42 protein-coding genes and 3 tRNA genes are annotated in these 49,689 nt (G+C 66.5%); 17 read left to right on the top strand and 28 right to left on the bottom strand.

Annotated features, from left to right (window positions below):
- The first annotated feature begins 59 nt into the window (after nucleotides 1-59).
- The 3 genes from IP83_RS10505 (at nucleotide 60) to IP83_RS10495 (ending at nucleotide 5,651) form a co-directional block, all read left to right on the top strand.
- Nucleotides 60-1,931: a TonB-dependent receptor gene (locus tag IP83_RS10505; RefSeq protein ID WP_231625001.1), complete on the top strand. Its 1,872-nt coding sequence runs from the start codon at nucleotides 60-62 to the stop codon at nucleotides 1,929-1,931.
- A 64-nt stretch (nucleotides 1,932-1,995) separates the two neighbouring features.
- The gene (locus IP83_RS10500) at nucleotides 1,996-3,702 is read left to right on the top strand and encodes an amidohydrolase (RefSeq protein ID WP_082364639.1); all 1,707 of its coding nucleotides are present in this window, start codon (nucleotides 1,996-1,998) and stop codon (nucleotides 3,700-3,702) included.
- A 5-nt stretch (nucleotides 3,703-3,707) separates the two neighbouring features.
- Entirely contained in the window at nucleotides 3,708-5,651 is a 1,944-nt protein-coding gene (locus tag IP83_RS10495; RefSeq protein ID WP_197274336.1) for a pyrroloquinoline quinone-dependent dehydrogenase, read from the top strand.
- Here the strand turns inward: IP83_RS10495 and IP83_RS10490 are convergent.
- On the bottom strand, nucleotides 5,617-6,663 hold the full coding sequence (locus tag IP83_RS10490; protein WP_197274335.1) for an AraC family transcriptional regulator: 1,047 nt from the start codon (nucleotides 6,661-6,663) through the stop codon (nucleotides 5,617-5,619). The genes IP83_RS10495 and IP83_RS10490 overlap by 35 nt on opposite strands.
- Nucleotides 6,664-6,837: 174 nt before the next feature.
- Here IP83_RS10490 and IP83_RS10485 point away from each other — a divergent pair, with 174 nt between their 5' ends.
- Nucleotides 6,838-8,535: an amidohydrolase gene (locus tag IP83_RS10485; RefSeq protein ID WP_054122165.1), complete on the top strand. Its 1,698-nt coding sequence runs from the start codon at nucleotides 6,838-6,840 to the stop codon at nucleotides 8,533-8,535.
- Here the strand turns inward: IP83_RS10485 and IP83_RS10480 are convergent.
- The 3 genes from IP83_RS10480 to IP83_RS10470 form a co-directional block, all read right to left on the bottom strand.
- Entirely contained in the window at nucleotides 8,520-9,719 is a 1,200-nt protein-coding gene (locus tag IP83_RS10480; protein WP_054122164.1) for an NAD(P)/FAD-dependent oxidoreductase, read from the bottom strand. The two genes, IP83_RS10485 and IP83_RS10480, sit on opposite strands and share 16 nt — an antisense overlap.
- 10 nt (nucleotides 9,720-9,729) lie before the next feature.
- The gene (gene lpdA, locus IP83_RS10475) at nucleotides 9,730-11,142 is read right to left on the bottom strand and encodes a dihydrolipoyl dehydrogenase (RefSeq protein ID WP_054122163.1); all 1,413 of its coding nucleotides are present in this window, start codon (nucleotides 11,140-11,142) and stop codon (nucleotides 9,730-9,732) included.
- A 66-nt stretch (nucleotides 11,143-11,208) separates the two neighbouring features.
- Nucleotides 11,209-12,510: a pyruvate dehydrogenase complex dihydrolipoamide acetyltransferase gene (locus IP83_RS10470; RefSeq protein WP_054122162.1), complete on the bottom strand. Its 1,302-nt coding sequence runs from the start codon at nucleotides 12,508-12,510 to the stop codon at nucleotides 11,209-11,211.
- Between the two features lie 248 nt (nucleotides 12,511-12,758).
- On the opposite strand from IP83_RS10470, the gene IP83_RS10465 reads away from it, so the two are divergent.
- Entirely contained in the window at nucleotides 12,759-13,268 is a 510-nt protein-coding gene (locus IP83_RS10465; protein WP_054122172.1) for a universal stress protein, read from the top strand.
- A gap of 106 nt (nucleotides 13,269-13,374) precedes the next feature.
- Here IP83_RS10465 and IP83_RS10460 read toward each other — a convergent pair whose 3' ends face one another.
- From IP83_RS10460 to efp, 12 genes are all read right to left on the bottom strand, one after another.
- The gene (locus tag IP83_RS10460) at nucleotides 13,375-15,669 is read right to left on the bottom strand and encodes a ribonuclease R family protein (protein WP_082364638.1); all 2,295 of its coding nucleotides are present in this window, start codon (nucleotides 15,667-15,669) and stop codon (nucleotides 13,375-13,377) included.
- 37 nt (nucleotides 15,670-15,706) lie between these two features.
- Nucleotides 15,707-17,023 carry a M20/M25/M40 family metallo-hydrolase gene (locus IP83_RS10455; protein ID WP_054122160.1) on the bottom strand — a complete coding sequence of 439 codons (1,317 nt, stop codon included), beginning with the start codon at nucleotides 17,021-17,023 and terminating at the stop codon, nucleotides 15,707-15,709.
- Nucleotides 17,024-17,097: 74 nt separating this feature from the next.
- Nucleotides 17,098-18,648, bottom strand: coding sequence for an aminoacyl--tRNA ligase-related protein (locus IP83_RS10450; RefSeq protein ID WP_054122159.1), 1,551 nt, complete (start codon nucleotides 18,646-18,648; stop codon nucleotides 17,098-17,100).
- Nucleotides 18,649-18,701: 53 nt separating this feature from the next.
- Nucleotides 18,702-19,262 carry a polyhydroxyalkanoate synthesis repressor PhaR gene (phaR, locus tag IP83_RS10445; protein ID WP_054122158.1) on the bottom strand — a complete coding sequence of 187 codons (561 nt, stop codon included), beginning with the start codon at nucleotides 19,260-19,262 and terminating at the stop codon, nucleotides 18,702-18,704.
- A gap of 88 nt (nucleotides 19,263-19,350) precedes the next feature.
- Nucleotides 19,351-20,409, bottom strand: coding sequence for an alanine racemase (gene alr, locus IP83_RS10440; protein ID WP_054122157.1), 1,059 nt, complete (start codon nucleotides 20,407-20,409; stop codon nucleotides 19,351-19,353).
- Complete coding sequence (locus IP83_RS10435) at nucleotides 20,399-22,024, bottom strand: MFS transporter (protein ID WP_054122156.1); 1,626 nt, start codon at nucleotides 22,022-22,024, stop codon at nucleotides 20,399-20,401. Before IP83_RS10435 ends, alr begins: the two co-directional genes overlap by 11 nt.
- 153 nt (nucleotides 22,025-22,177) lie before the next feature.
- Nucleotides 22,178-22,612, bottom strand: coding sequence for an iron-sulfur cluster assembly scaffold protein (locus IP83_RS10430; RefSeq protein ID WP_197274334.1), 435 nt, complete (start codon nucleotides 22,610-22,612; stop codon nucleotides 22,178-22,180).
- Nucleotides 22,609-23,223, bottom strand: coding sequence for a CvpA family protein (locus IP83_RS10425; protein WP_082364637.1), 615 nt, complete (start codon nucleotides 23,221-23,223; stop codon nucleotides 22,609-22,611). The genes IP83_RS10430 and IP83_RS10425 overlap by 4 nt, the downstream gene beginning before the upstream one ends.
- 12 nt (nucleotides 23,224-23,235) lie before the next feature.
- A complete protein-coding gene (radA, locus tag IP83_RS10420) occupies nucleotides 23,236-24,603 on the bottom strand; it encodes a DNA repair protein RadA (RefSeq protein ID WP_054122155.1) in 1,368 nt (455 codons plus the stop codon).
- 65 nt (nucleotides 24,604-24,668) lie between these two features.
- Nucleotides 24,669-24,752 (bottom strand) — tRNA-Leu (locus IP83_RS10415).
- Between the two features lie 35 nt (nucleotides 24,753-24,787).
- On the bottom strand, nucleotides 24,788-25,612 hold the full coding sequence (locus IP83_RS10410) for an inositol monophosphatase family protein (protein ID WP_054122154.1): 825 nt from the start codon (nucleotides 25,610-25,612) through the stop codon (nucleotides 24,788-24,790).
- Nucleotides 25,612-26,175 (bottom strand): elongation factor P, encoded by a 564-nt coding sequence (gene efp / locus IP83_RS10405; protein WP_054122153.1) that lies wholly within the window; start codon nucleotides 26,173-26,175, stop codon nucleotides 25,612-25,614. The genes IP83_RS10410 and efp overlap by 1 nt, the downstream gene beginning before the upstream one ends.
- A gap of 108 nt (nucleotides 26,176-26,283) precedes the next feature.
- Between efp and IP83_RS10400 the strand changes: the two genes are divergently transcribed.
- Nucleotides 26,284-26,673, top strand: coding sequence for a hypothetical protein (locus IP83_RS10400; protein WP_054122152.1), 390 nt, complete (start codon nucleotides 26,284-26,286; stop codon nucleotides 26,671-26,673).
- 5 nt (nucleotides 26,674-26,678) lie between these two features.
- Here IP83_RS10400 and thiE read toward each other — a convergent pair whose 3' ends face one another.
- The 6 genes from thiE to tkt form a co-directional block, all read right to left on the bottom strand.
- Entirely contained in the window at nucleotides 26,679-27,308 is a 630-nt protein-coding gene (gene thiE / locus IP83_RS10395) for a thiamine phosphate synthase (RefSeq protein ID WP_054122151.1), read from the bottom strand.
- Between the two features lie 185 nt (nucleotides 27,309-27,493).
- Nucleotides 27,494-28,390, bottom strand: coding sequence for a fructose bisphosphate aldolase (locus IP83_RS10390; RefSeq protein ID WP_054122150.1), 897 nt, complete (start codon nucleotides 28,388-28,390; stop codon nucleotides 27,494-27,496).
- A gap of 102 nt (nucleotides 28,391-28,492) precedes the next feature.
- Entirely contained in the window at nucleotides 28,493-29,689 is a 1,197-nt protein-coding gene (pgk, locus tag IP83_RS10385; RefSeq protein ID WP_054122149.1) for a phosphoglycerate kinase, read from the bottom strand.
- Nucleotides 29,686-30,099, bottom strand: a complete 414-nt coding sequence (locus IP83_RS10380; protein ID WP_082364636.1) for an MOSC domain-containing protein — start codon at nucleotides 30,097-30,099, stop codon at nucleotides 29,686-29,688. Before IP83_RS10380 ends, pgk begins: the two co-directional genes overlap by 4 nt.
- Nucleotides 30,100-30,163: 64 nt before the next feature.
- The gene (gap, locus tag IP83_RS10375) at nucleotides 30,164-31,171 is read right to left on the bottom strand and encodes a type I glyceraldehyde-3-phosphate dehydrogenase (protein WP_054122148.1); all 1,008 of its coding nucleotides are present in this window, start codon (nucleotides 31,169-31,171) and stop codon (nucleotides 30,164-30,166) included.
- Between the two features lie 22 nt (nucleotides 31,172-31,193).
- Nucleotides 31,194-33,164 (bottom strand): transketolase, encoded by a 1,971-nt coding sequence (gene tkt, locus IP83_RS10370; protein WP_054122147.1) that lies wholly within the window; start codon nucleotides 33,162-33,164, stop codon nucleotides 31,194-31,196.
- A gap of 179 nt (nucleotides 33,165-33,343) precedes the next feature.
- Between tkt and IP83_RS10365 the strand changes: the two genes are divergently transcribed.
- From IP83_RS10365 to IP83_RS10340, 6 genes are all read left to right on the top strand, one after another.
- Nucleotides 33,344-33,547, top strand: a complete 204-nt coding sequence (locus IP83_RS10365) for a hypothetical protein (protein WP_054122146.1) — start codon at nucleotides 33,344-33,346, stop codon at nucleotides 33,545-33,547.
- 10 nt (nucleotides 33,548-33,557) lie between these two features.
- Nucleotides 33,558-33,881: a cell division protein ZapA gene (locus tag IP83_RS10360; protein ID WP_054122145.1), complete on the top strand. Its 324-nt coding sequence runs from the start codon at nucleotides 33,558-33,560 to the stop codon at nucleotides 33,879-33,881.
- Between the two features lie 227 nt (nucleotides 33,882-34,108).
- Entirely contained in the window at nucleotides 34,109-34,696 is a 588-nt protein-coding gene (locus tag IP83_RS10355; RefSeq protein ID WP_054122144.1) for a 5-formyltetrahydrofolate cyclo-ligase, read from the top strand.
- A gap of 12 nt (nucleotides 34,697-34,708) precedes the next feature.
- Nucleotides 34,709-34,933, top strand: a complete 225-nt coding sequence (locus IP83_RS10350) for a DUF2842 domain-containing protein (RefSeq protein WP_054122143.1) — start codon at nucleotides 34,709-34,711, stop codon at nucleotides 34,931-34,933.
- A gap of 91 nt (nucleotides 34,934-35,024) precedes the next feature.
- A tRNA-Asp gene (locus tag IP83_RS10345) sits at nucleotides 35,025-35,101 on the top strand.
- A 152-nt stretch (nucleotides 35,102-35,253) separates the two neighbouring features.
- On the top strand, nucleotides 35,254-35,718 hold the full coding sequence (locus tag IP83_RS10340; protein WP_054122142.1) for a hypothetical protein: 465 nt from the start codon (nucleotides 35,254-35,256) through the stop codon (nucleotides 35,716-35,718).
- A 131-nt stretch (nucleotides 35,719-35,849) separates the two neighbouring features.
- On the opposite strand, the gene IP83_RS10335 is transcribed toward IP83_RS10340, so the two are convergent.
- The 4 genes from IP83_RS10335 to thyA all read right to left on the bottom strand — a co-directional run bounded on the left by IP83_RS10335 (nucleotide 35,850) and on the right by thyA (nucleotide 40,529).
- Entirely contained in the window at nucleotides 35,850-37,145 is a 1,296-nt protein-coding gene (locus IP83_RS10335; RefSeq protein WP_054122141.1) for a dihydrolipoamide acetyltransferase family protein, read from the bottom strand.
- 4 nt (nucleotides 37,146-37,149) lie between these two features.
- Nucleotides 37,150-38,163, bottom strand: coding sequence for an alpha-ketoacid dehydrogenase subunit beta (locus IP83_RS10330; protein WP_156309667.1), 1,014 nt, complete (start codon nucleotides 38,161-38,163; stop codon nucleotides 37,150-37,152).
- 20 nt (nucleotides 38,164-38,183) lie between these two features.
- Nucleotides 38,184-39,467, bottom strand: coding sequence for a 3-methyl-2-oxobutanoate dehydrogenase (2-methylpropanoyl-transferring) subunit alpha (locus IP83_RS10325; RefSeq protein WP_054122139.1), 1,284 nt, complete (start codon nucleotides 39,465-39,467; stop codon nucleotides 38,184-38,186).
- A gap of 99 nt (nucleotides 39,468-39,566) precedes the next feature.
- The gene (gene thyA / locus IP83_RS10320) at nucleotides 39,567-40,529 is read right to left on the bottom strand and encodes a thymidylate synthase (protein ID WP_054122138.1); all 963 of its coding nucleotides are present in this window, start codon (nucleotides 40,527-40,529) and stop codon (nucleotides 39,567-39,569) included.
- Between the two features lie 110 nt (nucleotides 40,530-40,639).
- Between thyA and IP83_RS20185 the strand changes: the two genes are divergently transcribed.
- From IP83_RS20185 to IP83_RS10305, 3 genes are all read left to right on the top strand, one after another.
- Complete coding sequence (locus IP83_RS20185; RefSeq protein WP_156309665.1) at nucleotides 40,640-40,972, top strand: hypothetical protein; 333 nt, start codon at nucleotides 40,640-40,642, stop codon at nucleotides 40,970-40,972.
- Entirely contained in the window at nucleotides 40,965-42,491 is a 1,527-nt protein-coding gene (locus tag IP83_RS21075; RefSeq protein ID WP_054122136.1) for a methyl-accepting chemotaxis protein, read from the top strand. Before IP83_RS20185 ends, IP83_RS21075 begins: the two co-directional genes overlap by 8 nt.
- Before the next feature lie 110 nt (nucleotides 42,492-42,601).
- A tRNA-Pro gene (locus tag IP83_RS10305) sits at nucleotides 42,602-42,678 on the top strand.
- 42 nt (nucleotides 42,679-42,720) lie between these two features.
- Here IP83_RS10305 and IP83_RS10300 read toward each other — a convergent pair.
- Both IP83_RS10300 and recG read right to left on the bottom strand, forming a co-directional pair.
- Nucleotides 42,721-43,173: a DUF3429 family protein gene (locus IP83_RS10300; RefSeq protein WP_054122135.1), complete on the bottom strand. Its 453-nt coding sequence runs from the start codon at nucleotides 43,171-43,173 to the stop codon at nucleotides 42,721-42,723.
- A 62-nt stretch (nucleotides 43,174-43,235) separates the two neighbouring features.
- On the bottom strand, nucleotides 43,236-45,305 hold the full coding sequence (gene recG / locus IP83_RS10295) for an ATP-dependent DNA helicase RecG (RefSeq protein WP_054122134.1): 2,070 nt from the start codon (nucleotides 45,303-45,305) through the stop codon (nucleotides 43,236-43,238).
- Nucleotides 45,306-45,534: 229 nt separating this feature from the next.
- Here recG and IP83_RS10290 point away from each other — a divergent pair, with 229 nt between their 5' ends.
- Nucleotides 45,535-45,825, top strand: coding sequence for a succinate dehydrogenase assembly factor 2 (locus IP83_RS10290; RefSeq protein WP_231625000.1), 291 nt, complete (start codon nucleotides 45,535-45,537; stop codon nucleotides 45,823-45,825).
- An 8-nt stretch (nucleotides 45,826-45,833) separates the two neighbouring features.
- The gene (gene mfd, locus IP83_RS10285) at nucleotides 45,834-49,334 is read left to right on the top strand and encodes a transcription-repair coupling factor (protein ID WP_054122133.1); all 3,501 of its coding nucleotides are present in this window, start codon (nucleotides 45,834-45,836) and stop codon (nucleotides 49,332-49,334) included.
- Nucleotides 49,335-49,689: the final 355 nt, after the last annotated feature.

Here is a 49,689-nt window from a genome sequence, read left to right as displayed (position 1 = left end):
GCAAAGTGGGGAATTTTACTTTGCCACTTCCGGGGATTTTTACAGTGCCGTTGACAGAAGTGCTGCGCGGACCGCAGGGGACGCTGTTCGGCGCGGGTTCGGAAGGCGGCACGGTGCGCTTCATCACGCAGCAGCCCAGCCTTGACACGATCAAGGTCTATGGCCGCGCAGAAGGTGCCGCTACCCAGCATGGCGCGGCGAGCGGCGAAGGCGGTGTCTCGATCAGCGCGCCGATCATTGCCGGCAAGCTCGGCATCGCCGCCAGCGGCTACTATCGCCGCGATGGGGGCTGGGTCGACCGGATCAGCTCGTTCACCAATCGGGTCGTCCAGAAGAACGCCAACTCCACCGACAGCTACGTCGGCCGCATCGCGCTGACCTGGCAGCCGGTCGACAACGTCAAGATCACGCCCGCAGTCTACTACCAGAACATCAAGGCGGCCGACAGCGGCGAGAGCTGGGAAGTCTACTCGGACTACGACAACCATGTGTTCCGCAACGCCAACCAGCTTGCCGAAACAAGCCGGGACCGCTTCACCTTGGCTTCGCTCAATGTCAGTGTCGGTCTCGGCGGCGTCGATGTGATCGCCGTGGGCTCCTACTTCGATCGCAAGCAGTCCTTCGTGCAGGACTACACGAACTTCGACCAGACCCTGTTCACAGGCGTCAACGCCCTGCCCTTCTTCCCCGAGCAGAACGCGCCATCAGACTTCCTCGTCGCGCAGAAGAACTGGACGGGCGAGCTGCGTCTGCAATCGAACAATCCCTCGAGCCCGCTGACCTGGGTGCTCGGCGGGTTCTACTCGCACGCGCAGCAGACTTCGCTGCAGGTCGTGACCGATCCCTACCTGCCTGTGTACCTGTTCGGCGCCCCCAGCCCGGTCGCCGGCTTCTCGGTCTACGACCAGAATGCGGTCTCGACCGACGAGCAGGCGGCGCTCTTCGGGCAGGTCACCTACAAGTTCACCGACAAGCTCTCGGCCATCGCCGGCCTGCGCTACAGCCACACCGTCTTCACGATCCGCTCGGTGGCGCAAGGCTTTGTCGTCGGTCCGCTGGTGGATGACCGCGGCCGCCAGAGCGAAAACCCGATCACGCCCAAGTTCGGCCTCAACTATCAGGCGACGCCCGATACGCTGGTCTATGCCTCGGCTTCGCGCGGCTTCCGTGTCGGCGGCTACAACCCGCAGGTCGGCACATTCTGCGGGCCGGAGCTTGCCAGCATCGGCTATCCGAACGGGCGCCCGACCAACTTCAAGTCGGACTCGGTGTGGAGCTACGAACTCGGCGTGAAGAGCAAGTTCGGCGGGCTCGGCAGCGTGCAGGCGAGCGTCTACCAGATCGACTGGAACGACATCCAGCAGGCGGTCGCGCTCAATTCCTGCGGCTTCCAGTTCACCAACAACCTCGGCAAGGCACGCAGCCGCGGCTTCGACTTGCAGCTCGAAGTCCGGCCGACCAATCGCCTCACTCTGCAGGCCGAGATCGGCTACGTCGACGCGCAGTTCCGCGACACCGTGCGCGGCGGCCCGACCGCTGCGGCGCCGTTCGTCAGCAAGGGCGATGCCGTGCTTGGCGCGCCGTGGACGGCATCGTTCCACGCCCAGTACGATTTCGACGTGTTCCGCGAGAAGGGCGGCTATGTCCGGTCGGACTTCGACTACCGCTCGAAGCAGACCAAGCTGCCGCCCTACCTCAATCCGGCCAACGGCGCGATCGACACCGCACTTACCCTGCCGCCTGCGGTTGCCTTCTGGTCGGCGCGGATCGGCGTACGTCCGGGCAACTTCGACATCTCGCTGTTCGTCAACAACATCCTCGACAAGGCCACCTGGACCCGGCGCGAGCGGGCACAGAACCCGTTCGAGTTCTTCCGCCGGGAAACCCTGCGGCCGCGCACCTTCGGCGTGACCGCCAGCTACCGCATGTAAGACACCCTGCTGCGCCGCACCGCCGATCAGGGCGGGCGGCGCAGACGGACTGGAGACCGCCGGAATGAAGACCATGCGCCGCCTGCTTGCCGCTGTCGCTATCGCTGCGCTGGTTCCGACCCTCCCCGCGGCCGCAAAAGCCGCTCCCAGGCCGGTGACGCGCTTCATCAACGGCCATATCTACACCCCGCAAGGCTGGCGCAGCGCGATGGATGTGGCCGGCCAGCGGATCGTGCGCATCGGGACCGCCGCACAGGCAAAGGGCTGGCCGCGCGCCGGAGCCAAGGTCGTCGATCTCAATGGCCGCACCGTCATGCCCGGCCTCTACGACATGCATGTCCACCCTGTGCTGCAGGCCAAGGGTGATGAAGGCCGCTGCCGGGTGCCGCAGGATGCGGCACCACAGCGCCTGCTCGAGCTCGTGGCCGCATGCGTGAAGGCCACCAAGCCCGGCGACTGGGTCAGCGGCGGCCAGTGGCAGGCCTCGCTGATGACCGGCACGCCGATCACCGCCGCGACGCTCGATGCCGTCTCGCCCGATAATCCGGTCATGCTGTTCGACGTGAGCGGCCACAGCGTCTGGGCCAATTCGCGCGCGCTGGCCGCCGCGGGCATCGGCCCCGGCACGCCCAACCCCGAAGGCGGCATCATCGAGCGCGATGAGAAGGGCAATCCCACCGGCATCCTGCGCGAGACCGCCGGGCGCCTGCTCACCGTCAAGGTTCCACCGCAGCCGCAGGCCGAGACCGAGCGCCAGCTTGCCGCGCACCTTGCCATGCTCGCCGGGTTTGGCGTCGTGGGCTATGTCGAGGCGATGGCCTACCGCGACGACCTCGAAGTCTACGCGGCCCTCGCCGACAAGGGTGTGCTCCACCAGCGCGTGCAGGCCTGCATCGCCTATTCCGAATCCGGCCGCCCCAACCCGGCCTTCGACCAGACGCTGGCGGATCGCGCGAAGTTCGCCCGCGCCACTTTCAACGCCAACTGCGTGAAGGTTTTCGCCGATGGCGTCCCCACCGAAAGCCACACTGGCGCCATGCTGGCCGATTATCAGGCCGGCCAGCCCAACGCTCCGGCGCGCGGCCTCCTGCTGTTCGATCCCGCCGCAATGGCCAGGGATGTCACCCGGTGGGACAAGCTTGGCGTCACCGTCCTCTTCCACGCCGCCGGAGACCGCGCCGTGCGCGCCTCGCTCGATGCCATCGAAGCCGCGCGCAAAGCCAATGGGTTAGGGGGTCCGCTGCATCAGGTCGGTCATTCCACCTTCGTCGACCCCGCCGACCTGCCGCGCTTCAGGGCGCTCAACGCCGCAGTCGAGTTCTCTCCCTATCTGTGGGACCCGCAGCCGATCAACGACGACATCACCAGCGCCGTCGGCAGCCCGCGCATCGACCGCGTCTGGCCGATCCGCGAAGGCTTTGCCGCCGATGCACTGGTGATCGCAGGTTCGGACTGGGCGGTCGTGCCCACCCCCAACCCGTGGATCGGCATCGAGACCGCCGTCACCCGCCGCAATCCCGGCGGCGGCACACGCAGCTACGGCCTTGCCGAGGCGATTACGCTCAGCCAAGCGATCACCATGTTCACCATCAACGCGGCCAAGCGCATCGGGCTTGCCGACAAGGCAGGCGCACTTGAGGTGGGCAAGTACGCCGATTTCCTCGTGCTCGACCGCGATCCCTTCGCCATCCCCGTCACCGAAATCCACAGCACCACGGTTCTGGAGACATGGGTGGGCGGCAAGCCGATCTTCACGCGGACCAAGGGCTGAACCCGATGTGGCGGCGCCTCGTCTGCCTTGCCCTTCTCTCCGGTCTCGCCGCTTGCCAGCGCGCCCCTGATCTGCCGCCTGTCGCGTCCCGCGGCGATATTGCAACCGTCGAGGCACAGGCCTCCGAATGGCCGAGCTACGGCGGCCAGCCCTCCTCGACCAAATACTCGTCGCTCGATCAGATCAACACCGCCAACGTCGCCAGCCTCCGCAAGGCATGGACCTGGCACTCGGGCGAAGTCTCCACCGGCACCGAACAGGTAGACGCCACCGTCGGCGAAATGACGCCGATCTACGTCAACGCCTGCCTCTACGGCTGCACCCCCTATGGCCGCGCCGTCGCGCTCGATCCTGCCACCGGCCGCGAGCTCTGGTCGTTCGACCCAAAGAAGCCGCGCACCGGCAACATGTACCACGAGAACTACTGCCGCGGCGTCGCCTACTGGCAGGCCCCGGACGCCGCCACGCGCGCGCAGCCCTGCGGCAAGCGCATCCTCTACGGCGCGCAGAACGCCGTCCTTCATGCGCTTGATGCCGATACCGGCCACCTCTGCACCGGCTTCGGCCAGAACGGCCACGTCGATCTCGGCGCGATGGACTACAAGGGCGAAGGCAAGCCCGCCAATACCTCCCCGCCTGCCGTCTGGGGCAATGTCGTCGCGCTCGGCACCGCGGTGCAGGACAACATGTACCGCAATTCGCTCGACGGTATCGTCCGTGCCTTCGACGTTGTCACCGGCAAGCCGCTGTGGTCATGGAATCCGATCCCCGACGACATATCCGCCGTCACCGGCGCGGCCAATGCCTGGGCGCCGCTGTCGGTCGATGCCAAACGGGGCTGGCTGTTCCTCCCCACCGGCAGCGCCAGCTGGGACACGCTCGGCGTCAACCGTCTGGACCGCATCCCCGATGCCAACGCCGTCGTCGCGCTCGACATGCGCACCGGCCGCAAGGTGTGGTCCTACCAGACCGTCCACCATGACCTGTGGGACTATGACCTCCCTGCCGCGCCGACGCTCGCCACCATCGACCACAACGGCCGCCCCGCCGAGGCCGTCATCCAGGCCACAAAGACCGGCAACATCTTCGTGCTCGACCGCGAGACCGGAAAACCGCTGTTCCCCGTCGCTGAACGCCGCGTCCCCGCCAGCACCATGCCCGGCGAACGCGCCTCGCCCACCCAGCCCATGCCGCTCCTCCCCCGAGCCGTCACCTCGCAGCGCCTGCGCCCCGAGGATGCATGGGGCCTGCTCGGCTACGACACCGCCGCCTGCCGCACGCGCCTCAAATCACTGCGCAACAAAGGCCTGTTCACGCCTCCCAGCGTGGGCGGTTCGCTGCTCCATCCCAGCTTCCTCGGCGGCACCAACTGGGGCGGACTGGCCTACGATCCGACGACCGGACTTGCCGTCGTCAATTCCTCTAACCTAGCCGCCTCGGTCCGCCTTGTCCCCCGCGCCAAGTTCGATCCAGGGCGCGACCTGCACCCCGGCGTCTCCTACTACGAGATGCAAGGCTCGCCTTATGTGATGCTGCGCGAAGTGCTGATGTCCCCGCTCGGCGTCCCCTGCAATCCGCCGCCATGGGGCCGCCTCACCGCCATCGACATGAAGACCGGCCAGACCCGCTGGCAAGTCCCCTTCGGCCGCCTAACCACCTCCAGCGGGATCACCTCGCCCACATCGTGGGGCGCACCCAACCAGGGCGGCCTCATCGTCACGCGCGGCGGCCTCGTCTTCATCGGCGCCAGCCTCGACAGCCGGCTGCGCGCCTACGATATCCAGACCGGGCGCGAGTTGTGGCAGGCCTTCGTCCCCGCACCCGCCACCGCCACGCCGATGACCTTCCGCCACACTGACGGAAAGCAATACGTCGTTGTCAATGCCGGCGGCCACGGCGGCTTCGGCACAAAGCTCAGCGATGCGCTGGTGGCGTTTGCGCTGCGCTGAGATCCTCGCAGCCCGCGCGCCGATAGGCCTGCGGCGTCATCCCGAAGTGGCGCCCGAACCGGCGGATAAAGCTCGCGCTTTCGGCAAATCCCACCGCCAGCGCGATTTCCGCGACATCGCGCCTGCTTTGCCTGAGCAGCCGCGCCGCCGCCTGCATCCGCCGCTCGTTGACCAGATCGCGCCAGCGCAGCCCTTGCGCGCGCAGCCTGCGGTTGAGGGTTGCCGCCGAGACCCCCATTGCCGCCGCCACGTCCTCCAGTTGCGGCGCGCTGTCGAGCGGACTGGCCTCCAGCGCCCGCACCACGGCGCCGAGCGACGTTCCCCGGCGTACAGTCTCCCCGGCGCGCCGGCGCAGATGCTCCTCGACGATCGGGAACAGCTCCGGATCGATCACCGGGCTGGTCCACTCCAGAAAGCGCGCCTCGAACGTGAAGGCATTGGTTTCGGTATCGAAGAACACTGGACACCGGAAGAATTCGCGGTAGACCCGCTCGTCCCCCACGCACGAATGCTCGAAGCGCACGTCTGTCAGTTCGAACTCGCCGCCGACATAATGGCGGCACATGTTGTGCATGATCGCGATCGAGAATTCCGCATCCTGCCGCCGCGATTGCAGGGTCTGGTCGGTGATCTGGTACTCGAACGTGGCCAGCCCCTCGTCCGCACTGAACCGGTTGCGCGCCGCATCCTGGATCGTTGCAAGATAGGCCGCAAACCCGGTGAACGCATCGCGCAGCGACGGCGCGCTGAGAAAGAGGAACCCCAATGCGCCCAGCGAGTTGAGCGCGCCGAGCCGCCCCGCCTGCAGCCCGAGATAGGGGTTGCCCGCCTCGGCTGCGGCGCGCTCGAGGAAGGCAAGGAACTGCTCAAGCGGCATCACCCCGCGCGCATTGTCGAGATCGTCCCGCCTGAGCGAAAACCGGGCCAGCATCGGCTCCGGATCGCAGCCGACAAGATCGAGGCAATTGACCACGTGGCGCAGCACGAGGACCGAGATCGTCGGCTTCAACATGCCCGCTTCCGTCTCACGCGCCAGCTCCCGCATCCACCCTCCGGATCGGACATTTTCGCAGGGTGCACTGCTGCGGCAAGGGTGCCGTCCGAATTTGGCCGCTTCGGCCAAGCCTTGCGCCTCCCCCGGCAGGCCTATTCGTTCCCGCTACCGCCCAACGAAAGTTCGTGACGCATGATACGCATTAGACAGGCCCTGCTCGCCAGCGCGATCCTCGCCGGTGTCCCCGCCTTCGCGCAGCCCGCGCCGGTCGATCTCGTTTTCTTGCATGGCACAGTGCTGACCCCCACCGGCACCGCACAGGCACTGGCCGTCTCCGGCGGGACCATCGTTGCGACTGGAACCGACGCGGAAATCGCCGCCATGGCCCCGGCCTCCGCACGGACCGTCGATCTCGCGGGCCGCACCGTCATGCCCGGCCTCTATGACATGCACGTCCACACCTACTTCGCCGGCCGCGACAAGCTCTCCTGCCGGTTCCCCCAGGGCGCGGACGCCAGGACCATCGTCGCCGCGGTGAAGGCCTGCGCGGCCAAGGCCAAGCCGGGTGAATGGATCACCGGCGGCAGCTGGGTCGGCGCCGCATTCAAGCCCGGCGAGCAGAACAAGCGCCTGCTCGATGCCGTCGCGCCCGACAACCCCGTCATGCTCAACGACGAGAGCCTTCACAGCGTCTGGGTCAATTCGAAAGTCCTCGCCATCGCCGGGATCACCCGCGCGACCAAGGACGTGCCCGGCGGCGTCATCGACCGCGATGCCAAGGGCGAGCCCACCGGCGTCCTGCGCGAAGTGGCCGCGCGCGACATCGAGCAGTTCATGCCCAAGGCCACGACCGAACAGCAGATGCAGGCGATCAAGGTCGCGACCGACGAGATGCTCTCCTACGGCATCGTTGGCTTCACCGATGCCGCCGTCCGGCGCGAAATGATCGGCGGGCTATCTGCTTACGCCAAGTCCGGCGGCCTCAAGCAGTACGCGCGCGGCTGCATCGTCTGGGGCCCCAACAACGGCAACAGCGAGGACCTCATCCCGCAGCGGCAGGCGTGGAGCGGCGGCCGGCTCCAGCTCGATTGCGTCAAGATGTTCCTCGACGGCGTGCCCTTGGAAGGCCGCACCGCCGTCATGCTCGCGCCCTACGAGCACCGCGGCGGGCCGCATGACGATCCGGGCCCCGGCGGCGGCAAGGGCCTCAAGCTGATCCCCGAGGACAAGCTCTTCCCCGCCGTCACCGCGTTCGACCGGCAGGGCATCCAGATCAAGTTCCACGCTGCCGGTGACGGTTCGGTGCGCGAGGCGGTCGAGGCCATCGCGGCAGCCCGCAAGGCCAATGGCGATGCAGGGCCGCACCACGAAGTCGGCCACAACACCTTCATCGACCTCGCCGACGTTCCGCGCGGCCACGAACTGCACTTCACCTGGGAACTTTCGCCCTACATCTGGTGGCCCACGCCGATCACCTCGGTCGATATCGCCAAGGCGGTCGGTCCCGAGCGCATGAGGCGCCTCTGGCCCATGAAGGATGTGTTCGAAAGCGGCGCCAACGTGGTGACCGGCTCCGACTGGCCGGTGGTCCCCTCGGTCAATCCGTGGCTCGCGTTCGAAACGCTGGTCACGCGGCAGGTTCCCGGCGCGACCGGCGAGCCGATCAACGCGGGCCAGCGCATCACCCGCGAGCAGGCCATGGCCGTGTTCACCCGCAACGGTGCCGCCGAGATGGGCCGGCTCGACAAGGGCGGCACGCTGGAACCCGGCAAGCTTGCCGATCTCATCGTGCTCGATCGCAACCCGCTGACCGTGCCCGTCGGCCAGATCCACGATACCAAGGTGCTCGCGACCTTTATCGCGGGCGAGCAGGTCTACGCCGCGCCCTGAGGCCCTTCCGCGAGCGCGCCGGCTGCGGCATGCGCGCTCGACCAGGCCCACTGGAAGTTGTAGCCGCCGAGCCAGCCCGTCACGTCGACCGCTTCGCCGATGGCATAGAGCCCCGGCAATGTCTTGGCCTCCATCGTGCGCGAAGAAAGGCCCGCGGTGCTGATCCCGCCTGCGGTCACTTCCGCTTTGGCGAAGCCCTCGCTGCCGCTGGGCGTGAAGACCCAACGCCGAAGCTTGGCTTCTGATGCACGCAGAACCTTGTCCTGCGTCTGGCCAAGCTCGCCCGCAATGCCCACGCTTTCGGAAAGCCGTCCTGCCAGACGCTCCGGCAGCGCCGCCCCCAGCACCCGCGCCATCGCGGCACGCGGCCGTTCGCGCTTGGCGGCCAGCAGCCAGTCCTGCGGCTGATCCGGCAGGAAATCGATGCTCACGCTCTCACCCGGCCGCCAGTAGGACGAGACCTGCAGGATCGCCGGCCCCGAAAGCCCCCGATGGGTAAACAGCGCCGCCTCTCGGAACGCGGCCTTGCCTGCACGAGCAACCACGTCCGCCGAAACACCGGACAGTTCGCGAAACAGGATGTCCTCCCCCGCCAAGGTCAACGGCACCAGCGCCGGACGCGGCTGCACGACCTTGAGGCCAAACTTGCGCGCCAGATCGTAGGCAAACCCGGTCGCGCCCATCTTGGGGATCGAAGGCCCGCCGGTCGCGATCACCAGCGCGGCGGCGATGACCGTTTCAGCCCCGAACCCGACGCGAAACAGCCCGTCCGCATGGTCCACCGCGCCCACCGGCTCGCCGCAGCGCAAGTCCACCCGGCCTGCCGCGCACTCCTCCAGCAGCATCGCGACAATCTGTTTGGCCGAACCATCGCAGAACAGTTGCCCCAGCGTCTTCTCGTGCCAGGCAATCCCGTATCGCTCAACCAGTGCGAGGAAGTCCGCCGGTGTATACCGGCTCAGCGCCGAACGCGCGAAATGAGCGTTCTCGGAGAGATAGCGATCCGGCGCAGTGTGGAGGTTGGTGAAATTGCACCGCCCTCCCCCGGAAATCAGGATCTTCTTCCCCGGCGCATCGGCATGATCGAGCAGCGCGACTCTCTTGCCGCGCTGCCCTGCAAGGCCCGCACAGAAGAGCCCCGCCGCCCCGGCGCCGAGCACGATGACGTCATGCGTCGGCGCCATAGGACGAGGATCAGATATGCAACGCGCGCCCGTAAGCCGCGAGCACGCTCTCGTGCATCATCTCCGAAAGCGTCGGGTGCGCGAACACGGTGTGCATCAGTTCGGCCTCGGTCGTCTCGAGCGTCTTGCCTACGACATAGCCCTGGATCAGCTCGGTCACTTCCGCGCCGATCATGTGCGCGCCGAGCAGTTCGCCGGTCTCGGCATCGAACACGGTCTTGATGAAGCCCTCAGCCTCACCCAGCGCGATCGCCTTGCCGTTGCCGATGAAGGGGAAGTTGCCGACCTTGACGGTGTGGCCTGCTTCCATGGCCTTGGCTTCGGTGAGGCCCACGCTCGCAACCTGCGGGTGGCAGTAAGTGCAGCCTGGAATGTTGAGCCGGTCCATCGGGTGCGGGTGGACTTCGGTGTTGCCAAGCGCCTGCGCAATGGCTTCGGCCGCAATCACACCCTCGTGGCTCGCCTTGTGTGCCAGCCACGGCCCCGGCGTCACGTCGCCGATGGCCCAAATGCCCGGCACGTTGGTGCGGCCATAGCCATCGATGGCAATGATGCCGCGCTCAGCGGCAACGCCGAGCGCCTCAAGTCCGATGTTCTCGGTATTCGGCACGATGCCGACCGCCACGATGACATGGCTGAAATCGTGCTCCGCCGAAGCGCCGTCCTTGGCCTTGATCTTCGCCTTCACGCCCGCTGCGCTGGTGGTGATGCTTTCCACGCCCGCGCCGGTGAGGATCTTGATCCCCTGCTTGGTCAGCGACTTCTCGAGGAACGCGGAGACGTCGGCGTCTTCCACCGGCACGATCCGGTCCATCATCTCGACGACCGTGACATCGGCGCCCATGTCGTTGTAGAAGCTCGCGAATTCGATCCCGATCGCGCCCGAGCCGATCACCAGCAGCTTGGTCGGCATCGCTGGCGGCACCATGGCATGGCGATAGGTCCAGATACGGTCCCCGTCGGCCTTGGCAAAGGGCAGGTCCCGCGCCCGCGCACCGGTCGCCACAATGATGTGCTTGGCAGACAGCGTCTCAGTGCCCTTGTCGCCCGTCACCTCGACCTGGCCAGCACCCTTCAGCACGCCCGTGCCCATATGCACGGTGATCTTGTTCTTGCGCATCAGGTGCGTCACGCCCTGGTTGAGCTGCTTGGCCACCCCGCGCGAGCGCTTCACCACCGCATCGATATCCGCGCGGATATTGTCCGCCGCCAGACCATAGCTCGCGGCGTGCTTCATCTGGTTGAAGACTTCGGCCGATCGCAGCAGCGCCTTGGTGGGGATGCAACCCCAGTTGAGGCAGATGCCGCCGAGCAGTTCGCGCTCCACGATGCCGACCTTGAGGCCCAGCTGCGCACCCCTGATTGCCGCGACATAGCCGCCGGGGCCGGAGCCGAGGACGAGAAGATCGTATTGGTCAGCCACGTGTATGCTCCTTCAGGTCGGCCACTGCTTTAACCCGCTCGTGTGGGCGCGCCGCTCTCAATATGATCAGGCAACGAGAGCCAGCGGCGCTTCCACCAGCGTCTTGAACGCCTGCATCAGCTGCGCGCCTTCCGCCCCGTCGATGGCGCGGTGGTCGAAGCTGCCAGTGGCGGACATGACGGTCGCGATCCCCAGTGCATCGTCGACAATGTACGGGCGCTTCTCGCCCGCACCGATCGCCATGATCATGCCTTGCGGCGGATTGATCACCGCCTCGAACTGCTTGATGCCGAACATGCCGAGGTTCGACAGGCTCGCCGTGCCGCCCTGATATTCATGCGGCGCCAGCTTGCCCGCCTTCGCCCGCGCGGCAAGGTCCGCCATGTCCTTCTGGATCGTCGAGATCGACTTGACGTCGGCGCCGGTCACGATGGGGGTGATCAGCCCGCCCGGGATCGAGACCGCGACGGCAATGTCGGCGCGCGAATAGCGGATCAGGGTGTCGCCCGCGAAGCTCACGTTGGCATCGGGGGCCAGGATCAGTGCCTTGCCTAGTGCCTTGATCAGCAGGTCGTTGACCGAGAGCTTCACGCCCTCACCCGCCAGCGCCGCATTCAGTTCCGCGCGCAGCTTGAGCAGCTTGTCGAGGCTGATATCGACCGTAAGGTAGTAATGTGGCACCGTCGCCTTGGCTTCGGTCAGGCGGCGCGCGATGGTCTTGCGCATCGAGGAGAGCTTGACCGCCTCGTGCGGGATATCGGTGCTGAACGGCGCAGGCGCCGGAGCCGACGCAGCGGCAGGAGCTGCGACCTGTGCAGGCGCCGCGACAGCAGCCGGAGCAGCCACAGGGGTCGGAGCCGCAACATCCAGGTCCGCCTTGATGATGCGACCATGCGGTCCGCTGCCCTTCACTTGCGTGAGGTCGATACCCTTCTCGCCCGCGATGCGCTTGGCGAGCGGGCTGGCGACGATGCGATCACCGGCAGGCGCAGCGGCGACCGGAGCCGGGGCTGGAGCAGGCGCAGCGACGGGAGCGGGTGCCGGTGCAGGCGTCGCCGCGACCGGAGCGGGCGCGGGCGCAGCAGCCGGGGCCGGAGCCGCCGCCGCCGGCGCAGCATCGTCCTCATCCTCGCCCGCAATCGTCGCGATCACGGTGCCGACTTTCACGCCTTCCGTGCCTTCGGCCACTTCGATGGCGACCACGGTGCCTTCGTCGACCGCCTCGAATTCCATCGTCGCCTTGTCGGTCTCGATCTCGGCCATGATGTCGCCCGAGGAGACCTTGTCGCCGACCTTCACCAGCCACTTGGCCAGCGTGCCTTCTTCCATGGTGGGCGAAAGCGCGGGCATCTTGATCTGGATCGGCATGGTCAGCTCGTTTCCCTATTTGGTTACAAGGGCAAGGTTCGTACTTGTGGCTTCGGTACAGATAGCCAAGCCGTTACAAGGCCGTGGCGCGTCCCTTGGCACATGATCCGCCATTTCGCCACCCGCGCGAAGCCGGTCAAGTCTCTTGGCGCTTGCCCCGCATACGAATTAGGCCAATACGCATGACCCTGCCGAATGACCGGCAGTGCGAATGGCGCATGCAAGGGCGATATCGCAAGGGGGCAGGCATGGTTGGCATCACAAGCGAAGCGGATGGCACGCCGGGCGCCGAAGCGCGGGCGAAGCAGCGCGTCTATCTCGTCATCATGGACGATACCGAGGAAAGTGCCCGCGCCCTGCGCTTCGCCGCGCGCCGCGCCGTGCGCACCGGGGGCACCGTCCACATCCTCGCGCTCGTGCCGCGGCACGAGTTCGTCGTGTTCGGCAGCATTCAGGCGACCATCGAAGGCGAGGCCCGCGAGCGCGCCGAAGACCTCGCCCGCGCCGCCGCCGGAAGTCTCGCCGACGAATCGGGCCTTGAACCGGCGGTTGCCGTGCGCACCGGAAGCGGACCCCAAGTCGTGCGCGATTACCTCGCTGAACACCCCGAAGTTTCGGCGCTGGTGCTGGGTGCGGCGGCAGAGGGCAATCCGGGCCCGCTCGTCACGCACTTCACTTCGCAGATCGGCCAGCTGCCTTGCGTGCTGATGATCGTTCCTGGCGGCATCGACGAACGCGGCATCGATTCGTTCAGCTGAGGCGATGAAACTCCCACCCCGCTCGTGCTGAGCCTGTCGAAGCACATGGCTCAACTTTCGCGCCAGCACCCTTCGACAAGCTCAGGGTGAGCGGGGTCGGGGCTGGTCACTTCCTCCGCCCCTGATGCCGGATATTGCGCGGCCGACCGCGTGGACCCTGCATATAGCCGCCCGCCTTCTTCGGCGCTTTCTCGAAGGGCTTCCCGCCGCGCGGCTCGATCCGTCCCGCGCCTTCCGGCAGATCCACCGGCTCGAACTTCAGCGCCCCCGTCAGCGGATTGGCCTCGGCGAGCCGCAGCTTGAGGATCATGCCCATTGCGAACTCGTCGCCAGTCTCCTCGCCGACCAGCACCTGCCGCTTCTCGTCATAGCCGAACCGCTCGGCGCCCAGCGTGGAGATCGGCACCAGCCCATCGCCGCCGAGCCCAATGATGGTCGCGAACAGGCCGAACTTCTGGACGCCGGTCACGCGCGTGTCGAACACTTCGCCCACGCGTCCCGCCAGCCAGGCGGCGACATAGCGGTCGATTGTCTCGCGTTCGGCTTCCATCGCCCTCCGCTCAGCCTTCGAAATGGCATCGCTGATCCGCGCCAGATCGCTGCGGTCGCGGTCTGACAGGCCCGAAGTCCCGGGGATCTCGCGTTCTTCCGGTCGCGGCTGCTCGAGATGATAGGCATCGACCAGCGCCCGGTGCACCAAGAGGTCAGAATAGCGCCGGATCGGCGAAGTAAAGTGCGCGTAGCTGCCCAGCGCCAGCCCGAAATGCCCGGCATTGCGCGGGCCGTAATAGGCCTGGGTCTGGCTCCTCAGCACGGCTTCCATGACCAGCGCCTTTTCGGCCTCGTCGGTCACGTCCTTGAGCATCCGGTTGAACAGCCCCGGCGTGATCACCTGCCCTAGCGCCAGCTTGCGCCCGAAGGTGGCGAGATAGTCCTTGAGCGCCACCAGCTTCTCCCGGCTCGGCGGCTCGTGGATGCGGTAGACCACCGGCGCGACCTTGGCTTCCAGCGCCTTCGCTGCCGCGACATTCGCCGCGATCATGAAGTCCTCGACCACGCGGTGCGCATCGAGCCGCTCGCGGATGGCGATCTCGGCAATCTTGCCCTTTTCGTCGAGCACCACCCGACGTTCGGGCAGCTCGAGTTCCAGCGGATCGCGGTTGCTGCGGGCTTTCTCCAGCAGACGCCAGGCCGCCCACAGGTTTTGCAAGTGCGGCGCCGCCTCGCGGGCATCGATCCGCCGCTGCGCTTCCTCGTAGGCAATCACTTCGGCGATCCGCACCAGCGCGCGGGTGAAGCGCCAGCCCGTCACGCGGCCCTCGGAATCGATGGTCAGGTGACACGCCATCGCCGCCCGGTCCGCACCAACCTTGAGCGAGCAGACGTCCGAGCTCAGCACATGCGGCAGCATCGGCACGACGCGGTCCGGGAAGTAGACCGAATTGCCGCGCTTCCTTGCCTCGCGGTCCACCGCGCCGCCCGGCCGCACATAGAAGCTTACGTCCGCAATCGCGACGACCGCGCGGTATCCACCCTCGCCATCGGACTCGGCCCAGATCGCATCGTCATGGTCACGCGCGTCGGTGGGATCGATGGCCACGATGGGCAGATGCCTGAGGTCCTCGCGGGCACCTTCCGAGAGCGCCATCTTCGCCGCCAGCACGGCTTCGTCCTGCGCTTCCTGCGGGAACACGAACGGAATGCCGTGCTTGTGGATCGCAATCAGGCTGAACGCGCGCGGCGCCAGGGGATCGCCCAGCACTTCGGTCACCTTCAGCCCGGCGCGCGGGCTCTTGCTGACCGGCTCGCCGAGCACGAGCTGGCCTTCCGCCGCCCCGCCCAGATCCGCGATAGCCACAGCGTTGCGCACACGCTTGTCCACAGGTGCGAGCCACGGCTTGCCTGCCCCGTCGAACTCGACAACGCCCAGCACCTGCTCGGTGCGCGTCGGCAGCTTTTTCATCACATGCGCGATGAGGCCCCGCCCCGCTTCCTCGGTCCGCGCCAGCACCCGGTCGCCAACCTTGAGCGCCGCCTGTGCTCTTCCCTTGCCCTTCGGCTCGATGATCCTGAGGCGCGGCGGCGGGGCTCCGTCATCGGGCTGCCATGTATCGGGGATTGCCATGGGCTGGCCGTCCTCGATCTCGAGCACGCGCAGCACGGTCACGCGCGGCACCCCGCCGAGCCGGTGGAACGCGCTGCGATTGCCGTCGATCAGACCTTCCTCGGCCATGTCCTTGAGCAGCGCCTTGAGCGCGATCTTCTCGGTGCCCTTGAGCCCGAACGCCTTGGCAATCTCGCGCTTGCCCGCGGGTTCTTCGCTCGCGGTAATGAACGCGAGAACCTGCTCGCGGGTGGGAAGACCGTCCGGGCCGTTCGGTGTCTGCTTGCGAATTGCCATCACTGACCTGTGAAGGCTGGCGCACCCAATAGCAAGCTCAGGGCTTGGCTTCCGGCAGATAGGCACCGCCCGGCACCGCCGAAGCCACCGGGCTCTCCGAACCGTCCGCCGCCACCGAACTCACGGCGAAGAACCAGTCATCCCCGCGCACGCCGTCGAGCCGCAGATGCGTCTGGTCCGTCTCGGCAACCGGCTTTGCATCCCAGCCCGGCGCATCGGTCCGCCGCTGCCACACCCGGTAACGCGCCGCGCCCGGAACCGCCGCCCAGTCGACATCGGTGAACGTCTGCACCGCCGCCGTCACTTTCGCCACCGGCGGCATTGGCGCGGCCGCCATAGCCGCCAGCGCCCGCACGTTCAGCTTCGTCACCTTGGCGAGATAGGCAAAGTCCATCGCTTCCGGCAGATCGCCGAACGGCCGCCCGCCTGCGGTGCGCACATTCTGGTGCTGCCGCTCGTAATTCTCGACTGCGACTGTAAAGCGCACCGCCGGATAACCCAGCGCCTGGAACGGCAGGTGATCCCCGCCTCGACCCATCCGGTCCGCGCGCCAGACCTGTCGCACCGCCAGCCCGCTGTCGCCAAGTCCGGCAAGCCAGCGCGACAAGTTGCGCGAGGGGCTATCGTTCTCCCCGCCGATTGAACGCAGCGCATCGCGCGCCCGTTCGCTCGCGTCGTCGCGCGGGCCTTCGGAGAACACGCGGACGTGGGTATCGTCTACCAGACCGTCGCTCCCGCGCGAATTGCCGACGATGTCGTTGTTGAGCACGGCCTTCACCGTCCAGCCCTGCGCTTTCGCATAGTCCGCCAGCAGCTTGCCGCCATAAAGCCCCTGCTCCTCGCCCGAAAGCACGGCGTAGACGATCGTCCCGGCAAACTTCTGCTTCGAAAGCACCCGCGCCGCTTCCAGCACCAGCGCAGTGCCCGAACCGTCGTCGTTCGCTCCCGGCGCATCGCCCTTGGCATCAAGCGGGTCGGAATTGCGGCTGTCGATATGCCCTTGCACGATCACGACTTCGCCCGGCCGCATGGTCCCGCGCTGGATCGCCACGACATCGACCAACCGCGTCGCCACCGGTACGCGGTCTTCATCCTTCACCATGGTTTCGGGCAGTACGATCTCGAGGCAGCCACCGCAGCCCGCGCTCGTCTTGCGAAACTCGCCCTCGGCCCACTTCCGCGCCGCGCCGATACCCCGCTTCGGATCATCCTGCGAGGACAGCGTATGCCGCGTGCCGAACGCCACGAGCCGCGCGATATCTGCCTCAAGCCGTTGCTTCGAGACGGCTTCGTCGGGCGCAGCAAAAACAGTGGTCGGGATAGCGAAGAGGAGGACGGGCAGGAGCTTGTTCATGCCCCATCCCATACGCCATCCTCCGTTCGTGTCGAGCGAAGTCGAGACACCATGCGCGGCCCCTGCCCCAAGGGTCAGTAAGCCCGCGCCACCAGAATGCGCTCCACTGCCGGTGCCCCGGTGAACGGGCACAGACCCTCCGCCGGCGCTGCGTCCATCGGCGTGTTGCGGATCGTCAACTTGAGCGCCTTCAGTTGCTCTACCACCTTGTCGAGCGCTTCGCCCGTGGGCCGCGACCAGCACAGTTCCACCCAGCCCGGAAAGGCCTTGTCCTCGGCAAAAAACGCGGCAAGCCCCGCAAGATCGCTGACCCCGCGCTCGATCTGGGCGTCGCGCCGGTCGCGCGCTTCCTCGAACAGCGCCGTCTGGATCGCTTCCAGTTCGCTGACCGCCGCCGCGACGAAATCGTCCTGCGCCATGCCGACGAAGTTGGCCTTGCCATCCTCGCGCCACAGCCGGTCGCGGCGCAGCACCGAGACCTGCCCGCCCTCGGCATCGCGCCCGCCGATCTCGAGGATCAGCGGCACGCCCTTCTTGACCCAGCCCCAGCGCTTGGCGGTCGCCTTGCCCGGCCGCTTGTCGAGCAGCACACGGACCTTCTCGTCGAACACCGAAAGCTTTGCCAGCTTCGCGCGGAGCTGCGCGCAGTAGTCCAGCAGCGCGGCATCGCCGTCGTTGTCGCGCAGCATCGGCAGGATCACGATCTGCTGCGGCGCGATGCGCGGCGGGGTGCGCAGGCCATCATCATCGCCATGCGTCATGATCACGCCGCCGATCATCCGGGTCGAAGTGCCCCAGCTCGTCGTGTGGCACAGCGCCTGCTGGCCTTCCTTGTCCTGATAGCGGATGCCCGCCGCGGCCGAGAAGGTCGTGCCCAGATAGTGCGAGGTGCCCGCCTGCAGCGCCTTGCCGTCCTGCATCATCGCCTCGATCGAGAAGGTCTCGACCGCGCCAGGGAAGCGTTCGTTTTCAGGCTTCGGCCCGGCAACGACCGGCATTGCCAGCACGTCTTCGGCAAAGCTGCGATACATTTCCAGCGCGCGTAGCGTTTCTTCCATCGCGCCCGCCTCGTCGGCGTGGGCGGTGTGCCCTTCCTGCCAGAGGAACTCGCTGGTCCTCAGGAACATGCGTGTGCGCATCTCCCAGCGCACCACGTTGGCCCACTGGTTGGTAAGCAGCGGCAGATCGCGCCACGACTGGACCCAGCGCGCCATCGCCGCACCGATCACGGTCTCCGAGGTCGGCCGCACGATCAGCGGTTCTTCGAGCTTCGCTTCGGGATCGGGCACCAGCCCGCCCTTGCCATCGCCGATCAGGCGGTGATGCGTGACAACCGCCATTTCCTTGGCAAAGCCTTCGACATGCTCGGCCTCGCGCGTGAAATAGGAAAGCGGGATGAACAGCGGGAAGTAGCAGTTCTCGACGCCCGCTTCCTTGATACGGTCGTCCATCAGCTTCTGGATGCGCTCCCAGATGCCGTAGCCCCACGGCTTGATCACCATGCAGCCGCGCACGCCCGATTCCTCGGCGAGTTCGGCTTCGGCGATCACCGCCTGATACCACTGGGCGAAATCATCCTGCCGGGTGACGGGCAGGGCGTGCTTGATCGATGCGTTCTGGCTCATGCGCGCGGGTTAGGCGGCAAACGGGATTCGGGCAATCCCGGTTGCGTGACCAATCAGCCGGCGAGCTGGTCCAGCTTCTTCTGCATGTCGGCCATCTGCTTGCGCAGCGCGGCCAGTTCATCGTCAGCCGGAGCAGCAGCAGCCTTTTCGGCCTCGGCCGCCTGCACGGCACCCGGAACGAAAGCTGCTGTCGCAGCCTTGAACAGTTCCATGTTGCGCTGCGCGATCTGGGCCAGCGGATTGGCGCCGATGCTGTCCTCGATCGCCTTCCTGAGCTTGGCCTGGTTCTCGCGGAAGTGCTCCATCGAGGCTTCGAGATAGCTAGGCAGCAGCGCCTGCATCGAGTTGCCGTACATGGCGATGAGCTGGCGCAGGAAGTTCGTCGGCAGCATCTGCTCGCCGCTCGCTTCTTCTTCCATGATGATCTGGGTAAGGATCGTGTGCGTCAGGTCCGCACCGGTCTTGGCATCCAAGACCTTGAATTCAATGTTTTCCTTGACCATCTGGGCGAGGTGGTCAAGCGTGATGTAGCTTGATGTGCGCGTGTTGTAGAGCCGCCGGTTGGCGTACTTCTTGATGATGACGGTATCGCCGTCCTTCGCTGCGTTTGCCATTTTTTTCTGCGCCCTGCTGGGTTTATCGCAAGCCTATTAGCAGATGCGGTATGTGCAGCGCAATAAACCTTGGCTAAATAACATTAATTCATATGTTGCGCGAATAGCGTCGTCCCATGAGCGTGAGCAGCTCATATTGCGAGAGGCCGCTCGTCGCCGAAGCCTCCGGCAGTGCATACTCGAGCCCCAGCCAGTCGCCTTCTCCGCAGTTTTCTGCGGCCGAGAGGTCGACAATGGTCATGTCCATGGAGACACGGCCAAGCACCGGCAGACGCTGGCCCTGCCACAGCACGTGGCCGCGGCCCGACCAGCAGCGCAGGTAGCCGTCCGCGTAACCCACGGAAATTACCCCCACGCGCATCGCTGCTGGCGCGGTGAAGGTCGCGTTGTAGCCCACCGAGTCGCCTGCCGAAAGCGCGCGCACCTGAATCACCGCCGCTTCGGGATGCGCGACCTGCGTAATCAGTCCCGCCAGTTCGCCACGCGGCACACCGCCATAGAGCGCCAGCCCCGGGCGGGTCAGATCGAAGTGATACTCCGATCCCAGCGCGATCCCGGCACTGTTGCACAGGCTGTAGCGCTGTGCTGCCACGCTGCCGGCGACGTCGCGGAAACGCGCAAGCTGCACGGCATTTTGCGCACAATCCTCGTCGGCACTCGCCAGATGGCTCATGCATGTGACGAGCTCAAGCTGGCCGACTTCCGGCGCACCGACATCCGTGAGCGGCAGACCCAACCTGTTGATCCCCGTGTCGACCATAAGATCACACGGTCCGCCACCGGCGGCGAGCCAGCGCCGTACTTGCGCGAGGGAGTTCAGAACCGGCCTTACACCCAGCACTCGTGCATAGGCAGCTTCCGCATCGTTGATCGGCCCATGCAGCACAGATACCTGCTCGGCGGGGACAAACCGCACTGCCTCCGCCGCTTCCTGCCAATGCGCCACAAACCAGTCCCGGCATCCTGCCGCCGCCAGCACCGGCACTACCGCCGCGACGCCCAGTCCATAGCAATCCGCCTTGATCGCCGCTCCGGTCCGCGCCGCGCCGGACAGCGCGTCGAGCGCCGCCCAATTGGCTGCTAATGCCGCGCGATCCAGCCGCAACCGCAATGCAGCCGGGTGCGGCAGAGGAATGTCAGGCATCATCGTGGGCAAAGTCCTTCGGCAGACCGCCCTTGAGCCCCCACAGCGCAACCACGAATGCCACCAGCACCACCACCCAGGTGTACCACAGCCCGGCATAGGGATCACCCGTCTCCGCCACGATCAGCGAGGAGATCAGCGGCAGGAACCCGCCGAGATAGCCGGTGCCGATGTGATAGGGGATCGACATCGAACTGTAGCGGATCCGCGCCGGGAACATCTCCGAGAGCACCGCCGCAACCGGGCCATAGGTCGCACCGGTCAGCGCCATCAGCACGACAAGCCCGAACACGATAACCGCCGAACGGCCAAAGTCCGGCTTCACTTTGGCAAAATCATAACCGGCTCCGGCCAGCTTCGCCTGTAGCACCTTGCCGCGGGCCGCACTCTTCTCGGCCCACGGATAATCCGCCAGCGAGGCCGCATCCGCGCCGATCGTCATTGCCAGCGCCGGGCCTTGCTGCAGCGAATAGCGCACGCCGGAGGCCGAGAGGTCCGCCAGCAGCTTGCCGCAGTTCGTCGCCTGCTCTGCGGCGAACGGGTTGTAGCCGCAGTCCGGCCCGCTCACCATGACTGGTTCGCGCTTCGCCATGTCGGCAAGGCCGGGATTGGCTGCATTGCCGATCATCCAGAACATCGGGAAGATCAGCACGAGCGTGGCCACATAGCCGAGCACGATCGGCAGCTTGCGCCCCACCTTGTCCGAGATATGCCCGAACACCACGCTGAACGGCATGCCCAGCACGCAGGCGAGACCCACCAGCAGTTCGGCCGTCATGTCGTCCACCCGCATCGGTCCCTTCAGGAACGAAAGGCCGGTGAACATCGAGGTGTAGAAGATCACCGTCAGGCCCGAGGCGACGCCGAACAGCGCGATGAACAGCCGCTTCTTGTTGCCCGGATAGGTCAGGCTCTCGATGAAGGGATTGCCGGCCACTTCGCCGCTTTCCTTCATAGCCTTGAACACCGGGCTTTCCGAAAGCTTGAGCCGCATCCACAGCGACACGGCGAGCAGCAGCAGGCTGAGCAGAAACGGTACGCGCCATCCCCAGGCTTCCCACGTCTCCTGGCTCATCGCGCCCTTGCACAGCAGCACCACGGCGAGGCTCAGCACAAAGCCGCCGACCACGCTCGACTGGATGAAGCTGGTGAAGAACCCGCGCCGCGCCGGGGCCGCATGTTCCGCCACGTAGACCGCGGCGCCGCCATATTCGCCGCCAAGCGCAAGGCCCTGCAGCACGCGCAACAGGATGACCAGCGCAGGCGCGGCATAGCCGATCTGCGAGGCAGGCGGGATCAGGCCCACGCCTGCCGTCGCGATGCCCATCAAGGTCACAGTGACCAGGAAGGTGTATTTGCGCCCGAGCCGGTCACCCAGATAGCCGAACAGCACCGCGCCCAGCGGGCGGAAGCCGAAACCGACCGCGAAGACCAGCCAGAACAGCAGCATTTCCAGCGTGGCGTTGCCAGTGGGGAAGAAGGCCTTGGACAGGATCGCGCCGAGCGTGCCGTAGATGAAGAAGTCGTACCATTCGAACACGGTGCCAACCGACGATGCGGCCACCACGAGCCGGATTTCCGCCGCAGTCGGTTCGGGTGCGCCATTCACCTCATGCATGCCCAGTTGTTTCCCATCCCCTTGCCGGCAGACTTTGATCCGTCCGGCACAATCCCTTGAAGCGGCGGCTGTAGCGAAGCAAAGCCCGCCGGGAAAGTGTGCGGGACCAAAGAAATACGCCGCCTATCCTGATTGCGAGGAAGCGGGCGATGCTCACCCCAAGGCGACCAGCGCGGCATCCCATGCCAGCATGATCGCATCATGCCGCGCTGGATAGCCGAGCGCCGGCTCGACCAGCGCGATACCGGGCCAATCCGGCTTCGCGCCCTCACCGGCGAGCCAGGCCGCCAGCGCGGTGCGCACTTCGGCAACCTCTGCCCGGCTGCGGCCCTTCGCGGCACTGGCAAAGGCATAGGCCGCCGCCTGCCCGATGGCGCAGGCGTGCGCGCGCAGCCCGATCCCATCGATCCGGCCTTCACCATCCACCGACAACCCCAGCGACAGCGTGCTGCCGCATCGCCGCGAGCGCGCATCCCCCTTCAGCGGCAGGCTTTCATCCCACCTGAAGGAAGCGAGCGCCGTGGCCGCGCCAAGGATTTCCGGCGTGTAGAGCGTGCGGGCCGGAGCGCGCTGGGTGGCGTCGCTCATTGGTCCTTGCTCAGCCGCCGCTGCATCTCGCGCCGTGCCGCCTTTCTCGCGGCATCGCGGGCCGCTTTCTGCAGCGCGGTTTCCTTGTCGTCCTCGGCCTTCTTCGCCGCCTTTGCCGCCTCGTCACGGCGCTGGTCGAGCACCGTCATCAGCTCCTCGCTCGCGGCATTGAGGAAGGGGTAAGTCCGCGCCGCCGAGATCCACGTCGGCCGCCCGTCCGGCCCCCATACGATGTCATAGCCGAACACCAGCAGCGAAAAGCCGAGGACCATGAGGACAAAGCCCTTGATCGCCCCGAATCCGAAGCCGAGCACCCGGTCGATCGGCCCGAGCACCGAACTGCGGCTCGCATTCCCCACCGAGGATGCGATCATCTTCGCGGTAAAGTAGGGCACGATGGTGAGGATGCCGAACGCCAGCACCCCCGCCCCGGTCTCGTTCTTCATGTAGGGCGTGAGCCAAAGCGTCAGCGGCTCGTGGCCATAGCGCACGGCAAACAGCCCGACACACCAAGCGAGCAGTGAAAGCACTTCCTCCACGAAGCCGCGAAAGAAACCGCCGATCGCGCAGACCGCAACGATCAGGAAAACAACATAATCGAAGCCGGTCATACCTTGCAGAAACTAGGAGCCGCCCATCACCCGGTCAACCAGGTTCGGCAGAAGTGTTATCGGCGCGTAGTGGATACCTAGCACCTTCTCCTGCGTGCCCGACGGCCCGTGCGCCTTGTCGAAACCCAGCTTGGCCGCCTCGCGCAGCCGGATCGAGGAATGCGCGACGGGCCGCACCTCGCCGGCCAGCGAAATCTCCCCGAACCATGCCGCGCTGCCGGACAAGGGCCGGTCCGACAGCGCCGAGATCAGCGCCGCCGCCACAGCAAGATCCGCCGCCGGATCGGTCAGCCGGTAGCCACCCGCCACGTTGAGGTAGACTTCCGCCGTCGAGAAATTGAGCCCGCAGCGCGCCTCCAGCACGGCCAGCAGCATTGCAAGCCGCCCACTGTCCCAGCCCACGACTGCCCGGCGCGGAGTCGCTCCGCTCTGAAGCCGCACGGTGAGCGCCTGTATCTCAACCAGCACCGGCCGCGTCCCCTCCAGCGCCGGGAACACCGCGCTCCCCGGCACCGGGTTATCGCGCCCCGAAAGAAACAGCAGCGAGGGATTGCCGACTTCTTCGAGCCCCGCCCCCTGCATCGCGAACACGCCGATCTCGTCCACCGCACCGAAGCGGTTCTTGAGCGCGCGCAGGATGCGGTACTGGTGGCTGCGCTCGCCCTCGAAGCTCATCACCACGTCGACCATGTGTTCCAGCACGCGGGGGCCGGCGATGGTGCCGTCCTTTGTCACGTGGCCCACCAGCACCAGCGCGGCACCGCTTGCCTTGGCATAACGGATCAGCTCGAATGCGCAGCCGCGCACCTGGCTCACCGTCCCCGGCGCGCCTTCGATCTGATCCGAGTACATCGTCTGGATCGAATCGATCACCACCAGCGCCGGCGGGTCCATCGCGTTCAGCGTCGTCAGGATATCCCGCACCGATGTCGCCGAGGCGAGCATGATCGGTGCCTTGCCGAGGCCAAGCCGATCCGCGCGCAGCCGCACCTGATCCGCCGCTTCCTCTCCGCTGATATACACTGCCATGCCGCCAGCCAGCGCCACCTTGGCCGCCGCCTGCAGCAGCAACGTCGATTTGCCGATGCCCGGATCGCCGCCCATCAGGATCGCCGATCCCGGCACAAGCCCGCCGCCCAGCGCCCGGTCCAGTTCCGCCAGGCCCGTCTTGCGCCGCTCCGGCAGCTTCACCGGCTGATCGAGTGCGACAAAGGCGACTGGCCGCCCGCCGCTCGAAAGATCATGCTTGGACGAAAACACCGTCTCCGGTGCATCCTCGATCAGCGTGCTCCACTCGGCGCAATCGGGGCACTGCCCCTGCCAGCGAGGTGAAATCCCGCCGCAAGCCTGGCAGACATATCGGCGTTTGGGTTTGGCCATGAAGAAGGCCTAAGGCGAACATAGCAGGAACGCAAGTCCCGCTTCGCGTCAATTTGGTGGGAAGTTGGTGCCCCTGGCCAGACTCGAACTGGCACATCTCTCGATAACCGATTTTGAGTCGGTCGCGTCTACCATTCCACCACAGGGGCACTGGAGGCGGACTTACCCGCCCCCGCGAGCCGCATCAAGCCGTCTTGATCGCGCCGACCACCAGCTTGTGCAGCTTCGAATGCAGCGCGTCATTGCCGGCCAGCACGGTCTCGTCACAGATCGGGTGGGAACGGCCGCGGTAGTCCGAAACGAAGCCGCCCGCCTCGCGTACCAGCAGGCATCCGGCCGCGGTATCCCATGGATTCAACCCGCTTTCCCAGAACCCGTCGAAACGGCCCGCCGCCACCCACGCAAGGTCCAGCGCCGCCGAGCCGAAGCGGCGGATTCCGGCGACGCGGGGGCCGATCTCGTGGAAAATCCGCGTCCACTCCGCAAAGTCGCCATGCCCGGCAAAGGGAATGCCGGTGGCGATCAGCGCTTCGTCCAGATTGCGCCGCGCCGAAACGCGCAGGCGGCGGTCCTGCAGCCAGGCGCCGCGGGTCTTCTCGGCCCAGAAGCTTTCGTCGGTGATCGGCTGATAGACGAGCCCGGCGGTCACTTCGCCCCAACCCTTCCCGTCCAGCGTCGGCTCCTGCACCGCAATCGAGATCGCGAAGTGCGGGATACCGTGGAGGAAATTGCTGGTGCCATCGAGCGGATCGATGATGAAACGCGGCTTGCCGGGCTCCCCTTCGATCGTGCCGCCCTCTTCCATCACGAAGCCCCAGCCGGGGCGCGCCGTGCGCAGTTCGTCCCACAAGGTGCGCTCGGCGTGCTGGTCGGCCTTCGAGACGAAGTCCGCCGGCCCCTTGCGGCTCACCTGGAGATGCTCGACCTCGCCAAAGTCACGGCGCAGCCGCTGGCCGGCCTTGCGGGCCGCCTTCTCCATCACCCGCATCAGGCCGGAAATGGCGGACATCAGCCGACCTTGCTCACGTAGGTGCGCTCATAGACATCGACGATGATGCGCGTGCCGCTTTCGATATGCGGCGGCACCATCACGCGCACGCCGTTGTCGAGGATCGCGGGCTTGTAGCTCGACGAAGCGGTCTGGCCCTTCACCACGGCATCGGCTTCGACGATGGTCGCCTCGACCTGCTCGGGCAGCTGCACCGAAATCGGGCGCTCTTCCCACATTTCGAGCAGCACGGTCATGCCGTCCTGCAGGAACGCGGCGGCATCGCCGAGAAGATCGCTGGGGAGCGTGATCTGGTCGTAGGTTTCCACGTCCATGAAGATCAGGTCATCGCCCTCGGCATAGAGGAACTGGAAGTCCTTGGTGTCGAGGCGCACGCGCTCGACCGTGTCGGCGCTGCGGAAGCGGACGTTGGTCTTGCGGCCGTCGATCAGGTTCTTCATCTCGACCTGCATAAACGCGCCGCCCTTGCCGGGCTGGGTGTGCTGGGTCTTGGCAACCTTCCAGATGCCCTTTTCGTATTCCAGGATATTGCCCGGACGGATGTCCACGCCGCTGATCTTCATGATGGAAAGAGCCCTAGTTGGGATGCACGCGCAGCGCGTGCGGGAACGCGGCCCTTAGCGCCAAGCGGCGATTGCTTCAAGCCGCCGTCGCATGCTAGCGCCAAGCGCATGATCAGAGCCGCCTCCGCCGCCCTCCTTCTGCTCGCTGCCGGCCCTGCCCTGGCCGCCCCGGGCGGTGCGATGCTGACGATCGCACAAGGCCGCTGGACCTGCGAACTGCCGGGCGATGCAACCACTCCGCCGGTACCGCAGCCTCAGGACAACTTCAGCATCGTTCCCGATTCCAGCTACATCGCTAACGGTGTGCGGGGGACCTATCTGCTGCTGAGCAGGAAGCTTACGATGACCTCTGGGCCTTTCGCGGGCCGACGCTTCGACAAAGTCGGCCTCTCGCTGATCAAGCTCGGGTCCGATGGCAAGCGCGAGGCATTGCGCTGCGTCCGCGCCGGCGCGGTGCGCGATGATTACAGCGCGGATGAAGGCTCGCCTTCCGAGTAAGCCGTTCAGGCAGACGCCCCGGTAATCGCCGCGACAAGCGCCCGCACGCCGTCGGCCTCATCGCCGCCCCACACGGCATTGCTGACCGCGAGGAAATCCGCCCCTGCCGCCACCAGCGGCCCGCAGTTCGCCGCCGTGATCCCGCCGATCGCCACGCAAGGCAATTCGAACAGCCGCGCCCACCAGCTCAGCAACTCCGGCTCCGCGACATGCTTGGTGTCCTTGGTCGAGCTCGGGAAGAACGCCCCGAACGCGACATAGTCCGCCCCCGCCTCGCCAGCTTCCATCGCGAGATGCCGGCTGTCGTGGCAGGTCACCCCGATCTGTGCCGCCTTGCCCAGCCGTGCGCGCGCATCGGCCACACTGCCGTCCTGCTGACCCAGATGCACCCCGTCCGCACCGAGCCGCTTGGCGAGCGGAATCGAGTCGTTGACAATGAACGCCACCTCGCGGTCCGCGCAAATGCGCAGAAGCGGTTCCGCCAGACGCGCCGCCTCATGCTCGGCCACATCCTTCACGCGGAACTGGAACGCCGCGACCGGCCCTGCATCAAGCGCGCGGGCAAGCCGGTCGGGAAACGAGCCGCTGACATCGAGCGGCGAGATCAGGTAAAGCTGGCAGCTGGGTTCAGACATGCCGGGGCCTTAGCGAGCAACGCGAGAAGGCGCAAACTTCCTCAATCCTTCTCAGCCCCTGCCATAACCCGCTCATGCTGAGCTTGTCGAAGCATCATGCACAGCCGTCGCAACAGCACCCTTCGACAGGCTCAGCATGAGCGGAGCTGGAGTTGTGCGGCAGAAGGAAGAGTGGCGCCTGCCCCTCAGGCCGTCTTCACCGTCGAACCGCCATGGATCTCGTCGATGGCCGCGCCGAGCGAGGCGTCGAACTCGGCATCGCTCATCTGCGCGCGCAGGTCTTCGAGCAGCGCGCGGCTGAAGCTGGCGATGATGCCGTTGTTCTTGGCCAGCTCCACGCAGGCCTCGGGCCGCTTGTAGCCACCCGAAAGCGCGACGACGCGCAGCACGCGCGGATGGTTCACCAGCGGATCGAACGTGCCCGGCACCACCGGCAGCGAGAGCTTGAGCATCACTTCTTCACCCTCGGCCAGGCCGTCCAGCGCCTTGAGCAGCTCATCCAGCAGGATCGCGTCACACTCGGCGCGGGTCTCGCTCTTGATGTTCACTTCGGGCTCGATGATCGGCATCATGCCGTGTGACAGCACCTGCCGGCCCACCTCGAACTGCTGCGCGACCACGGCGGCAATGCCATCGCGGTTCGCCGAGTTGATCACCGAACGCTCCTTGGTGCCGAACACGCCGAGCGCATTCGAACGCTCCAGCAGCGCGTCGAGCGTCGGCATCGGCTTCATCAGCTGTACGCCATTCGCTTCGTCTTCCAGGCCCTTGTCGATCTTGATGAAGGGCACCACGCCTTTCGCAAGCAGCGCCGCCGGAACGGGCGTGCCATCGACATCGCCATCCATCGTGCGCTCGAACAGGATCGCGCCGATCACCTTCTGGCCCGTAAATGCCGCCGAACGGATGATCCGCGCGCGCATTTCGTGGATCAGGCCGAACATTTCCTCTTCGGAATTCCACGCTCCCGCTTCGATGCCATAGCCCGCCAAAGCTTTGGGAGTCGAACCACCGCTCTGGTCCAATGCCGCGATAAAGCCCTGGCCCGCTGCGATCTTGGACTTCATCTCGGCGTATTTCATGGCATGTCCCTCTGAATAGCGCATTCGTATGCGCGCGCCCCTAACGCGGATCGTGCCGCACTGCAATATCGCAGCGCAACCGATCCGAGAATTATCTTGGGATCAGGCCTCCAGCGCTGCCACGCCCGGCAGCACACGGCCTTCCATCCATTCAAGGAAAGCGCCGCCGGCAGTCGAGACGTAGGAGAAATCGCCCGCCACCCCGGCATGGCTCAGCGCCGCGACAGTATCGCCGCCGCCCGCTACCGATACCAGCGAACCCTCGCGGGTCAGCGCCGCCGCCGTGCGCGCCAGCGCCACGGTCGCGGTGTCGAACGGCTGCGTCTCGAACGCGCCGAGTGGCCCGTTCCACACCAGCGTCCTGCAGACCTTGAGCACGTCGGCGAGCGCTTCGGTCGCCGCAGGACCGACATCGAGGATCATCTCGTCCCCCGCCACTTCGTGTACGTTGCAGGTGCGCAAGGAAGGCGGATTGGCCGCGAACTCCTTCGAGACCACCACGTCATACGGCAGGTGCACAGTGCAGCCCGACGAGTCTGCTGCATCGAGGATCGCCTCGGCGGTCGGCGCCAGATCATGCTCGCACAGCGACTTGCCGACATCGACCCCGCGCGCGGCGAGGAACGTGTTGGCCATGCCCCCGCCGATGATCAGGTGATCGACCTTCCCGACGAGGTGCTTCAGCACATCGAGCTTGGAAGACACCTTCGCCCCGCCGACCACGGCCGCCACGGGCCGCTCAGGTTCGCCCAGCGCCTTGCCCAGCGCTTCGAGTTCGGCCTGCATCGAACGGCCCGCATAGGCCGGCAGCACGTGCGCGAGGCCCTCGGTCGTCGCATGAGCGCGGTGCGCCGCCGAGAACGCATCATTGACATAGATGTCCGCGTGCTCGGCAATCGCCTTTACAAGTTCCGGATCGTTCTTTTCCTCGCCCTTCCAGAACCGCGTGTTCTCGAGGCAGGCGATCCCGCCCTCGGGCAGGATGCCGACCACTTGGCTCACGACCGGCCCGGCGATCTCGGACACGAACATCACCTCGCGCCCCAGCACCTGCTCGACCGCGCCGACCACCATGCTCAAGGACTGGGTGGAAACGCGCTCGCCCTTGGGCCGGCCGAAGTGCGCCAGCAGCAGCACCTTGGCGCCCTTGTCGGCGAGTTCGAGGATCGTCGGCTTGGCGGCCTGCACGCGGGTGTCATCGGTCACCGCGCCGTCCTGCATCGGGAGGTTGAGGTCCACGCGCACCAACACGACCTTGCCACGCACGTCACCGATCTGATCCAGCGTCTTGAAGCTCATTCCTCGATCCTCACTTCATCGCCGACGGTAATCTCGCCCTCGCTGATTACCCGTCCGCAAATTCCGCCGCGCCAGTCCGGCGTCAGCGCCGCGCGCAGTCCTTCACGCAAGGCATCCATCCGGCTGCACGGATCGCATTCGCAGCGCACCTCGATGCGCAGGCCCTTGCCAATGGCGATTACCTTGCCTGCCTCACGCGGCAGGCGCACGCCTGAAACAAGCAGATTGGCCCGCCGATCAGACCAGACGAGGCCGTCGGCGCCGCCCAGATCCTGCATTGCTGCCGCCCAGCTTTCGGCCTCGATCACCGTAATCTGCCGGTTGCCCTTCTTGCCTTCCGGCACAGGCCCCCGGCAATCGCCCTCGAGCCCCATGTCCGGAGTGACGAGGGCGCGGTCCAGCACTTCCATAGGCCCGCGGGACACCTTGTGCCGGGCAATCCCGTCAAGCCGTCCCGCACCCATGTCCGTCATTTCAGAGCAGGCCCGCCATCACGCCGGCCGTATCGACCATGCGGTTCGAGAAGCCCCACTCGTTGTCGTACCAGGAAAGCACACGCACCAGCTTGCCGTCGATCACCGCGGTCTCGAGGCTGTCGATGGTCGAGCTGTGCGAATCGTGGTTGTAGTCGATCGAGACCAGCGGCTCGTCGCTGAAGCCCAGCACGCCCTTGAGCGCGCCTTCCGACGCGGCCTTGAGCAGCGCGTTGACTTCTTCCTTGGTCGTGTCACGGCCGGGCTGGAAGGTCAGGTCCACCACCGAGACGTTGGGGGTCGGCACGCGGATCGCCGAACCGTCGAGCTTGCCCTTCAGTTCGGGCAGCACTTCACCCACCGCGCGGGCCGCGCCGGTCGTGGTCGGGATCATGCTCATCGCGGCAGCGCGGGCGCGGCGCGGGTCGCTGTGGATCTGGTCGAGGATCTTCTGGTCGTTGGTATAGGCGTGGACCGTCGTCATCAGCCCGCGCACGATGCCGATGCTGTCGTTGAGCACCTTGGCGAAGGGGGCGAGACAGTTGGTGGTGCACGAAGCGTTCGAGACGATCGTGTGCTCCGCCGTCAGCTTGTCGTGGTTCACGCCGTAGACGACGGTGAGATCGACGTTCTTGCCCGGCGCCGAGATCAGCACCTTCTTGGCGCCCGCCGCAAGGTGCTTTTCGCACGAAGCGCGGTCGGTGAAGAAGCCGGTGCATTCCAGCACGATGTCGATGCCTTGTGCAGCGTGCGGCAGGTTGGCGGGGTCGCGCTCGGCGGTCACCGCGATGCGCTTGCCGTCGATGACGAGGTCATTGCCGTCGACTTCGACCGTACCCTTGTAGGCGCCGTGCACGCTGTCGCGCTTGAACAGCAGTGCGTTGTCCTTCGCGCTGGCGAGATCGTTGATCGAAACAAGCTCCAGCCCGCAGTCCGGCCGCTCCAGAATGGCGCGCGCCACATTGCGCCCGATGCGCCCGAACCCGTTGATCGCAACCTTGGTGGCCATGCTATCGTACTCCTGGTTTCGCTTAGGAAAGCCGCGCGCGGATGCGCGGCAGGATCTTCTCGGCGGTCAGGCCGAAGTGGTCGTAAAGCACCGGCGCCGGGGCCGAAGCACCGAAGCTGTCGATGCCGATGGTGAGGCCGCCCGCTACATACTTCTGCCAGCCCAGCGTCACGCCCGCTTCGATCGAGACCTTGAGCGCATCCGCGGGCAGCAGGTCCGCGCGGTAGGCCTCGTCCTGCTCGTCGAACAGCTCCCAGCACGGGAACGAGACGACATCGGCGCCCACGCCTTCGGCTTCGAGCACCTTGGCGACATCCATCGCGATCTGCACTTCCGAACCCGTCGCCATCAGCACGACCTTGCGCGGCGCCGACGCGGCCACAAGGCGATAGGCCCCCTTCGCGCTCTTGAACTCGGCATCGAAGCGCACCGGCGGCAGGTTCTGCCGGGTCAGCGCCAGCACCGTCGGGCGGTGGGCATTGGCCAGCGCGAGGCTCCATGCTTCCGCCGTCTCGATCGCGTCCGCCGGGCGGAACACGAGGAGGTTCGGGATCATGCGCAGCGACATGACATGCTCGACGGGCTGGTGCGTCGGACCATCCTCACCCAGACCGATCGAGTCATGCGTAAACACATAGATCGCGCGCGTATGCTGCAACGCCGACATGCGCACGGCATTGCGGCAATAGTCGGAGAACACGAGGAACGTGCCGCCATAGGGGATCACGCCCCCATGCAGCGCCATGCCGTTCATCGCCGCGGCCATGCCGAACTCGCGGATGCCATAGTAGACATAGCGCCCGCCATAGCTGTCCTTCGTAAGCGGGCCGGTCGACTTGGTCTTGGTATTGTTCGAACCCGTCAGGTCCGCCGAACCGCCGACCATTTCCGGGATCACCGCGGTCATCGCCTCCAGCGCCATTTCGCTCGACTTGCGCGTGGCGACCGTCGGCGGGTTGGCGATCAGGCTTTCGATATAGGCGTTCTTGGCGCCCACGTCCGCCGGCAGCTCGCCCGCCATGCGCCGCGCCAGTTCCGCGCCTTGCGGATGGGCTGCGGCACGGGCTTCCCACTCGGCCCGCACTGCCGCGCCCTTGGCACCGGCAGCGTGCCAGTTCGCGAGAATGTCCGCCGGGATCTCGAACGGCGCAGCCGTCCAGCCCAGATATTCGCGCGCCGCCTCGATCTCGCTCTTGCCCAGCGGCGAGCCATGGACGTTGTGCCCGCCCTGCTTGTTCGGCGCGCCCTTGCCGATCACCGTCTTGCACGAAACCAGCGAGGGGCGCGGATCGGCCGCCGCTTCGGCCAGCGCGCGCGCGATATCGGCAAAGTCGTGCCCGTCGCACTGCGCCGTGTGCCACCCGCTCGCCGCATAGCGCGCCAGGATGTCTTCCGTGGTCGAAAGCGAGGTATCGCCATCGATGGTGATCTTGTTGTCATCCCACAGCACGTTGAGGTGCCCGAGGCCGAGCGTCCCGGCGAGGCCGACCGCCTCGTGGTTCACGCCTTCCATCAGGCAGCCATCACCCGCGATCACCCAGGTCTTGTGATCGACCAGCTCGCTGCCGAACGTCGCGTTGAGGTGCCGCTCGGCAATCGCCATGCCCACCGCCATCGCAAGGCCCTGCCCCAGCGGACCCGTGGTGCATTCGACGCCTTCCAGCATGTCGTTCTCGGGATGCCCCGCGCAGGGGCTGCCGAGCTGGCGGAAATTGCGGATGTCGTCGATCGTCGGCGCGGCATAGCCTGTCAGGTGCAGCAGCGCATAGATCAGCATCGAGCCGTGACCGGCCGAGAGCACGAAACGGTCGCGGTCCGACCACTTTGGCGCGGCGGGGTCATACTTCAGGAATTCGGTAAACAGCACCGTCGCCACATCGGCCATGCCCATCGGCATGCCGGGGTGACCCGAATTGGCGGCCTCGACAGCATCCATCGCGAGCGCGCGGATGGCATTGGCCATCGGCGTCAGTACGGTCTGATCCCGTTTCATCTGAATATCCTGACCTTTGTCCCGCAGCCAAGGCCGCCCAGCCGCCACCGATTCGGCAGCGGGCTCTCTTTGGGAGCGGCTCTCCGTAGCGTCAAGGCTGGGGCGGCAGCGTCAAGATTGGGGAAAGGCGGGCGCTTCCCGACTTGCGGGCCTAGTCAATTGTGCTAGCGATATCGGCCATGACGACCGAGGCGCAGGATTCCCCGCTCGATGCGGCGCTGGACAGGATCGAGCAGGCGATTATCCGCCTCGAAGCCGCCGTAGCCGCCGCCCCCGCTCCCGCCGAAGTGGCCGAGCTGCGCAGCCGCCACCGCCGGCTGAAGGAACGGGTGAGCGAGGAAATCCAGCAGCTTGATCTCCTGCTGGCCAATCTTCCGCAATGAGCCCGGCAGCATGAGCAACGTCACCCTCACCATCGGCGGCCGCCCCTACACCGTCTCCGCGCCCGACGGCGAGGAATCGCATATCGAGATGCTGGGCCGCATGGTTGCGGACCGCGTCACCAAGACCGGCGCCGGGCAGAGCGAAACCCGCATGCTCCTCTTCGCGGCGCTGATGCTCGCGGACGAGCTGCACGAGCTCCATCGCCGGATGCCGCCCCCGCAGGAGGAAGCGGCTGAGCCGGCCCAGCCGGCCGCCGAAGTGCTCGCCCGGATCGAGACACTGGCCGCCCGCGTCGAGAAGCTCGCCGCGCATCTCGAAGAACCCGCCACTTGAGAAAGCGCGCCGCCTCCCCTAGATAGGAAGCGACGGGTTCTGCCCGGCACGTGCCACATGAAATCCCTGAGGCTATAAGCAAATCCTTGGGGGCTGTCCCTGCCTTGGCCCTGGCCCCGGTACATGGTCCCCACCTGACGTGAACGCGTCAGAGGATTCTCCTGGAAACGACCCATGGTGGTCCCGTCACCCCCCGGCACGAAGCCCATGCTGAAGCGAGACCGACGATGAGCGCTGACCCCGCTTCCGCCAAGGCGGCCCTGCGCAAGGCGCTGCGCGCCGCCCGGCGCGACCATGTCGCCGCGCTCGATCCGCGCGTGAAAGCTTTGCTTTTCAAGCGCCCGCCCGCTGCGCTTGGCGCACTGGTGCCGCCCAATGCCGTCGTCGGCCTCTATGCCGCGATCGGCGAAGAAGCGCCCACGACTGCCTACGCCGCCCACTTCCATGAGGCAGGGCACAAGGTCGCCATGCCGTGGTTCGCCGGCCGCGAGGCACCGATGGAATTCCGCCACTGGGCCTCCCCGCATGTCGATGCGCTGATGGAGCCCGGCCCCTGGCGTGCGCCGCAGCCCTTGGCAGATGCCGAAAGTCTCGTGCCGGATGTCCTCTTCGTCCCCCTCGTTGGCTTCACCGCTGATGGCCGCCGTCTGGGCCAGGGCGGAGGGCACTATGACCGCTGGCTGGAAAAGTACCCCCACGTCCCAGCCATCGGCATGGCGTGGGACAGCCAGCTCGCGGAAGACCTGCCATTCGAGGCACATGACAGACCGCTCGCCGCGGTGGTAACCCCCACGCGCCTCTACGGCCCCTTTTGAGCGGAACCCCCAATGGACGATCCCAAATCCTGGCAGCCGACATGGCGCAAACCCTTCGGCATTCTCGCGCTGATCCTGGCGCTGTTCGGCTATGCGCTGATCGTGGCGGGCCTCTCCGGCCCTATCGGCAAGCTGCCGGTTCTGGCACAGACGCTGGTCTACGTGATTCTCGGCACAGTCTGGCTCCTGCCGCTGCGCCGCTTCCTGATCTGGATGGAAACCGGCCGTTGGGGTTGATTTAAAACGATTTTTACGAAACGCAAAATTTGCCGCTCTAGGGCGTTGACAGCCCGCAAGTCCCCCCCTAAATGCGGCGCTCCCAAGGCGAGCGGGTGTAGCTCAGTTGGTTAGAGTATCGGCCTGTCACGCCGAGGGTCGCGGGTTCAAGTCCCGTCACTCGCGCCATTGGGAAGACGGAAAAGGCACCTTCGGGTGCCTTTTTCTTTGGCCGCACTTCGCGTGCGGGGGCGCCGCAAGCCCCCATTAACCAAACTTTATCGGCACGCATGCCAATGAGAGTCCGTCGGCGCGAGGGGCGCCAAGGGGCATTCGAGCCGATGTACAAAGCGGTCCTTCCGGCCATGGTCGTCGCAGGCGCACTCGCACCGGGCGCAGCGCATGCAGCAGGCGGCGTCCAGTTCGCCAGCGATGTCTTCGTGGAGCGCTTCCAGCCCGCCCCCGGCGGCCGCACCGCCCGCATCCTCGAACGCGCCGACCAGCTCCGCCCCGGCGATCGCGTGATCTTCGTCGTCAACTGGTCGGGCCGCAAGGACGGCGGCTTCACCGTCACCAATCCGCTCCCGCGCACGATCGCCTTTGCCGGCGGCGCGGATGGGGCGCAGGAAGTCTCGGTCGATGGCGGCCGCACCTGGGGCGCGCTCGGAGCCCTCACCGTGCGCGACGCCTATGGCCGCCAGCGCCAAGCCCATGCCGAGGACGTGACGCACTTGCGCTGGCGCATCCCGACCCAGCTCGCGCTCGCCGGCACCGGCCAGATGACCTGGCGCGGCGTGGTGCGCTGAGGCGGAATCTCGCCGTCCCGCCTCCCCCTCAACCGCTCATGCTGAGCTTGTCGAAGCATCTTGCGCAGCTTATGCGGCAGCACCCTTCGACAAGCTCAGGGTGAGCGGGATTGGGTATATCTTGGGGTCCGTCAATCCGCCAGCAGCAGCACCGGCGTCTCGATCAGACGCTTCAGCGCCTGGACAAAACTCGCCGCATCCCAGCCATCGACCACGCGGTGATCGCAGCTGATCGATACGTTCATCAGCTTGCGCTTGGCCACGCGTTCGCCGCCCATGCCATCGGGCACGAACATCGGCCGCTCGACAATCCGGTTGGGGCCTATGATCGCCACTTCCGGCCGATTGATCACCGGCGTCGTCGCCACGCCGCCCAGCGCACCGAGCGACGTCACCGTGATCGTCGAACCCGATAGCTCGCCAGAAGTGGCCGTCCCGCTCCGTGCCGCATCGGCCAATCGCGCGATTTCGCTGGCCAGCTGCCACAGGTTGCGGTCCTGCGCATCGCGGATCACCGGCACCATCAGCCCGCCCGGCGTCTGCGTCGCCATGCCCAGATGCACCGCGCCAAGCCGCGTCACCACGCCCGCCTCGTCGTCATAGCGGGCATTGAGCATCGGGAAGTCCGGCAGCGTCTTGCAGATCGCGGTGATCAGCAGCGGCAGCATCGTCAGCTTGGGCCTGATTGCACTTTGGGACCCGCGCGCCTCGTTCAGCTGCGCGCGCATTTCTTCGAGCGCGGTGACGTCGCATTCCTCGACATACGTGAAGTGCGGAATATGCCGCTTCGCCGCCGCCATGTTCTCGGCAATGCGGCGCCGCAGGCCGATGACCTTGACTGTCTCGTCCTTGCGCGCCTCACCCGCGGGGCGATAGCCGCCACCCGCATTGTAGGCGAGGAACTGGTCGAGATCGGCATGCCGCACCCGGCCTTCTTCAGAAGGCTTCACTTGCCCCAGATCGATCCCCAGCGCCTCCGCCCGCGCGCGCACCGCAGGGCTCGCCAGCACCTTGGGCGCATGGATGAATGGCGCCGGTTCTTCAGACCGGAAAGCAACCGGTTCCGGCTCCGGCGTGTCTGCAATTGGTGCCGCCCCAGCAACATCCGCTCGTCCTGAGTCCTGAGCCTGTCGAAGGATCGAAGGACCATTCACAGCCTCAGCAGCAGGCTCAACCTCGTCCGCCCCCTCGGTCTCGATCACCACCAGCGGCGATCCGATCGCGATCACGTCGCCAACTTCGCCCGCGACCGAGATCACCTTGCCCGCTACCGGGCTTTCCATCTCGACCGTCGCCTTGTCGGTCATCAGGTCGGCGACGCGGCCGTCCTCGGCGACCACATCGCCCACCTTGACGTGCCACGCGACAATCTCGGCCTCGGCGATGCCTTCGCCGATATCGGGCAGGCGGAACGTGAAAGTACCCATTGGCTCAGGCCTTCAGAAGACGATCAACGGCCTCGCCGATGCGGACCGGACCCGGAAAATATGCCCATTCGAGGCTGTGCGGATAAGGCGTGTCGAACCCGGTCACGCGCTCGATGGGGGCTTCAAGGTGATAGAAGCAATGCTCCTGCACCAGCGCCGAAAGCTCCGATCCGAACCCGCCGGTGCGCGTCGCCTCGTGGACGATCAGGCACTTGCCGGTCTTCTTCACCGAAGCCTCGATGGTCTCGATATCGAGCGGCACCAGCGTGCGCAGGTCGATGATCTCGGCATCGACGCCCTTGTCGGCCAGCACCGCTTCGGCGACATGGACCATCGTGCCATAGGCGAGCACCGTCATCGCCTCGCCTTCGCGCACCACCCGCGCCTTGCCGAGCGGGATGCGGTAGTACCCTTCCGGCACTGCGCCATCCTTGTGACGCGACCACGGCTCGACCGGCTCGTCGTAGTACCCGTTGAACGGCCCGTTGTAGATGCGCTTGGGCTCGAAGAAGATCACCGGATCGTTGTCCTCGATCGCCGCGATCAGCAGCCCCTTGGCATCGTGCGGCGTCGACGGAATCACCGTCTTCAGCCCCGCAACATGGGTAAACAGCGCCTCCGGGCTCTGGCTATGCGTCTGCCCGCCGAAGATACCGCCGCCGAACGGCGAGCGCACCGTGATCGGCGCGGTATACTCGCCTGCCGAACGATAGCGCAGCCGCGCCGCTTCGGAGACCAGCTGATCAAGCCCCGGATAGATATAGTCGGCAAACTGGATTTCCGGCACGGGCCTGAGGCCATAGGCCCCCATCCCCACCGCCACGCCGATGATCCCGCACTCGCTGATCGGCGTATCGAACACCCGCGTGCGGCCATACTTCTTCTGCAGCCCCGCCGTCGCGCGGAACACGCCGCCGAAATAGCCGACATCCTCGCCCATCACGACGATATTGGCATCGCGCGCCATCATCACGTCGAGCGCGTCGTTGATCGCCTCGATCATGTTGAGCTTTTTCATGGAAAGGGTCTCGCTCACGCTCAATCCTCCTTCCACTCGGGCCATTTGATACGCCGCTCGCGGATCGCCTGCTCGCTTTGTTCCTTGAGGTGCCAGGGCAGCTCCTCGAACACGTCCTCGAACAGCGTGCGGAACGGATGGTGCAGGCCATGCCCCAGCACGCCATTGGCTTCCGCTGCCTTGGCCGCCGCCTTCACTTGCTCGGCCAGCTCCAGATCCATCGCCGCATGTGCCTCCGGCGTCCATTCGCCCAAAGCCTCCAGATGCCGTGCCAGACGGTTGATCGGATCACCCAGCGGCCATTCGGTCCGCTCCGCCTGCGAGCGATATTGCCCCGGATCGTCCGAGGTCGAATGTCCTTCCGCTCGGTACGTGAAGTGCTCGATCAGCGTAGGCCCGCCATTCGCCCGCGCCCGGTTCGCTGCCCAGCGCGTCGCCGCATAAACGGCCAGCGGATCGTTGCCGTCGACGCGCAGGCCCGCAATGCCGTAGCCGATCGCCCTCGCTGCAAAGGTCGTCCGCTCCGCCCCGGCAAACCCCGAAAAGCTCGAAATCGCCCACTGGTTGTTGACGACATTGAACACCACCGGCGCATTATAGACCGCCGCGAAGGTCATCGCCGAGTGGAAATCCCCTTCCGCGGTCGAGCCCTCGCCCAGCCAGGCCGCCGCAATCCGCGTGTCGCCCTTGATCGCGCTCGCCATCGCCCAGCCCACCGCCTGCGGATATTGCGTCGCGAGGTTGCCCGATATCGAGAAGAACGAGGCCTCCTTGGCCGAATACATGATCGGCAGCTGGCGGCCCTTCAGCTTGTCCGCCTTGTTCGAATAGATCTGGTTGATCATGTCGACCATCGGATAGCCGCGCGCGATCAGGATGCCCTGCTGGCGGTAGCTCGGGAACACCATGTCGTCCTCGGCAAGCGCCATCGCCGGCGCGATCGACGTCGCCTCTTCGCCGGTGCATTTCATGTAGAAGCTGGTCTTGCCCTGCCGCTGCCCGCGATACATCCGGTCGTCGAACGCCCGGGTCAGCGCCATCAGGCGCAGCATCCGCCGCAGTGTTTCGGGATCGAGCTTCGGGTCCCACGGCCCGACGGCGCGGTGGTCATCACCCAGCACCCGCACCAGATCGAGGCACAGCGGATGCGTCTCGCACGCCGCGCAGCCCTCATCGGGCCGCGCCTGCGCGCCCGCTGCCGGTATCACCAGATGGCTGTAGTCCACCGCATCGCCGGGACGAAACTTCGGCTCGGGAACATGCAACTGAAGCGGCGGCAGATTGCTGCGGGCACCTTCGGTCATGCGCAAAACGCCTGCATCAGTCACTCCCGGCGCGCCTCCAGTCTGAGACGCATTATTAGCTCATCGCATAATAATATTACACGCCGCTTTCCGAGTCAATCACACCGCTACGGGTGCGGCAATATGCGCCTGCGGGGCATAATCGGTCACCTCGAAGTCATCGATCCGGTAGTCGAACATGCTCTCGGGACGCCGCACGATCTCGAGCTTAGGGCTCCCCTCCGGCACCCGCGCCAGCTGCGCTTCCACCAGCTCGGCATGATTCAGATAGAGGTGTGTATCGCCCCCCATCCACACCAGCTCGCCCGGCTCCAGATCGCACTGCTGCGCCAGCAGGCGGATGAACAGCGCCCCGCCCCACAAGTTGAACGGCAATCCCAGCGCCACGTCGCAGCTGCGCTGATAGAGCAGCCCGGAAAGCTTCCCGTCCGCGACATGAAACTGGTAGGTCTTGTGGCACGGCGGCAGCGCCATCCGGTCGAGTTCCGCAACGTTCCACCCCTCGACGATATGCCGCCGGCTCCCGGGATTCTTCCGCAAGCTCTCGACCACCTCGGCCACCTGATTGACGCCCATCGCGCGCTTGGCGAACAGCCCCTCGCCCGCCGGTTCATAGACCGGCCAATCCGTCCACTGCTTGCCATAGACCGGCCCCAGATCGCCCCACTGCAAGGCAAAGGCCTCATCCGTCACAATTCGCGCCGAAAAGTCCTTGCGGCTGATCGGGTCGCCCGTCTCCCGCCGGTAGCGATCCAGCGGCCAGTCGGTCCAGATTTCCACCCCTTGCGCGCAAAGCTCCCGGATATTGGTACGCCCGGTCAGGAACCACAGGAACTCGCGCGTCGCGGTCTTCCAGTAGACGCGTTTCGTCGTCAGCAGCGGCATCGCGCCACCCGCCAGATCGAACCGCAGCTGCGCCCCGAACACGCTGCGCGTCCCCACCCCGGTGCGGTCCACCCGCTCGTCGCCCTCCTCCCAGATGCGCCGCATCAGGTCGAGGTATTGCTGTTCGGGATGCGCAGTCTGCGCGGGGACTCGCGAAGGGGAAGCGGCAGTGGCCATGCGCTCCTGTCTAGCCACATCGGCCGGCACTGACCAGCGCCCGCCATACGCAGTTAACCTTAACCTCGCCCTTCCGACCCTTAAGTCCGAATCGGAGTATGGCAGACCTGTTGACTGCCACCTCGCCTCGCCTAACCTTCAGCACCCGCGCCGCCCTCGCCGCGCAAGCGCTGGTGCTGGTGCTCGTCGTGGCGATGGCCGAACTTGCCCCACGCCCCGGTCTTGCCGCGCTCTACATTCCGCTTGTCCCCGCGCACCGCCGCCCTTCGCTCGGATGGGCCCTCGCCCATGGCGCCGCCCTCAACGGCAAGGGCCCGTTCGGCGGCCTGATCCTGACCAACCCGCCCGCCGGATTCGGCGCCCGCGCTTTCCACGATGGCGCGCTCGCCCTCGCCATCCCCGCTCTCCTTTGTCAGCCCCCGAAAGCCCCGCCCCATGGATGAACTCCTCGCCGTCCGCCGCAATGGCCTCAAGCTCCTCGCCGCGACTTGCGTGCTCGCCGTGCTCACCATCGGCGTGGGTACGGCTCTGGCAGATACAGGCGCATTTCCGCTCGTCCTCGCGCTTGCCGTCAGCGCCATCCCGCTGGCGCTCGTGGTCCAGGGACGTGCGGATCAAGCGACCCGCCTCGCCATGGGCAGCGCCGTCGCCGCCTTTCCGATGATCCTGCTCTACCAGTGGTCCGGCCATCCCTTCATGGTCGATATCCACATGACCTTCTTCGCGGCGCTCGCCATGCTTGCCGCCATGGCCGATTGGCGCCCGGTGATCCTTGCCGCCGGCCTCACCGCGGTGCACCACCTCCTCGCCAATTTCCTTGCACCCGATGTCGTCTGGAACGGCGGCCCTGCCCTCGTCCGCGTCCTCTTCCACGCCGTTGTCGTCATTGCCGAAACCGCCGCCCTCGTCATGCTCTGCGAGCAGGTCGCCCGCCGCATCCAGCATCAGGCCGAGATCCGCGAGCAGGCCGAACGCATCGAAGCCGAAGCGGCTGCCGAACGCAGCCGCACCGCGGCCGAACAGAACGCCGTCATCTCTGCCGTCGCCGCCCGGCTCGAAGCCATGGCCCAGGGCGATCTCGCGCTGCGCATCAGCGAACCCTTCCCCCCGGCCTACGAAGCCCTGCGCCGCTCGTTCAACGAAGCCGCTGCCGATCTCGACTTGCTGCTCGGCCGCGTCACCGCCGCCGCACGCCAGATCGCGACCGGATCGTCAGAAATCCGCTCGGCTTCCGATGACCTTGCCCGCCGCACCGAAGCCCAGGCCAGCGCCATTGCCGCCAACAGCGAGGCCACCACCAGCCTCGCCACTGGCATCCGCGCAACCGCCGCCCGCGCCGAGGCGGTCAACGCCGCCACAGCCGAGGCTCAGGGCGATGCCACCACCGGCGGTGCGGTGGTCGAACGCGCGATCACCGCGATGACCGCGATCGAGCAATCCTCCAGCGAGATCGCCCAGATTGTCTCGATCATCGATGGCATCGCCTTCCAGACGAACCTCCTCGCGCTCAACGCCGGCGTCGAAGCCGCCCGCGCCGGCGAGGCGGGCAAGGGCTTCGCGGTCGTCGCAACCGAAGTGCGCGCGCTCGCCCAGCGCAGCGCCGATGCGGCGCAGGACATCAAGAACCTGATCGAGGCCTCTTCCGCGCAAGTCGGCAACGGCGTCGAACTTGTCGGCGAGACCGGCGCCGTGCTGCGCGCCATCGTAGAGCGCATCACCGGCATCGGCGGTGCGATCAGCGGGATTGCCAGCGAGTCCGCCCAGCAGGTCGAAGCGCTCGGCAGCGTCAACGCCAGCTTCAGCCGGATCGATCAGGTCACCCAGCAGAACGCCGCGATGGTCGAGGAAAGCAACGCCGCCGCGCACAGCCTGCTGCGCGAGGCCGAAACGCTGCAGGACCTCGTCGCGCGCTTCCGCCTCTCAAGCTCCGCCGAGGTACCCGCCCTCCGGCGTGCTGCCTGACCGTTCCACAGGGTGCGAAAATTTCCTGCAAAAGGGTGCTTGTCACCCTCGAATCCCCCGCCTATAGCGCGCCCCTGCCTCGGGGCCGGGTGACCGGCATTCCGATCGGTCGGGGAGTAGCTCAGCCTGGTAGAGCACTGTCTTCGGGAGGCAGGGGCCGGAGGTTCGAATCCTCTCTCCCCGACCATTTCACTCCATTGGTGATGTTTGCGGGCTTGGTCCTGCCCATTCAGAGCCCCGAAGCGCGCTCTGCAAGCAAGCCAATCAGCACGCTCAACCCGCCCAGCCCGATCGACAGATTGCGCCGCAGCGCCAGCCAGCCATCCGGTTTCAGCCCGATGGCCAGATCGACCAGCGGCGAAAGCGCGATGCAGACGCCCAGCGCGATCAGTTCCGGCCCCGGCCAGGTCCAGCCCAGCATCCATGGAAACCAGCCCGCCAGCGCGATCAGCGACGGCGCGACACCGGCGAGGAATATCCACTTCGGGCTTTCGGGCTTGGCGATCCCGATGCCCCACCACACCCCGCCCAGAAAGCTGAAAATCAGCGCCGCATAGGCATAGGCCAGCGCAAGGCCCGTCCACGCCCATGGCCCGCCCTTGAACACCGCCAGCAGCGCCGCGACCTGCGGGAGAAGCCCGGCATATCCCAGCGCCCGCGCGCTTTCCGAAACCTTCTTCACAATCAGAACCCTTTTTTCGATGTGCGTCCGTGTCGAGCGATGTCGAGACACCGATCCCGGCCTCACCCACCACGAAGCAGCTGCACGCCCCAGTCACGCTCGAACAGATAAAGCAGCGCCCGCGCCGCCTCCCCGCGCGGAGAGGAAAGCCCGCCATCCCGCTCCATCAGCAGCCGCGCGTCGTCATGCGCGAGCGGAAGCAGCCGGGCAATCTGTTCGAAGTCGGCTACCCGAAAGGGCGTATCCCCCGATTGCCGCGTACCCAGCAGTTCGCCGCCGCCGCGCAGCCGCAAGTCCTCCTCGGCCAGACGGAAACCGTCCTGCGTCTCGCGCATCAGGGCAAGCCGCTCGCGCCCGACCTCGGACAGCGCTTCGCCGCGCAGCAGCAGACAAGTCGATTTGGCCGAACCGCGCCCCACCCGCCCGCGCAACTGGTGCAATTGCGCAAGACCGAAGCGCTCCGCCTGCTCGATCACCATCAGGCTGGCATTGGGCACGTCGACGCCGACTTCGATCACCGTCGTCGCCACCAGCAGCTTGGCCTCGCCGCGCACGAAGCGCTCCATCGCGGCGTCCTTCGCTTCGGGCCGCAGCTGGCCGTGCACCAGCACGACCTGATCCCCAAAGCGCAGCTGCATTTCGGCAAAGCGCGCTTCCGCCGCCGCCAGATCCGCCGTCTCGCTTTCGTGCACCATCGGACAGACCCAATAGGCCTGCGCCCCAGTCGCCAGATGCCGCGCGAGGCCCTCAACCACCTCGCCGATGCGCTCCACCGCCACCACGCGCGTATCGATCGGCTGACGCCCCGGCGGCATCTCGTCGAGCTTCGAGACTTCCATCTCGCCATATTGCGCGAGCGTCAGCGTGCGCGGGATCGGCGTCGCCGTCATGGCGAGGCAATGCGGCGTCGCCTTACCCTTCTGCGTCAGCATCAGCCGCTGGCCCACGCCGAAGCGGTGCTGCTCGTCGATCACCACCAGCGCCAGATTGCGATAGGTCACGGAGTCCTGAAAAATCGCGTGCGTGCCCACGACAATATCGATGCTGCCATCGAGCAACCCCATCAGGATCGCCTCGCGCGCCTTCACCCCGCCGCGCTGCGTCGTTTTGCCGGTGAGCAGCGCGATCTGCACCCCCGTCCCCGCCGCCATGCGCTGCAAAGTCTCGGCATGCTGCCGCGCCAGAATTTCGGTCGGCGCCAGCAATGCCGCCTGCGCCCCCGCTTCCACCGCGATCAGCATCGCGTGGAGCGCCACCGCCGTCTTGCCCGAACCCACGTCGCCCTGCAGCAGCCGCAGCATCGGCGCATCCTGCGCCACATCGCTCTCGATCTCGGCCACCGACCGCGCCTGAGCCCCCGTCAGCGCAAACGGCAAACGCAGCTTCGCCCGCAAGCGGCCATCCCCGCGCAGCGGCACCGTCCGCCGCGTGCGGTTGCTCGCCTTCACCAGCATCAGGGCCAGCGAGTTCGCCAGCAGTTCATCATAAGCAAGCCGGTCCCGCGCGGCCGCATCGGCGCCCTTGTGCGCCCGCACCAGCGCATCGCGCCACGCCGGCCAGCCCGACTGCGCCAGCAGCCCCGGCTCGACCCACTCCGGCAATTCCGGCACCATACCCAGCGCCTGGCCCGTCAGCCCCGCAATCCGCGCCTGCGTCAGCCCTTCGGTCGCAGGATAGACCGGCTCGTTGAGCGACCCCGCCAGCGCGCTGCTCTCCTCGGCGATATGCTCGGGATGGACGATCTGCCAGCTCTGCCCATACTGGTCGAGCCGCCCGGCCACCCAGCGCTTCTCGCCCACCGGCAGCAGTTTCTTCGCGGTGTAGGACGCCCGCCCGAACCACACGAGCGCGACGTAATTGCCCAGCGCGTCCTCGGCCATGATCCGGTACGGCCCGCGCCCCGAACTCGCCCGATGCTCCCGCACCGTCAGCGCGATGACGATATTCTCGCCAACCGCCGCCTCATCGAGATTTCCAACCGCCCGCCGCGCCACGAACCGGTCCGGCAGGTGATAGACAAGGTCCCGCACCCGCGTCAGCCCCAGCTTGCCCAACGGCCGCGCCAGTCCCGGGCCGACACCCTTCAGGCCCTCGGTCTCGGCAAACAGCGGATTGAGCAGGTCGGGACGCATGCTCGGTTTGATAGTCGGGCTGATCACGGAACGCTACTGGCCGACCATAAATAGGGACAGTCCCCATTTATTCCCCGTGCTTATGTGACCTCGGCAGGACGCCTGCGGAATAAATGGGGACTGTCCCTATTTATGGAAGCACAACGTAGCTGCTATGGCCTTCCGCGATGCAGAGCCTTCCCCCGGCGGCACTTGCCCAGCCTGCCTCCAAGCGCGTATCGGCCCCCTCATGACTCTCGGCATGAACGACAACGACTCCCCCGCCCACCGCCTCGCCCGGATGAAGTTCCGCGCCTGGCATCGCGGCACGCGCGAAGCCGACTACATGATCGGCTGCTTCTTCGACACGCGCCACGCCGGGTGGGACGCCGCCGCCCTCGACTGGTTCGAACGCCTGCTCGAGGAAGACGACGTCGATATCATGGCCTGGGCGCTCGGAACCCAGCCCGTGCCCGCCGCGTTTGAAGGCCCTGAAATGGACGCCATGCGCCGCCTCGATTACGTCGATATCCCGCGCTGAAGCCGCACGTGCCCGATCCCAACCGCATCCTTTCGGCGACAACGCCGCTTACGCTCGCCAGCATCGCCCGCGGCGCGCAGCCGCTTGTCCTTGCCGACCTTGCCCGTGCCGCCGCCACCGGCAATGCGCCAAAGCGCACGATCTTCATCGCCGCCGACGATGCCGCCATGCGCGCCGTCACCCAGAGCGCCGCGTTCTTCGCGCCCGAGCTCGACGTCAGCGAATACCCCGCGTGGGACTGCCTCCCCTTCGATCGCGCCTCGCCCGCGATGTCGGTCAGCGCCCGCCGCCTCGCCGCGCTCCACGCCCTGCAGGAAAAGCAGGAGGGGCCCCAGCTCCTCGTCACCACCATCAACGCCGTCCTCCAGCGCACCCTCACCCCGTTCCGCATCCGCGAATCCGTCCGGAGCTTGCGCGTCGGGCAGGAAATCGCGCGCGAAAGCCTGATCGCTCTCGTCCAGCGCCAGGGCTACACCCGCGTCGATACCGTCGTGGATGCGGGCGAATACGCTGTGCGCGGCTCGGTCTTCGATCTCTGGCCCAGCGGCCTCTCCCACGGCCTGCGCCTCGATTTCTTCGGCGACGAGATCGAGACGATGCGCCTGTTCGATCCCGCCACCCAGCGCTCGGTCCAGCCCGTCCAGTCGCACCTCCTTCTCCCCGCCAGCGAAGCCCTGCTGGACGAAGACTCCATCCGCCGCTTCCGCACGCGCTACCGCGAGCAGTTCGGCGCTAATGCCACCGGCGATCCGCTCTATCAGGCCGTCACCGACGGCCGCCGCCTCGCCGGGATGGAGCACTGGCTCCCCCTCCTCGAAGACCGCCTCGTCACGCTCTTCGACCACCTGACCGACGGCGACCTAGTCCTCCTCGACACCTCCGCCGCCAAGGCCGCCGAGCAGCGCCTCGCCGATATCGCCGACTACCGCCAGGCCCGCGCCGAAAGCAGCCAGCGCGCCGGCAGCACCACCTACCGCCCGCTGGCCGAAACCGCGCTCTACCTCTCCCGCGACGAATTCGACCGCGCCCTCGCCAGTTGGCCCGTCCACCGCATGAGCCAGTTCGCCGAACCGGAATCGGCTCGCGTCCTCGATTTCGGCTTCGGCCCCCCGCGCGATTTCGCCCCAGAACGCGCATCCGGCGCCAATATCTACGAAGCCGCCGCCAAGCACCTCGCCGCCCTCGCCACGCGCGGCCACAAGGCGATCATCGCGGCCTACTCCGCCGGTTCCCGCTCGCGCCTCGCCTCGCTGCTGGGCGATGCCGGGAAAGCCTCGCCCATCCTCGCCGAAACCTGGCAGGAAGCCCTCGGCGCCGCCGCGACCGGCAAACCCGCCGCCGTCGTCCTCCCGCTCGAACAGGGCTTCTCCAGCGGCGATGTCGAAGTCCTCACCGAACAGGACATCCTCGGCGACCGCCTCGTGCGCCCCAAGCGCAAGCGCAAGGATGCCGACGCCTTCCTCGCCGAACTCGCCGCGCTCGGCACCGGCGATCTCGTCGTCCACATGGAGCACGGCATCGGCCGCTACATCGGCCTCGTGCCGGTCGACGTCGGCGACAGCCCGCACGACTGCGTCCAATTGGAATACGCGGGCGGCGACAAGCTCTACATCCCCGTCGAAAACCTCGACGTCCTCTCCCGCTACGGCCACGACGCTGAAGGCGTCGCGCTCGACAAGCTTGGCGGCGAGGCATGGCAGCGCCGCAAGGCGAAGATGCGCGAGCGCATCCTCGAAATTGCCGGCCAACTGATGCAGACGGCGGCCCTGCGCGCGCTCCGCGAAGCTGACGCGCTCGCCCCCGATCCCATGACCTACGGCCCCTTCGTCGACCGCTTCCCCTGGGCCGAGACCGACGATCAGGAACGCGCCATCGATGACGTCCTGACCGACATGGCTTCGGGCAAGCCGATGGACCGCCTCGTCTGCGGCGATGTCGGCTTCGGCAAGACGGAAGTCGCCCTGCGCGCCGCCTTCGTCGCTGCCATGGCCGGCAAGCAGGTCGCCGTCATCGCCCCCACCACGCTCCTCGCCCGCCAGCACTACACCGCCTTTGTCGAGCGCTTTGCCGGCTTCCCCCTCGAAGTCGGCCGCCTCAGCCGCCTCGTCCCCGCCAAGGAAGCCGCCGCCACGAAGGAAGGCCTCGCCGCCGGCACCATCGACGTCGTCATCGGCACCCATGCGCTCCTCTCCAAGGGCCTCGAATTCAAGCGCCTCGGCCTCGTCATTGTCGATGAGGAACAGCGCTTCGGCGTCGTCCACAAGGAGCGCCTCAAGGAATTGAAGGCCGACGTCCACGTCCTCACCCTCACCGCCACGCCCATCCCGCGCACGCTCCAGATGGCAATGTCGGGCCTGCGCGAACTCTCCACGATCCAGACCCCGCCGGTCGACCGCCTCGCCGTGCGCACCTATGTCATGCCGTGGGACGACGTCACCATGCGCGAGGCCCTGATGCGCGAGCACCAGCGCGGCGGCCAGTCCTTCATCGTCGTCCCCCGCATCGCCGACATGCCCGATCTCGAGGAATGGCTTCGCCTCAACGTGCCCGAGATCCGCTACGTCTCCGCGCACGGCCAGATGAGCCCCACCGAAGTCGAAGACCGCATGGGCGCCTTCTACGAGAAGCGCTACGAAGTCCTCCTCTCGACCACCATCGTCGAGAGCGGCCTCGATATCCCCAGCGCCAACACCATCGTCCTCCACCGCGCGGACCGCTTCGGCCTCGCCCAGCTCTACCAGCTGCGCGGCCGCGTCGGGCGCGGCAAGCTGCGCGCCTATGCCTACCTCACCTACCCCGAGGACCAGGCCCTCTCCGAGGTCGCCGAAAAGCGCCTCAAGGTCCTCTCCGACCTCGACAGCCTCGGCGCCGGTTTCCAGCTCGCCAGCCATGACCTCGACCTGCGCGGCGCAGGCAACCTCCTCGGCGACGAGCAGTCCGGCCACGTCCGCGAAGTCGGCTTCGAGCTCTACCAGTCGATGCTCGAAGACGCGATCGTCGCCGCCAAGGCCGGCGAAATCGGCCTCGCCCGTGAGCGCAATGCGCTGAGCCCCCAGATCACCGTCGACGCGCCCATCATGATCCCGGAGGACTACGTCCCCGATCTCGCCGTGCGCATGGCGCTCTACCGCCGCATGAACGATGCCGATGGCCCCGAGGCCGTCGAAGCCCTCGCCGCCGAAATGATCGACCGCTTCGGCCCCCTCCCCGCGCCCACGCAGAACCTCCTGCAACTCATCGAGATCAAACGCCAGGCCATCGCCGCCAACATCGCCAAGATCGACGTCGGCGCCAAGGGCACCCTCGTCTCGTTCCACCAGGACGACTTCCCCGACCCCATGGGTCTCATCGCCTACGTCGACCGCCTCAAGGGCACCGCCCGCCTGCGCCCCGACAACAAGCTGGTCATCAACCGCGCATGGGGGACGCCGGAAGCCCGCCTCAACGGCCTCGTCCAACTCACCAAAGGCCTCAGCACCATCGCCAAACGCGCCGCAAATCGGGTCTGACCCTCCTAAGCCCTCTCCCCTCGAGAGGAGAGGGCTGGGAGAGGGGCCCGGCCTCCAACGCAAGGCCTTGAAGCAATAAGAAGCCTCCGGCGGGCAAGGGCCACAGCCCTTGCATCCCACAAATGCTTCACCGGAACTGGGAGGGGATCTTCGCAGGTGGTGCCGGAGCCAGGGCGGTCGGCCTTGCCGCCAAGCCTGCTGGCGCACCGCCTTTCCCCACCTTCGTCATTCCCGCGAAGGCGGGAATCCAGAGCGGTGATACAATGCCGCGTCGAGCAATCGGTGATTGTGGCACGTGTCACCGCAATGTCACACCGCAATGTCACACCGCAATGTCACACCGCAATGTCACACC

The sequence above is a fragment of the Novosphingobium sp. AAP93 genome, from assembly GCF_001296055.1.
Taxonomy (GTDB): Bacteria; Pseudomonadota; Alphaproteobacteria; order Sphingomonadales; family Sphingomonadaceae; genus Novosphingobium.
Note: the sequence above shows the minus strand (reverse complement) of the source record. Positions and strands in the feature narration are given on the sequence as shown.

Coding starts and splice junctions, on each gene's coding strand:
- IP83_RS10500 (WP_082364639.1), top strand. CDS start 1,996: ATGAAGACCATGCGCCGCCTGCTTGCCGCTGTCGCTATCGCTGCGCTG.
- IP83_RS10495 (WP_197274336.1), top strand. CDS start 3,708: ATGTGGCGGCGCCTCGTCTGCCTTGCCCTTCTCTCCGGTCTCGCCGCT.
- IP83_RS10490 (WP_197274335.1), bottom strand. CDS start 6,663: ATGTTGAAGCCGACGATCTCGGTCCTCGTGCTGCGCCACGTGGTCAAT.
- IP83_RS10485 (WP_054122165.1), top strand. CDS start 6,838: ATGATACGCATTAGACAGGCCCTGCTCGCCAGCGCGATCCTCGCCGGT.
- IP83_RS10480 (WP_054122164.1), bottom strand. CDS start 9,719: ATGGCGCCGACGCATGACGTCATCGTGCTCGGCGCCGGGGCGGCGGGG.
- IP83_RS10470 (WP_054122162.1), bottom strand. CDS start 12,510: ATGCCGATCCAGATCAAGATGCCCGCGCTTTCGCCCACCATGGAAGAA.
- IP83_RS10465 (WP_054122172.1), top strand. CDS start 12,759: ATGGTTGGCATCACAAGCGAAGCGGATGGCACGCCGGGCGCCGAAGCG.
- IP83_RS10460 (WP_082364638.1), bottom strand. CDS start 15,669: ATGGCAATTCGCAAGCAGACACCGAACGGCCCGGACGGTCTTCCCACC.
- IP83_RS10455 (WP_054122160.1), bottom strand. CDS start 17,023: ATGAACAAGCTCCTGCCCGTCCTCCTCTTCGCTATCCCGACCACTGTT.
- IP83_RS10450 (WP_054122159.1), bottom strand. CDS start 18,648: ATGAGCCAGAACGCATCGATCAAGCACGCCCTGCCCGTCACCCGGCAG.
- phaR (WP_054122158.1), bottom strand. CDS start 19,262: ATGGCAAACGCAGCGAAGGACGGCGATACCGTCATCATCAAGAAGTAC.
- alr (WP_054122157.1), bottom strand. CDS start 20,409: ATGATGCCTGACATTCCTCTGCCGCACCCGGCTGCATTGCGGTTGCGG.
- IP83_RS10435 (WP_054122156.1), bottom strand. CDS start 22,024: ATGCATGAGGTGAATGGCGCACCCGAACCGACTGCGGCGGAAATCCGG.
- IP83_RS10430 (WP_197274334.1), bottom strand. CDS start 22,612: ATGAGCGACGCCACCCAGCGCGCTCCGGCCCGCACGCTCTACACGCCG.
- IP83_RS10425 (WP_082364637.1), bottom strand. CDS start 23,223: ATGACCGGCTTCGATTATGTTGTTTTCCTGATCGTTGCGGTCTGCGCG.
- radA (WP_054122155.1), bottom strand. CDS start 24,603: ATGGCCAAACCCAAACGCCGATATGTCTGCCAGGCTTGCGGCGGGATT.
- IP83_RS10410 (WP_054122154.1), bottom strand. CDS start 25,612: ATGTCCGCCATTTCCGGCCTGATGCGGGTGATGGAGAAGGCGGCCCGC.
- efp (WP_054122153.1), bottom strand. CDS start 26,175: ATGAAGATCAGCGGCGTGGACATCCGTCCGGGCAATATCCTGGAATAC.
- IP83_RS10400 (WP_054122152.1), top strand. CDS start 26,284: ATGATCAGAGCCGCCTCCGCCGCCCTCCTTCTGCTCGCTGCCGGCCCT.
- thiE (WP_054122151.1), bottom strand. CDS start 27,308: ATGTCTGAACCCAGCTGCCAGCTTTACCTGATCTCGCCGCTCGATGTC.
- IP83_RS10390 (WP_054122150.1), bottom strand. CDS start 28,390: ATGAAATACGCCGAGATGAAGTCCAAGATCGCAGCGGGCCAGGGCTTT.
- pgk (WP_054122149.1), bottom strand. CDS start 29,689: ATGAGCTTCAAGACGCTGGATCAGATCGGTGACGTGCGTGGCAAGGTC.
- IP83_RS10380 (WP_082364636.1), bottom strand. CDS start 30,099: ATGGAAGTGCTGGACCGCGCCCTCGTCACTCCGGACATGGGGCTCGAG.
- gap (WP_054122148.1), bottom strand. CDS start 31,171: ATGGCCACCAAGGTTGCGATCAACGGGTTCGGGCGCATCGGGCGCAAT.
- tkt (WP_054122147.1), bottom strand. CDS start 33,164: ATGAAACGGGATCAGACCGTACTGACGCCGATGGCCAATGCCATCCGC.
- IP83_RS10365 (WP_054122146.1), top strand. CDS start 33,344: ATGACGACCGAGGCGCAGGATTCCCCGCTCGATGCGGCGCTGGACAGG.
- IP83_RS10360 (WP_054122145.1), top strand. CDS start 33,558: ATGAGCAACGTCACCCTCACCATCGGCGGCCGCCCCTACACCGTCTCC.
- IP83_RS10355 (WP_054122144.1), top strand. CDS start 34,109: ATGAGCGCTGACCCCGCTTCCGCCAAGGCGGCCCTGCGCAAGGCGCTG.
- IP83_RS10350 (WP_054122143.1), top strand. CDS start 34,709: ATGGACGATCCCAAATCCTGGCAGCCGACATGGCGCAAACCCTTCGGC.
- IP83_RS10340 (WP_054122142.1), top strand. CDS start 35,254: ATGTACAAAGCGGTCCTTCCGGCCATGGTCGTCGCAGGCGCACTCGCA.
- IP83_RS10335 (WP_054122141.1), bottom strand. CDS start 37,145: ATGGGTACTTTCACGTTCCGCCTGCCCGATATCGGCGAAGGCATCGCC.
- IP83_RS10330 (WP_156309667.1), bottom strand. CDS start 38,163: ATGAAAAAGCTCAACATGATCGAGGCGATCAACGACGCGCTCGACGTG.
- IP83_RS10325 (WP_054122139.1), bottom strand. CDS start 39,467: ATGACCGAAGGTGCCCGCAGCAATCTGCCGCCGCTTCAGTTGCATGTT.
- thyA (WP_054122138.1), bottom strand. CDS start 40,529: ATGGCCACTGCCGCTTCCCCTTCGCGAGTCCCCGCGCAGACTGCGCAT.
- IP83_RS21075 (WP_054122136.1), top strand. CDS start 40,965: ATGGATGAACTCCTCGCCGTCCGCCGCAATGGCCTCAAGCTCCTCGCC.
- recG (WP_054122134.1), bottom strand. CDS start 45,305: ATGCGTCCCGACCTGCTCAATCCGCTGTTTGCCGAGACCGAGGGCCTG.
- IP83_RS10290 (WP_231625000.1), top strand. CDS start 45,535: ATGACTCTCGGCATGAACGACAACGACTCCCCCGCCCACCGCCTCGCC.